Origin of the sequence: Chitinophaga skermanii (assembly GCF_003259335.1) — a bacterium.
Lineage (GTDB): Bacteria > Bacteroidota > Bacteroidia > Chitinophagales > Chitinophagaceae > Chitinophaga > Chitinophaga skermanii.
This window is the reverse complement of record NZ_QLLL01000001.1, coordinates 173,015-230,685: the sequence shown is the minus strand read 5'-3', so window position 1 is coordinate 230,685 and position 57,671 is coordinate 173,015. Positions and strand designations below refer to the sequence as shown.

48 protein-coding genes and 1 tRNA gene (2 of these 49 running past the window's edge) are annotated in these 57,671 nt (G+C 42.1%); 23 read left to right on the top strand and 26 right to left on the bottom strand.

The features are described from left to right. The 3 genes from nth to LX64_RS00990 all read left to right on the top strand — a co-directional run. Positions 1–516: the 3' portion of an endonuclease III gene (gene nth / locus LX64_RS01000; RefSeq protein WP_245952511.1), read on the top strand. It extends 147 nt beyond the left edge of the window; the window shows 516 of its 663 coding nt (coding positions 148–663); its start codon lies off the left edge, out of view; it ends in the stop codon at positions 514–516. Positions 517–633: 117 nt separating this feature from the next. After that, complete coding sequence (locus LX64_RS00995; protein ID WP_111595737.1) at positions 634–1,851, top strand: nucleoside permease; 1,218 nt, start codon at positions 634–636, stop codon at positions 1,849–1,851. A gap of 18 nt (positions 1,852–1,869) precedes the next feature. After that, positions 1,870–3,063, top strand: coding sequence for a Gfo/Idh/MocA family protein (locus LX64_RS00990; protein WP_111595736.1), 1,194 nt, complete (start codon positions 1,870–1,872; stop codon positions 3,061–3,063). 193 nt (positions 3,064–3,256) lie between these two features. Here LX64_RS00990 and LX64_RS00985 read toward each other — a convergent pair whose 3' ends face one another. Further along, positions 3,257–3,856, bottom strand: coding sequence for a DUF6134 family protein (locus LX64_RS00985; RefSeq protein ID WP_111595735.1), 600 nt, complete (start codon positions 3,854–3,856; stop codon positions 3,257–3,259). Positions 3,857–3,962: 106 nt separating this feature from the next. Then, positions 3,963–5,819, bottom strand: a complete 1,857-nt coding sequence (locus LX64_RS00980; RefSeq protein WP_111595734.1) for a 2-oxoacid:acceptor oxidoreductase subunit alpha — start codon at positions 5,817–5,819, stop codon at positions 3,963–3,965. Positions 5,820–6,345: 526 nt separating this feature from the next. Between LX64_RS00980 and LX64_RS00975 the strand changes: the two genes are divergently transcribed. From LX64_RS00975 to LX64_RS00955, 5 genes are all read left to right on the top strand, one after another. Beyond that, positions 6,346–6,663: a carboxypeptidase-like regulatory domain-containing protein gene (locus tag LX64_RS00975; RefSeq protein ID WP_111595733.1), complete on the top strand. Its 318-nt coding sequence runs from the start codon at positions 6,346–6,348 to the stop codon at positions 6,661–6,663. 323 nt (positions 6,664–6,986) lie between these two features. Then, positions 6,987–7,748, top strand: a complete 762-nt coding sequence (locus tag LX64_RS00970) for a head GIN domain-containing protein (protein ID WP_111595732.1) — start codon at positions 6,987–6,989, stop codon at positions 7,746–7,748. A 5-nt stretch (positions 7,749–7,753) separates the two neighbouring features. Next, the gene (locus LX64_RS00965) at positions 7,754–8,365 is read left to right on the top strand and encodes an RNA polymerase sigma factor (protein WP_111595731.1); all 612 of its coding nucleotides are present in this window, start codon (positions 7,754–7,756) and stop codon (positions 8,363–8,365) included. Positions 8,366–8,426: 61 nt separating this feature from the next. Then, complete coding sequence (locus LX64_RS00960) at positions 8,427–9,440, top strand: FecR family protein (RefSeq protein WP_111595730.1); 1,014 nt, start codon at positions 8,427–8,429, stop codon at positions 9,438–9,440. 21 nt (positions 9,441–9,461) lie between these two features. Continuing rightward, positions 9,462–12,086 carry a TonB-dependent receptor gene (locus tag LX64_RS00955; RefSeq protein WP_111595729.1) on the top strand — a complete coding sequence of 875 codons (2,625 nt, stop codon included), beginning with the start codon at positions 9,462–9,464 and terminating at the stop codon, positions 12,084–12,086. Between the two features lie 276 nt (positions 12,087–12,362). Here LX64_RS00955 and LX64_RS26250 read toward each other — a convergent pair whose 3' ends face one another. The 8 genes from LX64_RS26250 to LX64_RS00920 all read right to left on the bottom strand — a co-directional run bounded on the left by LX64_RS26250 (position 12,363) and on the right by LX64_RS00920 (position 23,885). Then, a complete protein-coding gene (locus LX64_RS26250) occupies positions 12,363–13,661 on the bottom strand; it encodes a 2'-5' RNA ligase family protein (RefSeq protein WP_245952510.1) in 1,299 nt (432 codons plus the stop codon). Position 13,662: 1 nt separating this feature from the next. After that, entirely contained in the window at positions 13,663–14,943 is a 1,281-nt protein-coding gene (gene kynU / locus LX64_RS00945; RefSeq protein ID WP_111595728.1) for a kynureninase, read from the bottom strand. A 206-nt stretch (positions 14,944–15,149) separates the two neighbouring features. Then, positions 15,150–15,938 carry a TIGR00266 family protein gene (locus tag LX64_RS00940; RefSeq protein WP_111595727.1) on the bottom strand — a complete coding sequence of 263 codons (789 nt, stop codon included), beginning with the start codon at positions 15,936–15,938 and terminating at the stop codon, positions 15,150–15,152. Between the two features lie 317 nt (positions 15,939–16,255). Next, the gene (locus tag LX64_RS25905; RefSeq protein WP_158538493.1) at positions 16,256–16,429 is read right to left on the bottom strand and encodes a hypothetical protein; all 174 of its coding nucleotides are present in this window, start codon (positions 16,427–16,429) and stop codon (positions 16,256–16,258) included. Positions 16,430–17,172: 743 nt separating this feature from the next. Next, positions 17,173–20,691, bottom strand: coding sequence for an efflux RND transporter permease subunit (locus LX64_RS00935; protein ID WP_111595726.1), 3,519 nt, complete (start codon positions 20,689–20,691; stop codon positions 17,173–17,175). A gap of 54 nt (positions 20,692–20,745) precedes the next feature. Then, positions 20,746–21,855, bottom strand: coding sequence for an efflux RND transporter periplasmic adaptor subunit (locus tag LX64_RS00930; RefSeq protein ID WP_111595725.1), 1,110 nt, complete (start codon positions 21,853–21,855; stop codon positions 20,746–20,748). Positions 21,856–21,890: 35 nt separating this feature from the next. Then, entirely contained in the window at positions 21,891–23,261 is a 1,371-nt protein-coding gene (locus LX64_RS00925) for a TolC family protein (RefSeq protein WP_111595724.1), read from the bottom strand. A 15-nt stretch (positions 23,262–23,276) separates the two neighbouring features. After that, positions 23,277–23,885: a TetR/AcrR family transcriptional regulator gene (locus tag LX64_RS00920; protein WP_111595723.1), complete on the bottom strand. Its 609-nt coding sequence runs from the start codon at positions 23,883–23,885 to the stop codon at positions 23,277–23,279. 241 nt (positions 23,886–24,126) lie between these two features. Here LX64_RS00920 and LX64_RS00915 point away from each other — a divergent pair, with 241 nt between their 5' ends. The 10 genes from LX64_RS00915 (at position 24,127) to LX64_RS00870 (ending at position 34,554) form a co-directional block, all read left to right on the top strand. After that, on the top strand, positions 24,127–24,783 hold the full coding sequence (locus tag LX64_RS00915; RefSeq protein ID WP_111595722.1) for a DUF502 domain-containing protein: 657 nt from the start codon (positions 24,127–24,129) through the stop codon (positions 24,781–24,783). Between the two features lie 63 nt (positions 24,784–24,846). Then, positions 24,847–25,839: a zinc dependent phospholipase C family protein gene (locus tag LX64_RS00910; RefSeq protein WP_245952509.1), complete on the top strand. Its 993-nt coding sequence runs from the start codon at positions 24,847–24,849 to the stop codon at positions 25,837–25,839. A gap of 117 nt (positions 25,840–25,956) precedes the next feature. Further along, positions 25,957–27,066, top strand: coding sequence for a 3-phosphoserine/phosphohydroxythreonine transaminase (gene serC / locus LX64_RS00905; RefSeq protein ID WP_245952508.1), 1,110 nt, complete (start codon positions 25,957–25,959; stop codon positions 27,064–27,066). Positions 27,067–27,207: 141 nt separating this feature from the next. After that, positions 27,208–28,443 carry a DUF1015 domain-containing protein gene (locus tag LX64_RS00900; RefSeq protein WP_111595721.1) on the top strand — a complete coding sequence of 412 codons (1,236 nt, stop codon included), beginning with the start codon at positions 27,208–27,210 and terminating at the stop codon, positions 28,441–28,443. A 167-nt stretch (positions 28,444–28,610) separates the two neighbouring features. Then, the gene (locus LX64_RS00895; protein ID WP_111595720.1) at positions 28,611–29,690 is read left to right on the top strand and encodes a tetratricopeptide repeat protein; all 1,080 of its coding nucleotides are present in this window, start codon (positions 28,611–28,613) and stop codon (positions 29,688–29,690) included. A 103-nt stretch (positions 29,691–29,793) separates the two neighbouring features. Further along, positions 29,794–31,452 carry a phenylacetic acid degradation protein PaaN gene (gene paaN / locus LX64_RS00890; RefSeq protein ID WP_111595719.1) on the top strand — a complete coding sequence of 553 codons (1,659 nt, stop codon included), beginning with the start codon at positions 29,794–29,796 and terminating at the stop codon, positions 31,450–31,452. Between the two features lie 41 nt (positions 31,453–31,493). Continuing rightward, positions 31,494–32,174 (top strand): YceI family protein, encoded by a 681-nt coding sequence (locus LX64_RS00885; protein ID WP_111595718.1) that lies wholly within the window; start codon positions 31,494–31,496, stop codon positions 32,172–32,174. Between the two features lie 133 nt (positions 32,175–32,307). Beyond that, positions 32,308–32,574 (top strand): 2TM domain-containing protein, encoded by a 267-nt coding sequence (locus LX64_RS26400; protein ID WP_111595717.1) that lies wholly within the window; start codon positions 32,308–32,310, stop codon positions 32,572–32,574. Positions 32,575–32,634: 60 nt separating this feature from the next. Next, complete coding sequence (locus LX64_RS00875) at positions 32,635–34,422, top strand: AMP-dependent synthetase/ligase (protein ID WP_111596314.1); 1,788 nt, start codon at positions 32,635–32,637, stop codon at positions 34,420–34,422. 60 nt (positions 34,423–34,482) lie between these two features. After that, positions 34,483–34,554, top strand: a tRNA-Arg gene (locus tag LX64_RS00870). A 120-nt stretch (positions 34,555–34,674) separates the two neighbouring features. On the opposite strand, the gene LX64_RS00865 is transcribed toward LX64_RS00870, so the two are convergent. From LX64_RS00865 to LX64_RS00800, 14 genes are all read right to left on the bottom strand, one after another. Then, the gene (locus LX64_RS00865; protein ID WP_111595716.1) at positions 34,675–35,064 is read right to left on the bottom strand and encodes a hypothetical protein; all 390 of its coding nucleotides are present in this window, start codon (positions 35,062–35,064) and stop codon (positions 34,675–34,677) included. 17 nt (positions 35,065–35,081) lie between these two features. After that, a complete protein-coding gene (locus LX64_RS00860) occupies positions 35,082–35,324 on the bottom strand; it encodes a hypothetical protein (RefSeq protein ID WP_111595715.1) in 243 nt (80 codons plus the stop codon). Between the two features lie 171 nt (positions 35,325–35,495). Continuing rightward, entirely contained in the window at positions 35,496–36,266 is a 771-nt protein-coding gene (locus LX64_RS00855; protein WP_111595714.1) for a hypothetical protein, read from the bottom strand. 109 nt (positions 36,267–36,375) lie between these two features. Continuing rightward, positions 36,376–36,723: a hypothetical protein gene (locus LX64_RS00850; RefSeq protein ID WP_111595713.1), complete on the bottom strand. Its 348-nt coding sequence runs from the start codon at positions 36,721–36,723 to the stop codon at positions 36,376–36,378. Positions 36,724–36,964: 241 nt separating this feature from the next. Then, on the bottom strand, positions 36,965–37,378 hold the full coding sequence (locus LX64_RS00845) for a hypothetical protein (protein ID WP_111595712.1): 414 nt from the start codon (positions 37,376–37,378) through the stop codon (positions 36,965–36,967). A 276-nt stretch (positions 37,379–37,654) separates the two neighbouring features. Then, on the bottom strand, positions 37,655–39,127 hold the full coding sequence (locus LX64_RS00840) for a glycoside hydrolase family 30 protein (protein ID WP_111595711.1): 1,473 nt from the start codon (positions 39,125–39,127) through the stop codon (positions 37,655–37,657). A gap of 32 nt (positions 39,128–39,159) precedes the next feature. Beyond that, positions 39,160–40,593 (bottom strand): glycoside hydrolase family 30 protein, encoded by a 1,434-nt coding sequence (locus LX64_RS00835; protein WP_111595710.1) that lies wholly within the window; start codon positions 40,591–40,593, stop codon positions 39,160–39,162. A 70-nt stretch (positions 40,594–40,663) separates the two neighbouring features. Next, positions 40,664–42,064: a RagB/SusD family nutrient uptake outer membrane protein gene (locus tag LX64_RS00830; RefSeq protein ID WP_111595709.1), complete on the bottom strand. Its 1,401-nt coding sequence runs from the start codon at positions 42,062–42,064 to the stop codon at positions 40,664–40,666. A 23-nt stretch (positions 42,065–42,087) separates the two neighbouring features. After that, positions 42,088–45,294 carry a SusC/RagA family TonB-linked outer membrane protein gene (locus LX64_RS00825; RefSeq protein ID WP_158538491.1) on the bottom strand — a complete coding sequence of 1,069 codons (3,207 nt, stop codon included), beginning with the start codon at positions 45,292–45,294 and terminating at the stop codon, positions 42,088–42,090. A 241-nt stretch (positions 45,295–45,535) separates the two neighbouring features. Next, positions 45,536–46,591, bottom strand: coding sequence for a FecR family protein (locus LX64_RS00820; RefSeq protein ID WP_158538490.1), 1,056 nt, complete (start codon positions 46,589–46,591; stop codon positions 45,536–45,538). 55 nt (positions 46,592–46,646) lie between these two features. Continuing rightward, positions 46,647–47,219, bottom strand: a complete 573-nt coding sequence (locus tag LX64_RS00815) for an RNA polymerase sigma factor (RefSeq protein ID WP_158538489.1) — start codon at positions 47,217–47,219, stop codon at positions 46,647–46,649. A 562-nt stretch (positions 47,220–47,781) separates the two neighbouring features. Further along, positions 47,782–49,335, bottom strand: coding sequence for a carboxylesterase/lipase family protein (locus LX64_RS00810; protein WP_111595705.1), 1,554 nt, complete (start codon positions 49,333–49,335; stop codon positions 47,782–47,784). A gap of 14 nt (positions 49,336–49,349) precedes the next feature. Continuing rightward, positions 49,350–50,735, bottom strand: coding sequence for a glycoside hydrolase family 30 protein (locus tag LX64_RS00805; RefSeq protein ID WP_111595704.1), 1,386 nt, complete (start codon positions 50,733–50,735; stop codon positions 49,350–49,352). A 152-nt stretch (positions 50,736–50,887) separates the two neighbouring features. Further along, the gene (locus tag LX64_RS00800; protein ID WP_111595703.1) at positions 50,888–51,169 is read right to left on the bottom strand and encodes a hypothetical protein; all 282 of its coding nucleotides are present in this window, start codon (positions 51,167–51,169) and stop codon (positions 50,888–50,890) included. A gap of 125 nt (positions 51,170–51,294) precedes the next feature. Here LX64_RS00800 and LX64_RS00795 point away from each other — a divergent pair, with 125 nt between their 5' ends. The 3 genes from LX64_RS00795 to LX64_RS00785 are packed head-to-tail and all read left to right on the top strand — an operon-like array spanning position 51,295 to position 52,862. After that, positions 51,295–51,999 (top strand): 2OG-Fe(II) oxygenase, encoded by a 705-nt coding sequence (locus LX64_RS00795; protein WP_111595702.1) that lies wholly within the window; start codon positions 51,295–51,297, stop codon positions 51,997–51,999. Beyond that, positions 51,983–52,270, top strand: coding sequence for an Ada metal-binding domain-containing protein (locus LX64_RS00790; protein ID WP_245952507.1), 288 nt, complete (start codon positions 51,983–51,985; stop codon positions 52,268–52,270). Before LX64_RS00795 ends, LX64_RS00790 begins: the two co-directional genes overlap by 17 nt. Continuing rightward, positions 52,257–52,862 (top strand): alpha-ketoglutarate-dependent dioxygenase AlkB family protein, encoded by a 606-nt coding sequence (locus tag LX64_RS00785; protein WP_111595701.1) that lies wholly within the window; start codon positions 52,257–52,259, stop codon positions 52,860–52,862. Before LX64_RS00790 ends, LX64_RS00785 begins: the two co-directional genes overlap by 14 nt. A 3-nt stretch (positions 52,863–52,865) precedes the next feature. On the opposite strand, the gene LX64_RS00780 is transcribed toward LX64_RS00785, so the two are convergent. Continuing rightward, positions 52,866–53,777 (bottom strand): DNA-3-methyladenine glycosylase family protein, encoded by a 912-nt coding sequence (locus LX64_RS00780; RefSeq protein ID WP_211324706.1) that lies wholly within the window; start codon positions 53,775–53,777, stop codon positions 52,866–52,868. 108 nt (positions 53,778–53,885) lie between these two features. Between LX64_RS00780 and LX64_RS00775 the strand changes: the two genes are divergently transcribed. Together LX64_RS00775 and LX64_RS00770 are read left to right on the top strand one after the other, a co-directional pair. Beyond that, entirely contained in the window at positions 53,886–54,488 is a 603-nt protein-coding gene (locus LX64_RS00775) for a hypothetical protein (RefSeq protein WP_111595699.1), read from the top strand. Between the two features lie 166 nt (positions 54,489–54,654). Continuing rightward, entirely contained in the window at positions 54,655–57,045 is a 2,391-nt protein-coding gene (locus LX64_RS00770) for an ABC transporter permease (RefSeq protein WP_111596312.1), read from the top strand. A 108-nt stretch (positions 57,046–57,153) separates the two neighbouring features. Here LX64_RS00770 and LX64_RS00765 read toward each other — a convergent pair whose 3' ends face one another. Continuing rightward, positions 57,154–57,671 carry the 3' portion of a DUF4241 domain-containing protein gene (locus tag LX64_RS00765; RefSeq protein WP_111595698.1) on the bottom strand. Its footprint extends 130 nt past the window's final position, so 518 of the gene's 648 nt are visible here — the last part of the coding sequence; its start codon lies beyond the right edge, outside the window; the stop codon is at positions 57,154–57,156.

The window sequence follows — 57,671 nt, the reverse complement described above, 5'->3', positions numbered from 1 at the left end:
ACCGATAAAAGAGTCAATCTCACCACACCGGCCATTTTCGAAAAATACCCGGACATCCCGGCATTGAGTACCGCTACCTTCGACGAACTTTTCCCCCTCATCCGCAGCATTAGCTACCCAAATAATAAAACCAAACACCTCATCGGGATGGCTAATATGGTAATGGATGACTTTAACGGCGAAATACCCATCACCGTTCCAGAACTCGTTAAATTACCCGGCGTTGGACGTAAAACAGCCAATGTTATAACATCTGTAATCGACCATCAACCCAATATGGCCGTAGATACACACGTTTTCCGCGTATCGGCAAGAATTGGACTAACAACAAATGCCAAAACTCCGCTCCAAGCAGAGCTACAACTCATTAAAAACATCCCGAAAGATAAAGTGCACATAGCCCACCACTGGCTTATTTTACATGGTAGGTACATTTGCGTAGCACGAAGCCCGAAGTGTGGAGAATGCGCATTAAGACCTGCTTGTAAATACTATCAAAAAATTACAGCCGCCTAATCCACCATGCTTTTACCGCTGGTAATATTGTGTAGGTAATTTATCTATACAGGGGTTTGTATTGCTCATTTTTAGCAGTATATTAAGTTCAACTTATTCACCCCTTATTCCAACGTTATGAAAGCATTGACTCGTTTCCAATTATCGAGCATGATGTTCCTCGAATATTTCATTTGGGGAGCTTGGTACGTAACCATGAGTACGTACATGAAATTATATTTAGGTGCCTCGCCTGTGCAAATAGGTGCTGCCTACAGTGCCTTGGCAATTGCGACCATGATATCACCGTTCTTCGTAGGTATGGTAGCCGACAAATACTTCTCAGCACAACGGGTGATGAGTGTATTACATATCTTAGGAGCAGCCATACTATTCCTAGCGACGAAAATTGAAAGCAGCAACGTATTCTATTGGATTATTTTAATCTACTCGCTGTTGTACATGCCTACCATCGCGCTTTCCAACACCATTGCTTTTCACCAACTAACAGATGCGGGGAAACAGTTTCCTACAATTAGGGTATTCGGCACCGTGGGTTGGATTGTATCGGGTATTGTACTCAGCTATTTCAAAATAGAAAACACGGCCACCACTTTTATACTAGCCGGTGGAGCATCATTATTACTGGGGGCCATGAGTTATTTCCTGCCACACACCCCGCCACAGAATACCTCCAAGGAAAAAACAACTTTCGCTAAAGCGGCCGGTTTAGACGCGCTTGTGTTGCTGAAAGACAAGTCATATTTCATCTTCTTTATTGCAGCAGTATTAATATGCATTCCATTGGCTTTCTATTATGAACTGGCAAACCTTTTCTTGAACGACAAAGGCATGGAAAATGCCAGTTCAAAAATGATCTTAGGGCAAATCTCCGAAGCGCTGTTTATCCTCGCAATTCCGTTATTATTCCATCGTATTGGTGTGAAAAAGATGTTGATGCTGGGTATGTTCGCTTGGGTATTGCGCTATGTGTGTTTCTCTTTTGGTGATATGCAAAGCAATACATGGATGTTATACGCGGGTATTATACTGCACGGGATCTGCTACGATTTCTTCTTTGTAACAGGTTATATGTATACGGAAGCCAAAGCAGGCGAAAAGATCAAGAATGCCGCCCAAGGTATGTTTACATTCGCCACCTATGGCCTAGGTATGTTCATCGGCACCTGGCTATCGGGCATTATTGCACATGCTTTAATCACAGCCGATGGCCAATACAATTGGACGCCCATTTGGCTCGTGCCTTCAGGCGTAGCTTTATTAGTGATCATTTATTTCATCCTATTCTTCAAAGAAAAACATAGCAACACCATACAAAATCCACAAAATTCATAACATCAATTCATTTCAATCATGGCTAAAATTGCAATGCTGGGCTCGGGTTTTATCGGGCGATTCTATGCCGATTCTTTACAAGGACAAAGAAGCAGGGATAAAATTGTGAGTATCTATTCGCGCCGCGAAGAAAGCGCGAAAAAATTTGCAGAAGACTACAATTGTGCGCACTGGACAACCGATATGCTGGAAGCCATTAACCACCCAGATGTAGAAGTAGTATGTATTTCATTGCCGAACAACCTTCATGAAGCCGCCGTATTAGCTTGCTGCGAAGCAAAAAAAGGTGTAATCTGTACAAAACCACTTGGCAGAAACGCCGAAGAAGCTAAACGCATGATGGATGCTGTTGAGAAAGCCGGCATCTTCAATGGCTACTTGGAGGATTTGGTATATACACCGAAGTTCTTAAAGGCCTTGCAAAGCGTACAAGCCGGTGCCCTCGGTAAAATCCTCTGGGCTAAATCACGTGAAACACACCCTGGCCCACACTCTGAATGGTTCTGGGATATTGAACAAGCAGGCGGTGGCTGTATTCTCGATCTTGGTTGCCATTGCGTAGAAATTGCACGCAGCTTTATTGGTAAAGATATTCGTCCTGTTGAAGTAATGTGCTGGGCCGATACGCAAGTAAAACCTATCGATGCAGAAGATCACGCAATTGGCCTCGTGAAGTACGAAAACGGCGCTATAGGACAGTTCGAAGTAAGCTGGACTTTCCGCGGTGGTCTCGATCTTCGCGATGAAGTTATGGGCTCTGAAGGAACCATTTGGCTCAATAGCTTCTTACGCACCGGTTTCGATATGTTCACCACGGGTAAAGGAGCAGATTACGTAGCAGAGAAAGCTGAAAGCAATAGCGGCTGGTTATTCCCAGTAGGCGATGAGCTAAATGAACTAGGCTACAACCACATGTTCACTGATATGTTCAATGCCATGGAAGCCGGTACCCAGCCACAAGAAACCTTCTACGACGGTTACGTGGTAAATGCTATCCTGGATGCAGCATACAAATCTGTAAAATCTAAAATTTGGGAACCCGTTATCCTCGAAGATTGGCGCGGCCAAACAGGTGTAGAAAAAATCAAAGCGTTAACCGACTACGATGCGCAATACTACCTGATCAAAGAAGAGATGACGCACTACGGAAGTAAAAAGCTTATCTTAAAAGATAAGAAAACAGGTGAGATCATCGAAAAAATTCTCAAATAATATACTTCAAACCGTCTCTCTTGTAGAGGCGGTTTTTTATTTGTGTACTGAAAAATAGTAACTTGCTTCTTCCCCCGTTGCTACGCTCACTTCAGCCGCAAATGTATATCTAGCTTCGGCCCTATAATCGCTAATTACATACTATAAAAAAACCTTCCGAAGAAGGTCCCTAACAACTTACTTGATATATCAATCAACTATCTATCAATTTAAAATACACTTTTCCTAATACGTGGTTTACTTCCACCTCTATTAGCTTACCCTTCGCATAAGTGTACACATTCTTCTTACCATCCGGCATAATTAGTTCATATTGCCCATCGTTCAACGCTCGAATGTCGAGCATTTGACCTTGTGTTTCGCTGTATACAGACTTTATGTCTTTCGGCTCAGTGAAATACAAATCGCCCACTACAAATTGGATAGCTTGTTTCAACTCGGACTTTTTACCATCGTGCACAATTTGGTAGTTTTTATCGACCAATTGCGTGGTAGTTTTATTCTTATTCTTTTCTTCCTCTTTATTAGTTAAGCGGGTAGAAGAGGCGCTGAGCAAGTGATTGTTTTTGAATTCTGCTTCAATATCCGTATTCACATTCCCAATCAGCTTCAACTGCAAACGACTTTTAATAATAATATGTCGCAACGACCCGTTGCCTTTCTGGTGGGCTTCCACACTACCGATCACCTTGTTATTGGAAGTAACTTGGTATTTGTATAGTTGTGCAAAGGTTCCCAATGCAAATGTTAGTAGGATACTAACGTTCACGAATACACGAAACAAAAATCTCATACAATATGGGTTTCTATGTCTAAAATGGCGAAGTATTGTATGTTAAGTTACAAAAAAAATCCTGCCCAAATAAATGAGCAGGATTTAAATATTTGTATTCGGAAAATTATTGTGCTAAAATCTCCTTGATCTTCGTTACCAATTCACCTTTTGTAATAGGTACACCCATGATCTTATTATAGCCTTTTGCATCGATGAGGAATTGCTCACGGATGATTTTGATTAACTGGCCATTGTTGATCTCTGGAATCAATACGTGTTCGTAACTGTGGAGAATTTCCGCCAAGTTTTTAGGGAAAGGACGGATATGACGCAAGTGAACATGCGCTACAGAATGACCTTCCGCTAATAAATCCAATACAGCCGACTTAATAGAGCCGAACGTAGAACCCCAACCCAATACAAGTACTTTACCTTTTTCTGGGCCGATTTCTACTTTCTGTAAAGGAATATGGTCGGCAATTCGATCTACTTTCTCTTGCCTAATTTTCACCATTACTTCGTGGTTCTCGGGATCATAGCTAACGTTACCCGTGATATTTTGCTTTTCCAAGCCACCAATACGGTGCTCGAGGCCCGGGGTACCTGGAATAGCCCAAGGACGCACTAAGTTCTCGTCGCGTTGGTAAGGGAAGTAAGTGTCTTCTCCTTCCTCCAAACCTGCCTTAAATTGCACGGAAATAGGTGCTAAATCGGCACTTTGAGGGAAACGCCAAGGTTCTGCACCATTCGCAATATAACCGTCGCTTAAGAAGATAACGGGGGTCATATGTTGCAAAGAGATGCGGGAAGCCTCGTATACACCCTCAAAACAGTCGGAAGGCGTTGCTGCCGCGATAATCGGCATAGGGCACTCACCATTTCTACCGTAGTATGCTTGGAGTAAATCGGATTGTTCTGTTTTGGTAGGCAAACCAGTAGAAGGACCACCACGTTGGATATTTACGATAATCAACGGGATTTCCAACATCACTGCCAAGCCCATTGCTTCGCCTTTCAAGGCCATACCAGGACCAGAGGTGGTAGTTACCCCCATGTGGCCACCGTAAGAAGCACCAATAGCAGATGCAATACCTGCAATTTCGTCTTCAGCTTGGAAAGTACGAACACCGAAATTCTTATACCTCGACAATTCATGCAAGATATCGGAAGCAGGTGTAATTGGATAAGTACCGAGGAACAAAGGCAAATTTGCCTTTTGCGACGCGGCAATCAAACCGTAAGCCAATGCCGTGTTACCGGTAATACTTCTATAAGTACCCGGCTCCATACGTGCTTTTTCTACTTTATAACGCGTAGCAAAGGCTTCTACCGTATCGCCGTAGTTATAGCCGGCTTGTAAAACCTTCAAGTTCGAATCGAGGATATCTGGCTTTTTGCCGAATTTATCCGTTAAGAAGGTAATGGTGCTCGCCATATCGCGGTCGTACAACCAATAGATAAAACCTAGTACGAACATGTTTTTCGCACGGTCTTTTTCTTTCATACCAAGCGTAGTGGCTTCTTTCAAAGCTTCACGGGTAAGCTTGGTAACGTCGATTGTATGTAATTGATAATTGGCTAATGAACCGTCTTCCAATGGATTTACGCCGTCGGGGTAGTTAGCTAAACGCAAGTTCTTAGAGTCGAACCCATCGGAGTTAGCGATGATGATACCGCCCTTTTTCAGGCCTTTCAGGTTGGCTTTTAACGCCGCGGCATTCATGGCTACGAGTACGTCGCAAGCATCGCCGGGGGTAAATATGCGGTTAGAGGAGAAGTGTAATTGGAATCCACTCACACCAGCCAAAGTACCTTGTGGAGCGCGGATTTCCGCAGGGAAATCCGGGAAAGTGCTAAGGTCGTTACCCACCAGGGCTGTATTATTTGAAAACTGGCTACCCGTCAATTGCATACCGTCGCCGCTGTCGCCGGCGAATTTGATGACTACATCTTCCAGTTGTTGAATCGTTGTATTGGGCATCGAATTAACTATTTATAATATAAGATTTGTAAAATTAGGGATTCGGCGAGATAATTCCGGCATTTAAGTCCTTAATGATACATTTATGATATAACCACACAAAGTTAGTAGACTTAAGAGCATGCAACAAGTCGAATCCGGAATTAATCTCCGCCGGGCGGCAGTAATGGTATTTTTTACCGTAATGGTGGCGGGTTATAGTATTAAATTATAGCTTATAACTGTAGGTAATTGAGAGGTGATAATAAGTACTACTTAATGATTAGGATTCCTATCATGACACAAACATAATATTACTAACGTTTACGCATATACGAATGTCTAAATTACTAAATCACAAAGAAATGTTAAAAGGCAAATACAAGATTTAATTGGCTTCTTTGGCATGGTGTTTGGAAAATTCTACCACGACGAGGCGCATGAATAAGTGATAAATGAAGAATTGATTTTAGAGATAATCATCAACATGAAATAGAATTTTTACTTAACCAATCTTTATTTTAAAACCATTTAAATTTTGTATGCTATGAAAAGGATTAGAGTTAGCATGTTAGCATTGGCTGCAGTAGCCATCGGTACGTTCGCTTTTAAAGCAATTGAAGGCGGTTCAATAGGCGGTAAAATCACGCCAGGAGACGCTGCAACAGAGGCTTGGGCCGTTTCAGCAACAGATACATTAAAAACTGCAGTTAGCGGTGGCTCATTTAGCTTCCAAAATGCTAAACCAGGCACTTACACTGTAGTAATCGACGCCAAAGAACCTTATAAAGATGCGACTATCAACGACGTAAAAGTTGAAGACGGTAAAGCAACTGATCTTGGCGAAATCAAATTAGCACAATAACAAACGTTAGTTTTCATAGGGGTTAATTAAAGCAAAGCCGGTTCCATACATCTGTATGGCCGGCTTTTTCTTTTACATCAATATTTGACATATCAATTTTTATCCTTTCATAGGCAGATAATTATATGTGAAATTAATTACACAGTATTGTTGCCCACATTCTACAAATTGTGCCTCCCTTTTCTACGATCTCTTTTATGGCACTATTTACTCATTCTCCTTCCTTCACCTACATTTTCATGTAGTTTATAGGGGTAAGGCCCCCATTTCCCGTCTTATAGTTATCAACCACGGGTTGAAACGCCATTATAAAACAACTGTACATGAAAACATCCATTTCCAAAACGGTCTTTATCACGTACACTGGCCTTGTAACTAGCTTGGTTATCAGCTTATTAGTCATTTTCGGATTGATTTTAAGCGGATGTGTGAAGGAAAATGTGGTAGGTTCGGGGCGGGTGATTACCGAGCAGAGGCCTGTAAACATCTTCCGCGACATTACGATGGATGGGGATTTTATTCTTCATCTTAAGCAGGGCGACGATGTACCCCTTAAAATTGAAGCCGACGACAACTTGATTCGGTATATTGAAACATATGTAAGTAATCAAACCTTACGTATACGTGTGCAGCCGGGTATTTACTTCCGCAGGAAGAGCCCTATCCATATTTATTTGGAGAGCCGTAACTACAATTCCGTTGTGTTAAGCGGTTCAGGCGATATGTACACAGACAATACGATCACGAATAATGCGTTTAGCATGGATCTAAACGGATCGGGATCAGCATCATTAAAAATGGCATCTTTGCAAGTAAATGCCAGCGTTAATGGTAGCGGGAACCTCCGGTTCGAAGGAGATGCCGACCGTTACCGTGCTACTGTAAACGGAAGTGGTAATATAGACGGATTGGGTTTGAACACCCGCATAGCAAACATCACGATCAACGGTTCCGGGAACCAACGTGTGAGTGTAAAAGATGAGATTGACATTAAGATTCTAGGAAGCGGAAACGTTACGTACAAAGGCAACCCCGAAATCGTAAAAACACAAGTCACGGGCTCGGGAAAGATTAACAAGATTTAGGAACCATGAAAGAAAGCGGAATACTGTCACCACAACCCCAACCCGCTACAAGCAAAGCGAATGAGTATCTTTATGATATGTCGCCGAGTAATGAACATTTTCACGCTTTGCTGCGGAAGGATGAGAGCCAATTTATGGCTGCTCTATTCAAAGAATTTTTTCCCCTCGCTTGTAAAACAATTTACAGGTTTGTTCAAGATATGCCCATGGCAGAAGATCTTGCACAAGACGTGTTTATAAAAATCTGGAATAGACGCCACTCGCTTGGAGATGTTTTCTTCAAAGCATATGTGCAAAAAGCAGCGATCAATATGGCACTCGATCACATCGATAAAAAGAAACGGCAAGGAGCCCATACTGAGCTCTCACCCTTAGAAGAACAACTGCCCGCTGCACCCATATCCGGCAACCTACGCGAAACTTCTGCGCAAATAGAAGCCGCCATAGGACAACTTCCGGAAAAGTGCAGGGAGATATTTATACTAAGTCGATACGAAGAATTATCCTATAAAGAAATCGCCAGTACCTTGAATATTTCCGTGAAAACGGTCGAAAATCAAATGATCACGGCACTCAAGAAGCTACGGGTTTCTTTAAAAGATTACTTAACTAGTTAGCAAAGATTACCACCCATTATTATTTATTCATAACAGTACCTACAATTCATACATAGTTCATATGCTCGACAATCTCGATAACATAGACGCTCTAATAGCCCGCAAGCTGGATGGCACGCTTACCCAAGCGGAACAGGCAGCTCTATCGGAATGGATTGCCGCCGACGCCACCCATCTTTCTTATTACCAATCCATCCAAGAAGTGTGGGGCCTCACCGGCCGTACCCAATGGGCGCCCGAACCAGATGTTAGCGACAACTGGATGAAGTTCCAATCCAAACTACAGGCACAAGAAAGGCCCAACGAATTAAAAGTAGTGCACAAGGCCAATAACAAACGTACCTGGTTGCGCGTGGCGGCCATTGCCTTACCAATTTTAATCGCTACCCCGCTTATCTACAACCACTTCAAACCTAGTGCTGTAGAAGTGGCTAGCACCACCATTCGTACTGCCAACGGGGAAAAGAAAACCCTGCAATTGGCAGATGGCACCACCGTGCATTTGAATGAAAACAGCTCCTTGGCATACAACAACGATTTCAATACCGCTAAACGCAACATCCAACTCACCGGCGAAGCCTTCTTCGATGTAGCGCAAAATGATACGAAACCGTTTGCTGTAACCGCCGGCCGCTCCCGCACAGAAGTATTGGGTACCAGCTTCAACATTAAAGCTTACCATCCACAACCGGTAGAAATAGCTGTAACAAGCGGAAAAGTAGCCTTCATGGCCGAAACAAATGCCAACAACAAAGTAGTATTAACAGCCGGCCATAAAGGTATTCTTCAACTCGACGAAACCATCACTACTCAACCCATTGATGCACCTGTGTTTACACAATGGAGAGAAATGCGCTTTACTTACCATAAAGATCCATTCAGCAAAGTGATTAACGATGTTGAAAAAACATTCGGGATCGATATAGAAGTAAGTGATGCGGAGATTTTGAAAACGGACTATAACGGCCTTTTCACAACGCAAATGAAAGTTCCAGAAGTATTGGAAGTGATTACCATCACTACCGGCACACAATGGAAATTCGAAAACGGTAAATACATCATCAGCCATCGATAAATTTTTACACTCAACAACCCCATGAGGCTACGCGCATTCTTTTCATGGCTGGTAGTGTGGATGTGTTCTTTTAGTATTGCTATCCAAGCGCAAACAATGCTTAGTAGAAAGGTAACTGTGGATTATGCCAACAGCTCCTTGGAATCAGTATTAATTGATATACAACAACGTTATCAAATACCATTCTCCTACATCTCGCAAAACATTCCTTTAAAAAAGGTAGTGAATTTGCGCGCCCGTGAAGAATCGTTGCAAGTAGTCCTGGGTCGACTTTTCTCTAGCACCGACGTTACCTGGAAAGAAGTGTCGTCGCAAATATTACTCGTCAAAACCGAAGCTTATACACAAGCCATTGTAGGCGTAGTAACCGATAAAAACATGCGCACCCCCATTCCCGGGGTTACCATCTTCCTTCAATCCCAACCCAACATTGGTACTGTTTCAAACGGGGAAGGGCAATTCAAACTGAATAATATCCCGCTGGGCAGGCAAGACATTACCGTGCGATGTATAGGCTACAAACCGGTTACCCTGCCAGCAGTATTGTTCATGGCCGGAAAGCAAACCATGCTGAATGTAAGCCTGGAAGAAGATGTGATTACAGCGAAAGAATTCATGATTAGGGGAACACAGGTAGAAAAAGACAAAACCATTAACCCCCTAGCCATCGTTAGCGCCAGGATGTTATCGGTTGAAGAGGCCAACCGTTTTGCCGGTACCCGTAGCGACCCTAGCCGTATGGCTTCTAACTACGCGGGCGTTACCAATATGAATGATTTAAACAACGACATTATTGTACGGGGTAATAACTCGTTCGGGATGTTGTGGCGATTGGAAGGTGTGGATATTCCTAATCCTAACCATTACACGTACATCAATACCAGCGGGGGTGTATTTAGCGTACTTAACAATAACCTCATCGCCAATTCGGATTTTATTACGAGTGCCATGCCGGCCGAATATGGCAATAAAATATCGTCGGCTTTTGATATCCGGTTGCGTACTGGGAATAATTTAAAGCATGAATTTAATGGGCAAATAGGCCTAAGCGGGATAGAATTTAATGCAGAAGGACCATTAGATAAAGCACAGGGGAGCTCTTACTTAATAGGTGCCCGTATGTTGAACTTTGACTTTATTAAGAAGTTTGGTGTGGATCTTACAGTAGACGGTGTACCTAGGTTCAATGATATTACATTTAAGCTCAACTTTCCTGGCAAGTTCAACGATAAATTTGTTGTGTTTGGTATGGGAGGAAAGAGCAAGGTATTGTTTGAAGACGAAGAGAAAGATATGAGTCAATTGAGCCACCCCTTGGTGAAAACGTACGGTTTCTTCCGCAGTGATGTAGGTGTGTTGGGAATGCGTTATGAACATTATTATTCCCCGAAAACATATGGCCAAGTAATAACTTCCTTCAGCACGAGTGCCATTACTTCTACCCGCGATATTAATCAACCTGGTAAAGAAACGTTACGAGAATATGTAGGCGACTTCAAGGAAAAGGGCCTTACCATGTCGTACCAGCTAACACATAAAGCAGATCAAAAGAACTTGGTTAAATCGGGTATTACTTTCAGTAGGAAATCTTACAATTATTACCTGCGTAATTTGCAGGATAAGAACATCCCTTTGTACTCGTTGAATATCGACCAGCTGGCGATGGTGAATTTATTGCAAGGTTTTGTACATTGGCAATATAAGCCCATTCCAAAGCTTACTTTTAACACGGGCTTACATTATCAACAACTGTTTTATAACCGTACACAGGGTCTCGATCCGCGCTTTTCGGCGGAGTATGCTTTTAATACTAGGAGCAAGTTGAAACTGGGATATGGCTTACATCACCAAGCGCAGCCGGTGTACATGTATATTAACCGCAATTACAACAAGGAATCGCAAGTGTATACACCAGCCAACCGGGATTTGAAATTCTCGGCCAGCAATCACTACGTTGTAGGCTATGATTATTCCTTCTCGAAGTACTGGCGTTTTAAAACGGAGACTTATTTCCAACAGCATTTTAACATTCCTATTTCTGCTAGCCCGGGCTTCTATTCTGCATTAAACGATGGGGCAGGGTATAACGAGTATGTACCCGATACGCTTGTGAATAAAGGGAAAGGGGAGAACTACGGGATTGAATTTACCATAGAGAAATTCTTACATAAAAATACCTACTTCCTTTTCACCACTAGCTTATACAATGCGCATTACTTAGCACCTAATGGGAAGTGGTACAATACTTTGTACAATGGCAATTACATTGTTAACCTTGCCGGTGGCTGGGAATATCCTCTTGGCTACAAGAAGAAAAACGCATTAAGCGTGGATCTTCGCATTTTGCAATCGGGCAATAGGCGAGACTTACCGATTGATGTGGAAGCATCGCGGGCAAAGAACGAATTAGTGATTAAGGATGATGGGTTTTATGAACATCGTTACAAGGATTATTCTCGCGTTGATATTAAAGTAAGCTACCGTTTGAATCGCCCACATGTGAGTCACCATTTCTTTATCGCCATCGATAATTTATTGAATACCCGGAACGAGTTTGGAAATGTGTATTACTATTATGAACGCGAGCAGCATACAGCTTACCAAATGGGGATGTTTCCTTATGGTGGGTATAAGGTGTTGTTTTAAGGGAATAGTTGACGCTTGGTTGTTTACCCTTCCTCTTTTTATACTTGTGTTATATACGGTTTTATCAATTCACCTTCCTTCGTGATGCTATGTGTAGAATATAGGTTAACATATGGCCTATGTTTTTTTCTATACCTTCTTTTTAGTACTATTTCTAGCAAGGCGGGATTGTATTTGCCAGTTAGTTGGTATGTTCAAACATTCTCCCTACAAACACCAAAGCCCCGGTATTGCTACCGAGGCATTGATGATAATATCATGTAAAGTGGAATACGATTACTCTTGTGGAGGTGTAGGTGTAGTCGTACCGCCGCCTAATTTACATTTTTGTAATACTTCCCAAGATTTGCCGTTGTGGCGGAGGAAGTAAAGGTTGCTTACTTTGAAAGAAGCTTTGTACTCTTTGTTTTCGTACTCTGGCCATGCTTTTTCGAATTGAGCATCTTCCAAGTCTTTAAACGCAACGGTAACGTGCGGAGTAAAGCCTGTACGGGCTAACATAGTACTGAAGCCAAATTCTTTACGTAAGAAGTTGATTAATTGGCGGTGCATAGCGCTCATTTCTTCACTCTTCTCTACGTTGATAAACAAAACGCGGTTTTGTTTATTCGGGAAGGTGCCGTAGCCATTTAAGCCTACTTCGAATGGTGCTTGCGTTTTCGCGAATTCAGTCAACTCATCACAGAAAGCTCTTTCTAAGCTAGGATCAGCTGTGAAAGGTACTTGCAAAGTAATGTGTGGAAGAACTTTCAAAGCATACATTGGACCGTATGCTTCTGCAAATTCTTGCTTTATTTTAATGATCTCTTTACCTACTTCAGCAGTTGGCAAGAGGGCAATAAAGTAGATTTTGTTTTCTGGTCTAGGAGGGCGTGTATTTCTGAAACCACCACCGCTAGGACGTCTTTGACCGCCGCCGCCACCGCCACGGTTGTAGCCGCCACCACCGCCACCGCGGTTGTAACCACCACCGCCGCCACGGTTGTAACCGCCGCCGCCGTCTCTGTCGCCACCACGATTGTAGCCGCCGCCACCGCCGCGATTGTAGCCACCGCCACCACCGTCGCGATCACGACCGTAGCCTCCGCCACCGTCTCTGTCGCCTCGGTTGTAGCCGCCTCCACCGCCGCCACGGTTGTATCCGCCGCCGCCATCACGGTCGCCACCACCTCGGTTGTAGTCACGATCTCCGTAACCACCGCCGCGGTTGTATCCGCCGCCATCGCGATCGCGTCCACCGCCGCCGTAGCCACCGCCGCCATCTCTGTCGCGGCCATAGCCACCTCTGTCGCCGTAGCCACCACCATTATCTCGGTCACGGCCGTATCCGCCGCCACCTTGTCTAAATCCGCCATTTGAGTCACGGCTATATCCGCCACCACCGCCATCTCTGTCGCCACGGTTGTAGCCTCTGTCGCCGCCGTCACGATCACGGTTAAAACCGCGGTCTTGATCTTTGTCGAATTCGGATTTTCTGTTAAAACCGCCATCCCGGTCTTTGTTGGGTTCTTGTTGTTCTCTGTTGAAGTCAGGAGAAGAGTACTTTCGGGGGCGTTCGTTTCTCTCAAAGTTCATCTTACTTAATTAAGCGTTTTGAAGCAATATTTGCGATGATTTCATAAAAATGAAAAACATCTTCATATGAATTATACATAGGCGTTGGAGCAACCCTGATTACACCGGGTTCCCGCCAATCGACAATTATACCTGCGTCTGTTAGTTGTTGGTGAATTTCTTTACCAGCCTCGTTGAAGAGCAAAGATAATTGAGCGCCTCGTTCATTACAATTTTTAGGTGTAATTATTTCAAAATTTATTCCTTTCACTTGTTGTAGAAGAAACTCCAGGTAGTTGGTTAACCGGACACTTTTTTCTTTCAACTTTTGAATACCGGCAGCTTTAAATAGTTCCAGCGATGCTTTTAGGGATACCATATTAAAAACTTGGGCTGTACTCATTTGCCATCCTTCTGCGGCTGCTTTTGGTATAAATCCTTTTTCCATTTTAAAGCGGGTACTTTCTTCATTTCCCCACCAGCCTCCTAAACGGGGATACTCCCTGTCGGCTGCATGTTTCTCGTTAACATAAGCGCCACCTACAGCGCCTGGGCCTCCATTTAAATATTTATAAGAACACCAAACTGCAAAATCAACATTCCATTTATGCAATTCCATCGGTACGTTCCCGGCTACATGGGCAAGATCGAAACCTGCCATAGCGCCTACTTTATGGGCTGCTGCCGTAATGGTTGCTATATCGTATAACTGGCCGGTATAGTAATTTATGCCTCCCAGCAATATTACAGCAATTGATTCATTATGTTCGTTAATTATTTGCAAAATATCCTCGGTTCGCAGCAAATGCTCGCCTGGCCTAGGACTTATTTCTATAATTGCGGTGTTTGGGTCAAATCCATGGTGCCTAACCTGGGTTTCTACAGCGTATTGGTCGCTCGGAAAGGCCCCTGCTTCCATTAACACCTTGTACCTTGTTTTTGTTGGCCGGTAGAAACTTAACATCATAAAATGTAAGTTCACCGTAAGTGTATTCATCACCGAGATTTCCATTTCCTTCGCACCCATTATCTCTGCCAATACTGGCCTCATGGATGTTTGGTAGAATAACCACGGGTTTTTCGCTTTCCAATAACCTTCTACAGCACAATCCTGCCAATCTCTCAATTCTTGTGCTATTGCAGCTTCTACTGTTTTAGGCTGTAATCCTAAAGAATTGCCACAAAAATAAATGGCGTCTTTTCCATTACGCTGTGGGAAATAAAACTCCTGCTTAAACTTGCTTAACTCGTCTTTCCCGTCCTCTTGCTGTGCAAACGACAAGGTTGCTTCAAATGAATACATAGTGTTTCGGCTGCTCGATAAGCCACGTTGGTTGGTCCTTATCTCTATCTTTTAATTATGGATTGATTTTTCTCTCTATTGTCTCTGACTAAACGCTGATAATATAAAGTAATTACATAACGGGGTTTGACCTCTGTTTTTCATCGTCGGTTTACCGGTTTAATAAAGATAAGATTATATTCCTTTCTTTGAAAGAATTTTTTTCATCAATCTCCATCCAATAAATTACCTAATCCGCCCAAAATACTGCCTTCCTCTTTTCTACCACCAGGACCACTCATTGCCACAATACGGCTCGCTAAACGGCTGATTGGCAACGATTGAATCCACACTTTACCCGGACCTCTTAACACGGCAAAGAATAATCCTTCCCCGCCAAATACCATATTCTTAATGCCTCTTATAAATTCAATATCAAAATCTACGTTCTGCGTGTAAGCTACCACGCAACCGGTATCAATTTTCAACACTTCACCAGGCATCAGCTCTTTCTCAATTACCATACCACCGGCATGTACAAAGGCTAAGCCATCACCTTCCAATTTCTGCATAATAAAACCTTCACCACCAAAGATACCTGTACCCAGCTTACGTTGGAACTCGATCCCTACCGTTACGCCTTTCGCTGCACATAAAAATGCATCTTTCTGGCAAATAATCTTACCACCCATTAAATTCAAATCCATGGGGATAATTCTACCCGGGTAAGGCGCGGCAAAACTTACACATTTTTTGCCATGTCCCATATTGGTAAATGCTGTAATAAAAAGACTTTCACCGGTGAGAAGACGTTTGCCGGCCGACATCAGTTTTCCAAAAAAGCCTTGGCTGGCTCCTGAACCATCGCCAAATAAGGTGCTCATTTGGATCTCCTGGTTCATCATCATAAAACTACCACTTTCAGCAATCACTGTTTCTTGTGGGTCTAATTCGATCTCAACCACCTGCATTTCTTCGCCGTAAATGCGGTAGTCTATTTCATGGTTCTGTGGCATAAGAGTTTGCTTTATATCAGCAAGTTACATAAAAACAATATCCATTTGGAGATGGTATCCTGGTTGAACAACGATATCTTCTAAAAAACAGATTCCCTGGGTTTTCGACCTCCAAATTCTGAACTAATTTCCAATTCTGCAAGAACAATTGTATAACTGGTAAAAATTTAAAATTGGCTTTCCCTGTTTTACCCCTTCCATTATTGCTACTTGCTTACTTTTTCCACCTATTTACCTTACTATCAATCCTAAAAAACAGCCACTATAGGGCTTATAAATGATTTAGCTACCTTCTGTTACCCTTTCTAACAACAAAATTACGTACCCACATCGAAGAAAAAAAATGCCGTGCCGGATTGTGCCGCTTTATGCCGGTTTTGACCGGAATATGCCGGATTATGCCGCTTTGTGCCGGTTTGTGCCGCTTTATGCCGGAAAATGCCGGTTTTTGCCATCACTGCGCTGGTAACAACAGTAAGAAAATCGAGCAAAATCAAGGGTTATAGCAGAAAAATGTCGACAAAAGGCTTACTGAACCCCTGGAAACACTGGGAAAACACCCCAAAATGTCGACAAACTGTCGGTAAAGGGCTTACTAAATCCTTAGAAACACTGGGTATGTGTCGGTGAAATGTCGGTGGAGAGTCGGTAGAGAGTGGGAGAACTGTCGGTAGCATGTCGATGCACAATCAGAAAACAGTTGGAAATCACTCGATTAGTAAATCATGTTCAACAGTTACTAGGCGTGCAAGCTTGTTAAAGCGTTGTAATTCAAGTAACCATTTCAGTTAAAATGCCGAGCACTTGAAAAAACCATTGCCCACATTGCCAAAATATGGCGAAAAACATGCTATATATATCCCAGGTATATGTGAAATATATCTCCATATAGCAACAACGCGGTTTTACCATTGAAAGAACATTAAACTACCATTAGAAGATATTATAAACTGCGATGAAAACGTACCTGGGATACCCATTTTATACCTTATGCATAAAAAAAGCCGTCTCGATGGATATCGTGACGGCGATCTTTTAACCTACAACTGTTACACTGTTGTTTCTTTATATTGAATAATCAATCCTTTTCGAATGAATGATGTGGAATGCCTGCTTACTCCTGTATTCTTATTGTGCTGTATTTTACTAACATTACAACCAGTTTACACTTAGTTCATCTTGCATTTCTTCTAATTTGACTAGTGGCCCACAGGCATCCAGCATCACAGATCTTTTAATGATTAACTTCTTCGTGGGGCTCTTCGCCTGTTGGGAAGAAGTTATATGGTTTAGGTGAAATATAATTTTCGTCGTGTAATTCCGCGACTTTCTTCCTCGATAAGAACAATTTCAATATCACTACAAGGAAAGGCACGTATTTAAATGCTCGCGGCCATCCGTATTGGTCGAGTACATCTATTGAACGTTTGTTCATTGCATACATCACCGGTACCAAAATCAGGGTAAGGAAGGTTGCGAAAATCAAACCGAATACCATCGTCCATGCTAATGGTCCCCAGAACGCCACGTTATCACCACCGAAGTAGATATGCGGGTTACCGTGTGAGAACAAAGTAGCAAAGTCGATATTCAACCCTACCGCCAACGGAATCAAACCTAAGATCGCTGCGATCGCGGTTAATAATACCGGTGTCATACGGGTTTTACCTGCTTCAATTACGGCTTCGTATACAGGCACGCCTTGTTGTACAAGTAAGTCGGTAAATTCTACCAATACGATACCATTCCTTACTACGATACCGGCTAATGCCATAATACCTACGCCCGTCATTACGATGGAAATATCCATTTTAAATATTGCGAAGCCTAAGAACACACCGATGATCGAGAAGAGGATTTCCATGAAGATGATCATGGGTTTACCGATGGAGTTGAACTGTACCACCATAATCATCAAAATCAAACCAAAGGCACCTAATGCTGCCATCATTAAGAAGTTCATCGTTTCTGCCTGGTCTTCTTGTTCACCGGTCATTTTCACTTGCACAGAAGCCGGTTTCGGGAAGGCAGCTACAGCTTCGTTGATTTGTTGTACTACTTCGTTGGCATTATAGCCCGATAGTACGTTTGATGCCAAGGTTACGACGCGTTTTTGATCGATACGTTTAATACCTGCGTACGTATTCGAATATCGAATGTCTGCTACGGCAGCTAATGGTACTTGCCTAATTACACCACCCATGTTCATGTCGCGGTACGTAATGTTCAAGTTCATGAGCGTATTGATGTTATTACGTTGATCTTCTTTGAGGCGTACCATAATTGGGTAATCATCATCTGGATCACGGAATTTCGATACTTCGGCACCAAGTAATGCTGTTCTTAAAGCGTTACCGATGGTTTGTGTTGAAATACCTTCACGGTTCGCACGCTCACGGTCGATATTAACAATAATTTCAGGTTTATTGCTCTTGAAATCGCTTTTCAATTCTTCCACACCACCGATTTGTAATGAATCGAGGTAGCGTTTTAATTTATCGGAAGTACCGGCAAGTTCATCAAATTCATCACCAGAGATTTCGATGTTGATAGCTTTACCTGTTGGAGGGCCACCTTGTTCTTGTTCTACCGTGATATCGGCACCCGGGATACCTTTTACAGATTCGCGGATTTTATCGAGATATTCTACAGTAGACTGACCATTACGTTTACCGAATTCCACGAAGGACACGGTTACTTTACCTTTATGGGTTTGTACCGACTGGTCCATTTCATTCGGATCGCCGGCACCTACGGCCACGTTAGAGATAATGGATTCTACAATTGGGTTGTTTTTACCGACTACTTTCGTAATACGGTCTTCGATTACATGCGTAATGGAATCTGTATATTTTTGATCGGTACCAATCGGTAACTCCAAGTAAGCATAAATAAAGTTCGGATCTGCTTGCGGGAAGAACACTACTTTGGGTTGACGAATACCTGTTAATACGATACTGAAAATCAACAAACCAAAGGTGGCAATCAAGATCAATACTGGGCGCCATCTTTTCAAACACCAAGTAAGTATGTTCTTGTATGCGTTCTGTACTTTAGGCCAGAAGTTGTGTTGGAACTTACGTGCCACACCGCCTAACCAGAAGCGTTCAGCAATAATTAATGCGTAAATAAACACCACGAAATTACCTACCCCTACACTATTTGAATAGCCCATCAGCGCGATGAAAGCAAACACACCTGTCATAATCCACATGCGTTTGTTCCAAGTTGGTTTCGGGTGATTTTCTCCTTCGTGCCTATCCATGAAATCTACTGCAAATACAGGGTTCATGATATATGCTACGAAGAGGGAAGCAATCAAAGTAGTGATTAAGGTTACCGGTAAGAAGAACATGAATTTACCGATAATACCCGGCCAGAATAAAAGTGGTACGAATGGCGCCAATACCGTTAAGGTACCCGACAATACCGGCAAGAATACCTCGCCCGCAGCCATTTTCGCCGCTTTTACAATACCTAAGTCTTTTCGCTCGTAGAAAATCCTGTGTACGTTTTCAATTACCACGATCGCATCATCCACCACGATACCCAATGCCAGCAAGAACGAGAACAATACCATCATGTTCAACGTGAAGCCATACATTGGCATAATAATGAAGGCGATGAACATCGAGATAGGCACACTTAATGCTACGAACACGGCGTTTACGGCACCCATGAAGAACATCAAAATCAAGGTTACCAATATGAAACCGATGATGATCGTGTTGATCAAATCGTGCAAGGTAACACGGGTAGAGTTCGACTGGTCGGCTGTGATAGTTACTTCCAAAGACTTTGGTAAGTAGTTTTCCTTCATATCTTCCGTGATTGCGCGGATTTTATCGGAAGCATCGATCAAGTTCTGACCACTTTGCTTGATAACGTTGAGCGTGATAACGTTTTTACCACCCAAACGTGCGTAGCTTTCTTGTTCTTTGAAGCCGTCTTTTACTTCGGCAATATCTTTCAAATACACTGTAGCGCCGGAGCTACCACGGATAACCATGTTTTGGATCTTCGTAGGGTCTTTATACTCACCTTTGATAGACAAGGTTCTCTTTTGACCATCTACCGATACCAAACCACCGGAGATCGTTTTATTCTCCGCATTAACAGCCATGGCTACATCATCGAAACTGATGCGCGCCGCGTCCATTTTGTATTTGTCGAGGTTGATTTGAATTTCGCGATCTAAAGCACCAACGATATCTACGCGGGTAATTTCGTTCAGTGTTTCGATGCGGTCTTGCATTTCATCGGCATACTTCTTCAATGTTTGCAAATCGAAGTCACCCGATAAGTTCACGTTCATGATAGGAATTTGCGACACATCGATCTTAATGATCTGTGGCGCCACCTTCATATCGTTGGGTAGATCTTGCTTTGCTTCATCTACCTTTTCGCGTACTTGTTGGCGAGCGGCTTCAATATCTTCGTTGGCATTGAATTCGATCGTAATCATCGAGTAATCTTGGATAGAATTACTCTTTAACTTTTTCACCCCGCTGATGGCATTGAGTTTTTTCTCAATGGGTTTGGTGATGAGCGTTTCAATATCTTCCGGCGAAGTACCTTCGTAGTAGGAGCTGATAATGAATTGCGGGAAAATTACTTCAGGGAATTGCTCCTTGGGTAATTTCATGTATGATATAATACCGGCGAGCGCGATAATAATAGTGGCCACGTAGATGCTCACTTTATTATCGATACTCCAACTGGTGGGTTTAAATTCTTTATTCGAATCTTTCATAGCATTGCGTTTGCAATTGTCAAATATTTTCGTGTTTTGTTGGCTAGGATATGATTACAACTTCACAAAGTCGTTCTCATTTAAGCCTTGGTAGCCGGTAGTAACGATTTGGTCGCCAGCAGTCAAACCCGATTTCACCTCTGCCAAATCATTATATGTTCTACCCATTTCGATCATTGCGCGCTTAGCTACTTGCTTACCACCTTCGTTTTTCACCACCATAACATATGGTTTACCCAAAGAGTATTGGATAACGTTTACGGGTACTACAATCGCATTTTTAGCGGTATAGTCAACGATTTTGATTTGCGCGATCATATTCGGGCGCAAATCTCTATCAGCAGGCAAAGGCACTTCTACTTTAATTGTGCGGCTAATTGGGTCGATTAACTGTGCAGCGAAGCCGATGCGGGTATTGATTTCTTTGTTGATATCTGGGAATGAGATAACCACTGGATCGCCGGTTCTTACTTTAGCAGCGAAAGATTCGGCGATATTGGCCACTACTTTTAGGTTATTGCTATTTACTACGCGGAACGAAGGTTGACCAGGAGCAGCTACGTCGCCCACTTTAGCGATCACAGCATCTACAGTACCGTTAATAGGGGAGATAATTTTATTGCTAGCACTTTGTTCTTGCGCTACAGCTAAGCTTTTTTGTAAAGCTTCGTAACCGTTTTTAGCATTGAGGTATTGGATTTCGCTACCAATTTTTTGCTCCCACAAGTTAGCTTGTTTCTTATAAGTGATTTCGGCAAGTTGCAAGCGTGTTTTCAATTCCGCGATGCTAGCTTGTGCCAAGCGATCATCTACTTGAGCTAAAGTTTGACCTTGACTAACATGTTGCCCTTCTTTCACGAAGATAGCCGTGATAACGCCGCCTTGCGAACGAGTAGAAACGTTTACGTTTTCGCGAGCATCAACGCTACCTTGTACATCGATGTAGTGATTAAACGTAGTATCATTAACAGTAGCTACTGTGATATTTTTTTGTTTTTCTACTTTAGCCGTGTCGCCCAGTTTGAGCTTAGCTTCTAGCTCGGCTACTTCTTTTTTGAGGGATACTAATTTAGTTGAATCTTTTGCGCGTTGGTTTTCTCCACCACCGCCGCAAGCGGCTACCGTGATTGCAAGAACGGGCAATAAGTAATATCCTTTGTTCATATAGAGTACTGATTGTAGTTGTAGTAGAATGTTGTTTAGAGTTTTCCGTAAGCTTTTAAGTAAGCAATTTTTGCAACGATCGCTTTATACAGCGCGTCGAAATAGTTGTTTTGCGCTGTTAATAAACCTGTTTCAGCAGTAATCATTTCTGTGCTGGAACCAACCCCTTCACGGTACTTTGTGATAGTAGTTTCATACACATCAGTAGCTAGTTGCATGTTATCTTCTTGCGCATTGAGTGCTTTCACATTGGAAGCGAAAGTGCTGCCGGCTTGGGTTTGTTCCAAGTCGATTGCCAGCCTAAGCTTCTCCATATTCACATCTGTTTTCTCAATTGCCAAGGCAGCTTGGTCTACTTGTCGTTTACGTTGGAAGCCTGTGAAAATGGGTACATTCAGATTTACGCCATAGTACATGTAACCGTACCACATTTGCGATTGAAAATAATCGAAATTGTTAGAAGCACGGGAAGCGCCGCCAGCTACGTTCAAGCTTAATGTTGGTAAGCCTTTTAATTTGTAGCGTTTAAGATCGTATTCAAGTACGCTTTTAGTGGATTCTAAATACGCGTAATCGGGGCGTGCTTGGTAGTTGAAATTGGAAGTATCTTCTACTTGTGCTTTCACCGCTTGCATACTAAGTGTATCCGTTAAAACAACGGGGTTATAGATAGGCATACCAATGCTGAAATTGAGCATGGCGCGGTTCACCACTAATGTATTTTGTAGCCCGATGACTTGGGTTTTAAGGTTCGTTAATTGAACGCGTAACCTGTCGACATCTAACTTCTCTACTAAACCGTTTTTATAAAACTGTTCAGTTTCGTATAATGATTTCTCTAATCGGGCAATATTTTCGGTGAAGATGTTTACGGCCTTTTCTGTTACCAATACGCTGTAGTAGGCTTGGTATACATTTGACTTAACATCTACCTCTGTTTTGGTTACATTTTTCTTCACCATATCTTCCAATGCCTTGCGTGCTTGTAAAGCCACGAGTACACTAGGATCGAAGAGGGTTTGGTTCATCACCACTTGGCCGGCCATGTTATATTTTAGTCCGAATGCAATAGGTACGAGCGTGCCTTTCGGAATGCTAGGATCGAAGTTGGAAGCATCGATCAATTGTTTTTGGATAACTGGGTTATCTTGGAACTGTCCATTTGCACTGATATTGGGTAATGCTAATCCGCTTACTTCTTTATTTTTAGCTAATTGGATTAATTCATCAATTTTAGCAGTTTTAATATCGGCCTGGTTCGATAAAGCATAGTTGATAGCATCTTGCACAGAGAGCTGCACGGGCGCAGCATTAGCTGGCGCGTTGTTGCTGACTTGTGCATTAACATTCGCGAAAAAGAGCATCACGATCCCTATCAAGAGCATGAGCTTCCGATTTAGTTGCATAAGTGCGGGTTTATATTATGGTAATTTTTGCTTGTATTTTTCTATTTGTTTATAGCCTTTTTGAGTAGCCAATCCAAACAAGAAATGTTCTAGTAGTACGCGCTGCACTCGGCCCATATCATAACCTTGGAGGTTTAAGATATCGGGGCGAAAACACATTAAGCAAGATGCCGTTCTGAAATGCGCCATAATCTCTATATCAATGTCTTCCCTGTAAAATCCTTCTGTAATACCGCGGACTAGGTTTTTCTTTATTGTATCGACGAGAAATACGTCTTTATGTTCTTCAAACTTTTGATAAGCCTTTGCATGGAATTTCTGCAAATCGAGGAGGGCCACAGGGTTCATATTCCGAAGCTTATCGTCGAGCATCTTCATTACCAAAAACATCTCTTCCAGTGCATCTTTCGATTGGGCGCGACCATCTTCACATTGTTCCTTCATCACATCCAAATAACGGGTAATCGCATGAAAAACAAGGTCGTCCTTATCTTCGAAATGGGCGTAGAGGGTTTTCTTGGAAATGCCCATACGCATTGCAATGTCATCCATGGTGATAGACCGAGTACCGTACTGCCGGAACAGCATAAAAGCGGTGTCTAAAATTCGTTCTTGTATCTCCATGTTTTGGTTTGATATGCTTTGACGACACAAAACTATGGAAACTTTTTAAACTACAAAAGTTTCCATTATATTTTTTTTAGGTTTTTTAGGGGGGATATAGAATCCGGGTAATAATAAGTATTTTTGCCCTGTGCTTACAATCAAAACTCGCTGAAAAGCAATGTTGTAGCACATCTAACTGTTAGCCTAAGTTTAATCAGCGCATTTTGTAACCGCATTTATATAACTTATTCAGAAGACCATGTCGCCGAAACTACGACTCAAAGTATTATTGTCCCGCATTTTGCGGTATTTCTTCCAGGGCTTATTGATTTTAGCACCGATTGGGGTTACTGTATTTACTTTATACTGGGTATTTACAACTATCGATGGGCTTTTGCCACGTGATTTAATAGAATCGGGGTCTCAATTTGCCTTTTTAAAGTACAAAGGTGTAGGATTCGTGTTGGTGCTTGTATTGGTGGTGGTGGTAGGATACCTCAGTTCCAACTTCATATTAAGTCGCATCTTCGATATGTTCGACCGCCTCTTGGAAAAAACACCTTTCATTAAGTACATCTATTCTTCTGTGAAAGATGTGTTTGATGCGTTTGTAGGGGAGAAGAAAAAGTTTGACCACCCTGTATTGGCCAACATTTATGGGCAAGATACATGGGAGCTAGGTTTCATTACACAAAATGATGTAACCCACTTTGGATTAGATGAAACATATATCGCTGTATATGTTCCGCATGCATACGCCATTACCGGCAAAGTGTTTATGGTAAAGAAAGACAGGGTTCGCGAGTTAACGAACATTTCAGCAGGCGAGGCCATGAAATTTGCCGTGTCGGGTGGTGTAACCACCCTTACCCACGATGAACATGGGCATGGACATACGCAGCACAACGAGAAATAATTTATATTTATGATCCCGCTTCTTAGAGGCGGGATTTTTTTTACCATCTAATTGTTTGTTAACATGTTGACCCGTTTCTTCAAAGCGGCCGCCATTGCTGCGGCTGTGCTTACTTGTACATGTATGGATATGCCCTTAGCTTATGGCTGGGGATTTTTTGCGCACCAGCGAATTAACCGTTTGGCAGTGTACATGTTGCCACCTGGGATGATGGCATTTTTTAAACCCAACATCGAGTATATCGTGGCCCATGCTTGTGATCCCGATAAGCGTAGATACCTGCTACCGGCAGAAGGCCCGCGGCATTACATTGATATAGATCGCTATGGTGCTTACCCTTACGATAGCTTACCCCGTATTTACAACAAGGCTGTAGAGAAATTTTCTGCCGACACATTACAACGATATGGCATATTACCTTGGCATTTCGAAAGAATGATGGCACGATTAACGAAGGCTTTTGATAGTACGGATGCTACATACATATTGCGAACTGCCACAGAACTAGGTCATTACATCGGCGATGCCCATGTACCGTTACATGCGAGCAGTAACCATAACGGTCAATTCAGCAACCAGCATGGGATTCATGCGTTGTGGGAGTCGCGTATACCGGAGTTATTAGCAGATATGGAATATGATTTTTGGTTAGGGAAGGCCGTGTATATCCATGATACACGGGCATTTATATGGCGCGTGGTGATGGAAAGTGCATTAGCAGCAGACAGTGTTTTACAGCTTGAAAAGAAGGTAACAGCGCAATTTTCTGCAGATGTAAAATATTCGTTTACCTACAGGAACGCTTTGCTGGTAAGGGGTTACAGCGATATGTATGTACGTGCTTATGCAAAAAGCATGGGCGATATGGTGGAACGTAGAATGCGAAATTCTATATTTGCAGTGGCGAGCTGTTGGTATACAGCATGGATAAATGCCGGTCAACCAACACTTTCTTTCAAAGTAAAAGACACACTTAATACGGAGGAGAAACTCGCTATGCAGGCCCTGGATGACAGTTGGAGGAAAGGTAAAATATTTGGGCGCGGGCATGAGTAATTATTGAACAATTCGATTATCTTTGTCGCACATTCTTTTAGCCAATCCTACACCATCATCAGCAAGTTTTGCAGCTGAACAATTTTTTCCGATCATCCTTAGAAAAACCATAGAACTGTGGAAAAAGCAAACAACGAATTCAATCTAGATCGCAAAATGAAGGTGCACAACTTTAACGCGGGTCCTTCTGTATTGCCTAACGAGGTACTATACAAAGCCAGCAAAGCATTGATTGACTTTGATGGTACCGGCATGTCGATACTTGAAATAGGGCACCGCACCCCGTATTTTATGGCAGTAATGGATGAAGCACGCTCGCTTGCGCGTGAGCTGATGCAGCTAGACGACGACTTTGAGGTAATGTTCCTCCATGGCGGCGCCAGCACTCAGTTTATGCAAGTCCCTATGAACCTGCTCGATAGTGGCGAAACAGCTGCTATAATTGACACCGGCGTTTGGTCGAGTAAAGCTATTAAAGAAACCAAGAATTTCGGATTTGTAGATGTAATCGCTAGTTCCAAAGATGCGAATTACACTTACATTCCAAAGAATTACACAATTCCGCCCCAAGCGAAATACTTGCATCTTACTAGCAACAACACCATTTACGGTACACAGTACCATTCGTTCCCCCAAACCGATGTTCCTGTGGTGGTTGATATGAGTAGCGATATTTTGAGTCGCCAACTTGATTACAATCAATTCTCATTGATTTATGCTGGTGTTCAAAAGAACATGGGTGCTGCAGGTGCTACCATGGTAGCCGTGCGCAAAAGCATGCTAGGAAAAGTTTCTCGTAAAATCCCTACCATCCTCGATTACAATCAACATATCGAGAATGGTTCTATGTTAAACACCCCTCCCGTATTTGCCATTTACATTTCCATGCTTACGCTTCGCTGGCTGAAAGGCCAAGGAGGCTTAGCCGGCATCGAGAAATTAAATGAGAAAAAAGCAGCGTTACTTTACGACGAAATCGACCACAACCCATTGTTCCGTGGAACAGTTGCGAAGGAAGATAGAAGCTTAATGAACGTATGTTTCATCATGGACAAACCAGAATTAGAAGAAGAGTTCGTGAAATTCTGTAAGAAGGAAGATATAGTAGGTATTAAAGGACACAGACTTTCAGGCGGTTTCCGTGCATCGTTGTATAACGCATTGCCCATGGAAAGTGTAGAGGTGATGGTTGAAGCCATGAAATACTTCAGTTTGAAGAAAGTCTAACGCACTTCCTTAAACCCTGTATGATATAACAATTGGCGCCTCTACAACATAGAGGCGCTTTTTTATTTTTGGTATTTCTTTTGATTGGCTAGGGCATTTCTTATTTTTACACGGCATATTTCACCACTATTATTTTTTATTATGGCAAGTATTAAACCCTTTGAGGCATTACGACCAACAGTAGAACTGGCTGCTCAAGTAGCCGCCCGCCCTTACGATGTACTTTCTTCAGAAGAAGCAAAAGTAGAAGCAAATGGCAACCCGCACTCCTTCTACCACGTTTCTAAATCAGAAATCGATTTGCCCGAAGGAACCGATGTACACAGTGCTGCCGTGTACGCAAAAGCTGCAGAAAACTTACAAGCACTCGTTAACAACGGCACCCTCTTCAAAGAGGCATCTGCTTGCTATTATATCTATAAATTAGTGATGCATGGCCGCTCACAAACCGGCCTTGTTTGCGTGTCTTCCGTAGAAGATTACAACAACAACATCATCAAGAAACACGAATTCACCCGCCCAGAAAAAGAACAAGATCGTATCAACCACATTACGGCTACGAAAGCACAAACCGGCAATGTGTTCCTGGCATATAACGATGTTCCTGAAGTAAATAGCATTATCGATCATTGGCAAACTGCCCATGCACCGAAATACGATTTCGTGGCGGAAGACGGTATCTCTCACACCATTTGGGTAGTGAATGATGCAGCTACTGTGAATAACATCACCCAATTATTCGAAGAGAAAGTACCTTGTACCTATATCGCCGATGGCCACCACCGCGCAGCTTCTGCTGCCTTGGTACACGCCGCTTTGGTGAAAGATGGTAAGCCCGCTGAAGCTGCTAACTGGTTCTTAACCACCATTTTCCCAGCCAGCCAACTCGCCATTCTCGATTATAACAGAACCGTAAAGGATTTGAACGGCCTCAGTAAAGAAGCCTTCTTATCACAGCTCGACTATACTTTCACAGTAGAAGCAGTTGGTCATACCCCTAAAAAGCCGGCCATGTTGCACGAGTTCAGCATGTACTTAGATAAAACTTGGTACCACCTCGTTGCAAAAGAAGGTACATTTACCACCGATCCTATTGGCGTATTAGACGTTACCATCTTGCAAAACAACGTGTTAGACAATATTTTAGGTATTAAAGACCCTCGTACCGATAAGCGTATCGACTTTGTAGGCGGTATCCGTGGTTTGGAAGAATTGGTTAAACGTGTTGACAGTGGCGATATGCAAGTAGCATTTGCCTTGTACCCGGTAACCATTCAACAATTATTCGACATCAGCGACAGTGGTAATGTAATGCCTCCAAAGTCAACCTGGTTCGAGCCTAAGCTCCGTGATGGCTTGTTGACGCACACGATTTAGCAAAACTTTATACACAGATATTTTATAAGCACCGTCGATCCTTATACCTTGCAAGTGGCCTATTGGTTTTGCATGGAAGGGTTGACGGTGCTTGTTTTTAATGGCGAAGCGGCTCATTCGGGGTGCTTCAACTTTTTTCTTATTTTTACATAAAACGGATTTATTACATGGAATGGCGCAAGCTTAGTTTACGATACACATTATTGATGGCTGGATTACTTTCCTCCGCTTTTGTTTTTGGTCAAGATGCTTCGGAATTAGCGAACACAGCGCGGAACTTTATGCGTACCGGGGATTATGCGAATGCGATCCTAGTGTTGAATCAAGCCATCCAGCAATCTCCCTCAGATCCTTCATTAAAGCGCGAATTGGGATTTGCGTATTACTTGAAAGGGGATATGAGTCGTGCGAAGAATGTAATAGAGCCTTTGCTCGACAAGCGGGATGCGGATGTACAGTTATACCAAATTGCAGGTAACATTTACTTGGCACGCGAAGAATGGAAGAATGCCGAGAAATTGTATATAAAAGGCTTGAAGAAGTTCCCGGATAGAGGCGAGTTGTACAACGACTATGGCCAGTTACAACAGAATATGCGCAACTTTGACGGGGCTTTGCATACTTGGGTGAAGGGGATTGAAGTAGATCCTTTATTCCCAGGTAATTACTACAATGCTGCCCGTTCGTATTTCTATTCCAAAGATCCTATTTGGGCCATCATTTACGGTGAAACCTTCGTGAACCTTGAGAGTTATACAACGAGAACAGCCGAAATGCGCGATGTGATTATCGAGAGTTACAAGAAAATGTTCGATGACCCGGCTATGTTTTCTAGCATCCCGGAGGCACCAGTGAAGAAAAGCAAGAAGAACAACGCTGCCGGTAATGAATTTATCAACGCTTTCAAACATAGCATATCTAAGCAGATTAGTACCGTTACAACCGGCATTGATCCTGAGAATTTGATCATGTTGCGAACAAGATTTATCTTGGATTGGTACAGTATGAATAACGAGATGTACCCATTTGCATTATTCGATTTTCAACGGAAATTGTTGAAAGATGGGATGTTTGAAGCCTACAACCAATGGTTATTTGGCCCAGCAAGCAACCAATCAGAGTATAAAGCATGGACAAGTTTGCACAAAGCTGAATACGACGCATTTAATCAATATCAACGCAACCATCCTTTTAAACCCCGTAAAGGCGAGTTTTACGACAGTAACACCACTACCATCGGGAAGTAAATCCTAAAAGGGTGTTTGTGCAACAATAAGAAATTCCAATACCGCCGAGCCATAGGGCCGGCGGTGTTTTCACGTTACACACAAAACTAAATCACATTAGCTTATGCTAGTTGCAAAACACCAAAACACCCTCGACAACGCGGTTAAAGCGAACCACGAAAGAACCTTTTTTGCACAATACCCCGAACATCCGAAAGCTTACGGGGAAGAAGCGCCTACCCGCGGAGAAGAGAATTTCAAAGCGATGCTGAATAGGCCTTTTACCGCTTTGAAACAACATGTTGTTGAAAGTTGGGTGGGTGAAGAAGTTAGCCCTTATACGCAAGCGCCTTTGGGTATAACGTACCCTTCTATTGCCGTTCCCGAATTAATTAAGAGTGCTACCCATGCAGCCGAAACTTGGGCGAACGTGCCAGTGGCAGAACGTGCCTCTATTTTAACAGAAACGCTTGATAGGATTCAACATCATTTCTTCGAAATTGCCCATGCTACTATGCATACTGCGGGCCAGAGTTATATGATGAGCTTCCAAGCATCGGGCCCACACGCCAATGATCGTGCTTTAGAAGCTATTGCCATGGGTTACAGCGAATTACAACGTTACCCGCAAGAACAAGCTTGGGAAAAGCCCATGGGCAAGTTCTCTATCAAACTCCACAAAACATTTAAAGCCATCCCGAAAGGAATTGGTCTTGTAATAGGTTGTTCTACCTTCCCAGTTTGGAACTCCTTACCAGGTATGTACGCCGATTTAATTACAGGCAACCCGGTTATCGTTAAGCCACATCCGAAAGCTGTATTACCCATTGCGATAGTAGTAAGTGTAATCCAAGAGGTGTTGGAAGAAAATGGTTACAGCCCTTATATCTGCCAATTAGCCGCCGATAGCTCCGCTAACTTAATAACGAAAGAATTGGCGGAAAACCCGGCCATCAGTCTTATTGATTATACTGGCGGCAGTGCGTTTGGTAATTATGTAGAATCGATTCCAGGCAAAACTGTATTTACCGAGAAAGCAGGTGTTAACTCCGTTATTCTCGATAGTGTAAAAGATATTGATGCCGTTATGCAGAACCTTGCATTTTCGGTGTGTTTATATTCAGGCCAGATGTGTACGGCGCCGCAGAACTTCTTTATTCCAGAAAGCGGTATCGATACTCCTAATGGCAAAGTAAGCTTTAGTGAGGTAGCGCAGAAATTGAAAGATGCCATTACAGGCATTGTAACGAATCCTAAAATGGGTGCCGGTACATTGGGTGCTGTACAAAATGAAACAACGCTACAGCGCGTAAAAGATGCCACGCAATTGGGTGCAAAAGTAGTATTAGAAGGTAGTCATGTGAATAATGACGAGTTTGCCAATGCCCGTACAACTTCGCCGGTTGTGTTGGAGGTAACTTCTGCCGACGAGCATATCTTCGAGCGCGAGTTGTTTGGTCCTATCGTATTGTTGATCAAAACGAAAGACACGAACCATTCTGTTCAATTAGCAAAGCAAATGGCTCGCCAGCATGGTGCCATCACTTGCGCGGCTTATACGACCGACGAAGCAACGAAAGCGAAGATTGAAAAAGAAATGAACAGCGTATTTGCGCCTGTAAGTTTCAACTTAACGGGATTCATTTGGGTGAACCAACATGCGGCATTCAGTGATTTTCACGTAACAGGTGGTAACCCAGCAGGTAATGCCAGCTTCACGAACCAGGAATTTATCTTGAAGCGCTTTGTATGGGTGGGGAACAGAACTTTGGTAGACGCTTAATAGGTACTCTATGGCATGATTTCTGAAAACAAAACGTTGATATGACAATAAAAGTAATTATAAGCATTTTCCTTTCCGCCACCTTATTTATGTCGTGTGCCCAAGCACCTACAGCCGATAAAGCCGTTGTGCAGGATGCCGATAGTATAAGTGTGAATGACGTGGGAGATGTTTATAAATTGGATACTGCGTCTAGTGTACTCACTTGGATCGGTACAAAATCGACAGGTGGGCATTCGGGCGAGTTCGACATCACATCGGGTAATATCTACGTGCAAGATTCTACCATAACAGGCGGCCAGTTCATTATTAATGTGGGTAGCTTGAAGAATGTAGACTTGGCGAAAGATGCCGATATGCGAAGTCAACTCGAAACCGAGTTACGCGGTCCGAACTTCTTCGATGTAGCCAAGTTTCCATCGGCGAAATTTGACATCATATCAGTGCAACCTTATAAATCGGAGCCGGGTGCAGATACGATCTTGTTACAGAACGCTACGCATATTGTGAAAGGTAACTTAACCATTAAAAATGTTACCAAGAGTATGAGTTTCCCAGTACGCATTACCTTAACGGCCGACGCGGTATTAGCACAAGCTAATTTTAACATGGATCGTACGCTTTGGGGAATGACATATAGGGCAGATAAATCGTTGCAAGACAAGCTGATTAACTCGCAAGTGAATATCACGTTCAGCATCACTGCCAAGGCGCAACAATAATTAACATTTTCTAAATAGCCGGGGCCACAGCGTTTGCAAGGAAATTTGTAAACTCTGTGGCCCTTCGCTTTTAAATACGCAAAAAATCGATTATATTTATAAGCCTACACCTGTTAGTAATTAGAGAAGTACCATGGAAATGAATGAACTGCGCGATATGAAATTAGCTCGGTTAGCCAAAGCAAAGGCATCTTTTATGTCGCATTTAATGGCCTATATCTGTATAAATTCCACCTTATGGGCAATTTGGTATCTTGCCTTAAAGAATTATAACGGTTTACCATGGCCCGTTTGGTTCACATTCTCCTGGGGAATAGGGTTACTATTTGGATATTGTAATGCATACCGCCGGTACTCCGTTGTGGATATCAACAGCAGTGAAGGAGAGGAGGCACAATAAAAATATTGGAAAGGTTCGCAAGCTTATGCTGTGCGGGATTATTCACTAATGACAACTATCATGCACCAACCTACTAGATTATTCGACGTTATTGCCTACCAATTGGAAAATTATCCAAAGCAGGATATGCTTTGCGGTAAAGTGAATAACACGTGGAAGAAGTACAGCACGAAAGAAGTGGCCGATTTGACCATGCAATTCAGTGCGGGTTTGTTGAAACTGGGTTTGGGCAATCATTCGTCCACCAATTTAGAAACGCTCGATAAAGTAGCCATCATTTCACAGAGTAGACCCGAGTGGATGATGACCGACTTAGCGGTACAGCAGGTGGGTGCCGTATTGATTCCCATTTATCCTACTATTAGCGCACAAGAAACAGAATACGTATTGAACGATGCGGCGGCGCGGATTTTATTTGTGAGCGATGAAACGATTCTCGAAAAGATAGAATCAATGAAGGACCGCCTTCCTACCATTAAAGAGATTTACACTTTCAATAAAATAGACGGTTATAAACATTGGACGGAGATTTTGGCCATGGGTGAAGAAAAAGATTACCCAAGAATCGAAGAGATTAAGGCTAGTATCGATCCCTTCCAATTAGCCACTATTATTTATACTTCCGGCACAACAGGGTTTCCTAAGGGAGTGATGTTGAGTCATGATAACATTATGAGTAACGTGCGTGCTTGCACCCCGTATTTACCTGTAAATAGGGAGGCGCGTAGTTTGAGCTTTTTGCCATTGAACCATATATTCGAGCGCATGGTAACGTATGTATACCTCACCTCTGGGGTATCAATTTATTATGCGGAAAGTATGGATACCATTGCAGATAACTTGCGCGAGGTGAAGCCTAGCATTTTCACCACGGTGCCCCGCTTGTTGGAAAAAGTGTATGAGAAGATCATGGCGAAGGGCTTAGAACTGAAAGGTATTAAACGAGGATTGTTCTTCTGGGCGATAGAGCTAGGTAAGCAATTCGAGTTAAATAAAGATTTAGGCTGGTGGTATAATGTGAAATTGAAAATCGCGAATAAGCTCATCTTCAGCAAATGGCGTGAAGCACTGGGCGGCAATATACAAGCCGTAGTAGTAGGTGCCGCTGCATGCCAGTTGAGGTTATTAAAAATATTTACAGCGGGTGGCATCCCTATCTTAGAAGGTTATGGTTTATCGGAAACATCACCGGTAATAGCGGTGAATAGGATGGATACTACCGATAGGATGTTTGGTACTGTTGGCCCAGTTATTAGCAACGTAGAGGTACGTATAGCCGAAGATGGCGAAATTCTTTGTAAAGGGCCGAATATTACCATGGGCTATTACAAACGCCCGGATCTTACAGCCGATGCAATTACCGATGGTTGGTTCCATACCGGCGACATCGGGGTATTGGTAGAAAATAAGTTCTTAAAGATTACCGATCGTAAGAAGGAGTTATTTAAAACCTCTGGCGGTAAGTTCGTAGCTCCACAACCGATTGAGAATAAATTTAAAGAGTCGCCTTTTATTGAACAGTTAATGGTAGTAGGTGCCGACCGGAAGTTTACCGGGGCCCTTATTGTACCTAACTTCCGTAACTTGGAAGATTGGTGCCAGAAGCATGGCATCCCGTTCAGCAATAAGCACGACATACTGCAACACCCCGAGGTAAAAGGCTTGTTCCAAACAACGGTCGACAAATACAACCAATACTTCAACCATATCGAGCAAGTGAAGAAATTCGAGTTATTACCAGAAGAATGGACGGTAGATACGGGTGAATTAACACCTACTTTGAAATTAAAACGGAAAATAATATTAGAAAAATACGCCAACGAGATCGAGCACATTTATCTTTCGTAGGAAATTTGTAGAAATTGACTATTTTTGCACTCCTTTCGTAGGCCTAGCTTACTGGAAGATGGCCCTGTAGTTCAATGGATAGAATAGAAGTTTCCTAAACTTTAGATACAGGTTCGATCCCTGTCGGGGCTACAAGAACGCTACAATTCGAGTTTTACTTGGATTGTAGCGTTTTTTTATTTGATCAAACCCAATCTTTCAATTAAACCTCATGTGGTCAATTATCTATCAAAAAATATGAAGTATAGTAGACTAATCTATTTTTGATTCGTTTGACAATATTTTTTCTTGCAAACTCTTTAGCCGATCAAACTTATACTCTTCCACCTTTGCTTGTACTTTCTTTTTGAACTTTTCAGATAAATGAGGGTCGTTCAAAAGATCATTCGAATATTGTTGCCATGTTTCATCTTGTTCTTTTACTTTGACTTTAGTTGAATGCTTAGTCATTCGCTCAAAAATTAGTTTCCAACAGAAAGCGATAAACATAGTAATTGATGGTGCAATAATGATCAACCAAGATTTATATACATTCGTATCAGGAAGATTATTGGCAAGTGATATTAATAACGTTCCTCCTCCAACACCTAAAAATTGGGGAACGTTTTGTTGGTTTTTGCTGTCGGCAATGTGGGTTAACATATCCAACTTTTATATGGTTATTCTTCGGTTAATATTTCTACGATTCGTAACACTTTATCTTCTTCTACACGTTCCATATTCAATTCGATTACTTCATCGTTGTAAAAGGTAAATATCAAACTACCTTTCTTCGTTTTTAAAATCTTTTGAACACGGTAATGTTTCAACTTGATTTTAATAAACTCAACTACCACCGGTAGAATACCAGCTAATATTAAACCACAGCTGATTGTAATTACTATAACATCAAATGTACTCATAACCTGAAATTACAAACCGCCAACATTCCCACCTTCTTTTTTAGCAACTATTTTAAATTCAGTAATTTTCAAACACGTAGCATCGCAACCATCTTGCATTTCCCATGAATAATAATTTTCACTATTTGTTAGTAGTGCAATAAATCCCGGGCGAAAAACAAAAGGTATTGATTACTTTTTCTCGCTTTCAAAATTGTCTTTTACTTCTTGTTGAAAATATGCAGGCATGTACTTGTAAGCGTCTTTCACAGGAATGGTAAGTGTGGGAACATCGTTCATTACCACCAGGCAACTATCCTTTGCTTTATTCAGTAGACAACGTACTACAATAGAGCGTTCAACATGGTCGTTCACCAGCTTGTATTCGGATACATATACATTCATACTATTGTATCCTAAGCCTTCTTGACCATAATAACGGTGCGTAACTTCATCGTAAACAGGGTTGATAATGTGATCGAAGTTTTTGATGCGCACAAGTTGCTTATGCTTATATAACCACAAATCTGCCACTTCGCCTTGGGGCTGATCCCACTTGCTTTTCGTGAATATCAAATCATGCATATTATCGCCATCATAATCCTCGAAATCAAGAGATAATTCTTCATTGCGGAGCTGAACCGAGATAGAGCGCTCATTTACTAAAGTATCCCAAGTACCTGAACGGTCGTGTAGTACTAATAGGTTGGCTGTACTATCGTTTATAAGGCGAACGATGATGCTGTGTTTTTCCGTTGGTTCAAAAGGATGCCCAATTAATAGCGACATGCGAGGGTTTACAAACAAGAATACAGTATCTGCTTGGTGGGATTTGAATACACTATCGGAATACTTAAGAACAGCAGCATATGGAATAGTGTCGTTACCGGTTTGAAACCCGGTTTCTTCAACACCTTCACAGGCTACAAGGAAAATGAGTAGAATAGGGATTAAATATTTCATATTTGAATATAATAGAAATATCAATTGACTTCCATCACCTAATAGTGGGATAAAAAAACGGCGGAACACTTGGTCCGCCGCCTTGTTGAGAATTTACCAGTGCTAAGTACTAGCGCAATGATTGCCATTGTTGTAGTAGAATGTCGGCGTGTAAAGCCAAATCTAATTGCACCTGGTTAAGATCTTCTTGTTGTAGGTTTGTAAGAAAGTCGTTCTCTGCCCCTTGTGATTGCTGTAATGCTTGACTAATACCCATGTGCATGGCTTTCATCACCCAACTTCTTTTGTTAGAGATGTCGAGGATTTGGTGCATGATTTGTGAGCGTGTTACATCGGTGTTGACAGTTGTTCGGGAAGAGGCTATGTACAAATTCTTAGAAACATCAACAGATTTCAGACCATGCCAACGCTTGGCGGGATGGTCGTAATGGTGATGATTTAATTGTTTCTTGCTCATAGTTCTTTAATCTAATACGTGATAGCCTTCATTATAAATTTACACAATAAAAGTGCAAAACAGAAGAGGTTTTGGTTGAATTACTCCCAACTTAACGAAAAAATCACACTACTCCTAGTTTCTTCGCAACATTCTGAAAATAAATATTGTGGGGTTCTTTTATGCGATTTTTTTATAATAAAAAAAGAGGGCCTACAAAGCCCTCTTTTTTGATATATCAAATATTGTGAAATCAACTTTTCTACTTCACACTTGCATGTCCTGCTTTCTCGAAGAAATCGCGTAACAAAGTATAAGTACCGGCATCGGCATTAATATGTGTTAATGAATCAATGGCCATCGAATCAATATCAAAGTCTACATTCAAGCTACCTACAATTGTTCCTGCTGCATTGTAAAAAACAATCGCGTTGCGGTATATAGGCATTTTAGACGACATTGGAATATCTAGTACAGGTTTCTGTAAAATGCGAATTAAGGCTTCACCGGCTGGGCTATCTTTCTTATAACTATTCGTTTTCTGCGCTTGGGTATCTACGCCCCCAGCTGTGGTTAACACGTATCCACCAGGTAAAGCATAGGTTTCAAATGAATCGAAATCGAGTTGATTGATGAACTTCGGCGATTGCGTGTATTGGTGTGTAAGCTGCTTCATTATGCGACGAATAAAAACCGGGTGAAGAAATACTGTTATCCATCAAAATATATGATTATTTATTCAATTATAAAAATAGAAAATGAGGAATTGAAGAAATATATACTGCCGTTGAAGGGAGCGACGCAACGGGGGCTGCGTAAAGTTACGAAAGTAGACATCCGCAAAAGCAGCAACGCCCTCTACAAGTAGAAGGCGTTGCTGTGAATCAAGAGTTTATAGTGTAAAAAACCCTAGTACAAGAATGAACCGGGGGTATTATAAGTTCCACGTACACTATAGTACTAAGGTTACGATCGAGTGTGGTAAGCTTTCGGTTGCGGCTGCTTTACCATCGATCCATAAGTTATACGGTAACTTTTGGTTCGTCATGTTTAATACGATAACAACAATTTTACCGTCGGTATTTTTAAACGCTGTTGTTTGCAAAGCGGCCCTGCTGCTGCTTGCGCCGATGCGTACTGCACCAGGACGAATAAAGCGAGAGAAGTGGCCCATGTAATAATAAGCGTTGGTGTAAATTAATTGGCCGGTACGTGTATCGGCGTGTACAGGTGCAAAGCACAAGTTGCCTACGTGGTTCGGGCCGCCTGTTTCATCTAACAAGATGTTCCAGTCGATCCAAGCTGCGGTACCGTTGTTGAAGTCATTCACCATAGAGTTACCATAACGTTCGCCGAGCGACCAGTTATTGATAGAATCCATGTTGAATTTTTCTTTACAGCCTTCTGTGAAGATGAGTTGTTTATCGGGGAATGCTTGGTTCACCAATTTCACGTTATCGAACTGCATGTTGCCACCTGTCCATGTTTCGTACCAGTGGAAACCGATACCCCACACATACTTAGCAGCTTCTTTGTCGTTCAAAATCACGCTGGCGCGTTGGAAGATCAAATCGCGGTTGTGGTCCCATGCAACGAGTTTTTTATCTTGCATACCATCTTTATGTAAAGTTGGGCCGAGGTATTCTTTGATGAAATCTCTTTCCTCCTCCGCAGTAAAAATACAAGACTCCCATTTTTGTTTTGCCATTGGTTCGTTCTGCACACTTAACCCCCATACAGGAATACCTTCCGCTTCGTAAGCTTTGATGAACTTGATATAGTAGTTCGCCCAAGCTTGGCGTGATCCCGGTTTTAAGTGACCACCTTGTAACACGTTATTATTGTCTTTCATGAAAGCCGGTGGGCTCCATGGACTTACCAACATTGTTAGTTTACCGCCGGCTGTTTCAATGGCTTTCTTAATGAACGGGATGCGGAATTGGCGATCTGGTTCGATGTTGAAAGTGCTTAAGGTTGAATCGCCTTCTTTAACGTAGGTATAAGAATGGCTGGAGAAATCGCAACTGTTAATGTGCGTTCTAGCCATGGAATACCCGTTACCTTTTGCGGCATCGAAAGAAGCCGTAAGGAACTCTTGTTGTTTATCTGCAGGCAACTTCGCGAAAGTTTCGGCCGAAGCATCTGTTAACGCCGCACCAATACCTGTAATGGTTTGGAAAGTGTTACGCGGGCTAACGAAAATGCAAGGTTCTGTTTCGAAAGGTTGCGCTTTATCTTCCCAATGTAATGTATCCGTAATTTGCAAGCGTAATTTGCCGCTATCGGATGTTGTGTAAACGGTCACGCTTTGGTGATCGTTGAAATTGAAATCTGCTGTAGCAGTTTGATTTGTATCCGCTGCTTGTTTGGGGTTGTTACACGCGAACAACGCGAGCGCAGCAAGAGGTAATACAACTTTTTTCATTGTGTGTGGATCTATAGTGAACGATGTGAAAATTACCAAGTATACGTGATCACGCTTTCAGCAGGAATGGTGCTGGTGAAAGTTTGCGAGTTTGTTTTAACGTTGAATTGCTTTGCTTCTTTCGCATCATTGCACACGATCAATACTTTATCGCCTTTCGGGGTAAGGAACGCAGCTGTTGTGATAGTACCTTCGTTGTTCGATGCAATTCTTTTTGAACCTACTGGAATAAATTTAGAAGCGTGTGCTACCGTGTAGTAAGCTACGTTTCTCATTACCACATCATTGTTAATTGTTAAAGCACCTTTACATTCTGTACAACCACCTGGTGTATGTGGTTTATACGCTGTATCGTTCGCTAAGTTCCAAGCTAACGAGTTACGGCTCCAGTTACGCATAGCGCCGATTACTACGTTCTTCGTATGCCATAATAGATCGTCGCGGAAAGAAGTGCGTTTACCAGTCCACTGTTCAGTGAAATACAAATTCTTTTGCGGGTATGCTTCATGTACTTTCGACATTACATCGATTTTACCTGCATACAAGTGGAATGCTGAACCATCTACATATTTTGCAGCTTCTGGATCGGCTAAGATCGTCATTGGATATTCTGGTTTATCCAAGTTATGATCATATATAATGATTTTCGTTTTGATATTGTTCTGTTTGAAAACAGGGCCTAAAGCTTGTTTCACGAAATCGCGTTGATCTTCGGCTACCATTAACAAGCTAGGGTTGTTACCTGGGTGTAATGGCTCGTTTTGGATGGTGATTGCATCGATGGTGATCCCTTCTTTTTTCATTTCCTGGATGTATTTCACAAAGTAGCGAGCATATACATCGTAGTACTTCGGCAACAATTTACCGCCTTTGGTAGCCCCATTATCTTTCATCCAAGCTGGAGGACTCCAAGGAGAACCGAGGATGGGAATGTTTGGATTGATGGCTAAAATCTCTTTTAAAAGTGGAATTAAGCCGGTGCCTTTACCACCTGCTTGATCGAGGGCAAGGGTGAATTTCTCGAGTTTTAAGTCTTCTTGGCCGGCTGGGATATCATCGTAGCTCCATGCCGATTCGTTCAAATCGGAAGCACCGATGCTTACGCGTAAATAGCTGATACCGATGTCATTTTTACCGTTGCCAAATAGCTCTTGTAGCAATGCTTTACGGGCCTCTTTGCTCATTTGGTTCAACATTACAGCGCTACCGCCAGTAAGGGTGTAACCGAAGCCGTCGATACCTTGGAAAACACTCATGCTATCGATTGCAATAGTCGGCAATGCGGAGTTGTTTGCGCCGAATGTAAGCGGCGTTCCGGGTGCTAATAATTTGTTTTGATCAGCTGTCGTGGTCCAGTAATTCACTTGGCCTTTTGTTACCAAGGAGGTGGAAGTTTTTTTGGAAGTGCCGCAACTTGCAGATAGCAAAGCAGCCCCTAGGAGAGTAGGCAAAAATAGTTGTTTCATTTACACTTATTTTTTTTAAGCAAAAAGCCTGGTGTTGCACCAGGCTTTTTTATAAACACATGTGAGTTTCTTACTTGTTGATATTTGGATTGGTATCAATTTCATCTTGAGAAATCGGCCAGTATAATTTATCTTCTGTTACCCCGTAGTTTAAGTTGTTGCCGTTACCATCTTTTGCTGCATTCATTACTGTTACAGCGCGTTTAGTGCGGATCAAATCGAACATGCGGTGACCTTCAAATGCTAACTCTAATTGTCTTTCTTTCTCTACTGCTAAGCGTAATTCTGCTTGTGTTCTTGCCGGTGTTGGGTTCAATATTGCACGTGTACGTACTTTATTGATGTAGTATTGTGCACCATTTACAGAGTTATCTAATTGGTTTAACTCTACTAATGCTTCTGCACGCAATAACAAGATATCAGCATAACGTAAACGGTAAGCTGTATTTCTACCATCAGCATCGGTGTATTTACCTATTACAGGTAATGGCTTCGTCCAATAGTCGTCGTTCCAATTAGGCGTAACGTACACAAGGCTCGCTTTACCTCTAACTGAATCATTCTCTGCAGTAAATGCTTTTACGATTTCATGAGAAGGAATATTGAATTTCTTCCAGTCGCCCCACATGAATGGCGTATTCATACCGGCCATCCAGTTTTGGTTTTGCTTACCATCGTAAGTAGTTTCCCAGATCGACTCAATATTGTTAGCTGCCAAAGGCGCGAACAAGGTAGAAAAATTAGGTGTTAAATCATAGCCTAACTTCTCAACTTCTTTACAATACTCCAATACTTTCGCGTAATCGGGGTTAGGCTTTTGTGCATAAACCTTTGCTAATAAAGCATATACGGCACCTTTCGACGCTACGGCTTTGTTGGTACGCTGGTCGGAGATTCTTTCTAAAGAATACTCTAAATCCTTGATAATAAAGGCATATACTGCTTCTGTAGAACTTTTAGATGGGAAGATATCGGGTAAAGAACTCTTCACTTGGTCTACAATCGGCACTTCTTTCCAAGTTCTTATCAAGTTAAAATAATGCCAAGCGCGTAAAAAAGACGCTTCTCCAAGGATTTGTTGACGACGTTCTTCTGTAATCGTTTTATCTACCGAATTCGCCACCGCATCTAGTACGATGTTACAGTTTTTAATATCGGCATATAAATAACGCCAATCCCTCTTCAAATTCGCATTTGAAGCATTCATGGTAAATTTATCTATCGCAAAGATGTTCGCATTATCACCACCCGCATAAGCGTTGTCTGATTGTACGTCACCATTCACTACATAATCATATGTATAGTACTCATCGTACATATTTTGATAAGCACCTTTCAACAGCGGTTCTGCTGATACCTTTTCAGGTGTTGCATCAGAGATGGGTTCTTTTACCAAGAAATCCTTTGTACATGAGCTTAACATCGATACGGCCAATGCACCTGTTGCTATATATAGATTCATTCTTTTCATAATGGAATTGTTAGGTTGTTGATTTAAAACTCAGCTTTCACACCAAAAATAAATGCACGTGCTTGTGGGTAAGTACCGAAGTCGATACCACCGGCAGGACCGTTCAGGTTGCTTGTGCTTACTTCAGGATCTAAACCTTTATAGTTGGTGATCGTAAGTAAGTTTTGACCTGTAGCATATACATTCAAACCAGAGAAACCAATTTTCGACATCACTTTGCTAGGCACTGTGTAGCTTAATGTTACGGCTTTCAAACGCACATATGAACCATCTTCAACAAAGCGAGAAGAAACGCGGCTATTACCAATCGCATCTGTACCGGCTCTAGGAATATCTGTAATTGGATTTTCTTTAGTCCAACGTCTTAACACTGCTGTGCTTTGGTTTTTAGAATCGTACAAACCTTCTAAATCCATGCGCGTTGCATTGTACAAATCATTGCCTTGCACACCTTGGATGAATACATCGAGGGTGAAGTTTTTGTAACGTACATTATTCGAAATACCGTAAATGAAATCAGGCTGTGCATTACCAATATAAGTACGATCTCTTTCATCAATTACTTTATCACCATTCAAATCTTTAAAGATCATATCACCGGTTTTAGGATCTACGCCTTGTGCAACATAACCGTAGAATGAACCCAATGAGCGACCTTTCTCAACTCTAATCGCGTTATCTCTTTCGTAGATATTCGCATAAGAAAGGTATTTGGTGTAGGCTCCTAATTCTGTTACTTCGTTTTTATTCCTAGAAATATTGGCGTTTACATTCCAACGTACTGCCTTATCGATCACTACTGCATTTACCGCAAACTCAATACCCCTATTTTCTAATGTACCTAAGTTGAAGATTCTTGTATTAAAACCAGATGATGGCGGAATTTGTGCTTCTACCAATAAGTCTGTTGTTGTTTTAATATAACCGTCGATGGTGAAGTTCACACGGTTGTTCAAGATGCTTAAATCGATACCAATGTTCTTTTGTGCTGTTGACTCCCATTTCAAGCCTGGGTTACCGATGTTAGCTAATGTGTAACCTAAGTTGCCATCTGGTGCATAATAAGTATAGCTTCTGTAATCGCCGATACCATCATTACCTGTTTTACCGTAACCTACACGCAATTTCAAATCAGAAATAGCTTTTACATCGAAGAAGTCTTCTTTGCTAATTCTCCATGCAGCAGATACTGAAGGGAACCATGCATATTTATTGTCGGTTGGGAAACGGCTAGAACCATCCACACGAACGTTTGCTGTTAATAAGTACTTATCTGCGTAACTGTAGTTTAAACGTGCTAAGTAAGAACGTTTTGACCATTCAGCCATCGTTGTTCTTTGTGCTACACGCACAGAAGCATTGTTCAAAGTAGGTACACCTCCATTCGGGAAGCCACGACCTTCATCGTACGTATTATTGTAGCTGGAAGATTGCATCATATGACCAACTAAACCGGTGAAGTCGTGCTGACCGATTGTTTTCTTATACGTTAATGTATTTTCGAACAACCATACAAAACGTTCAGTAGATTCAGATCTACCAATACCTTTTTGCGCTCTACCGTTATCCGTCATAATAGGATCTAAGAAATAATCGTAACGGTATCCTTGTGATTCAACACCCATGTTAGAGCGGAATGTTAAACCTTTTGCTAGGAAGAAGTCGGCTGCTGCATTACCGATGAAACGGTTATCGCGTGCTTTCTGATCGGGACCGAATGCATACGCGATTGGGTTTTGCATACTTGCAGAGTTGATATTATTGGTATAAGTACCATCTGCTTTGTAAATACCAATTGTTGGCGGCGAGGTTAAAGCCGACAAAATGGTACCACCCCTAGCAACACCTTGGTTATCTGGAACATCAACATATTCTGAACGGGTATAACCCATGTTAGCTGTAACTGTTAACCACTCTTTTACTTTCTGATCGAGGTTAATACGAATAGAGTAGCGGTTGTAATCTGCTGGAGCAACAACACCTTGTTGTTTTTGGTAACCACCAGAAATGTAGTAGTGACCTTTTTCAGTACCACCAGAAATACCTACTTGCACGTTATGTTCGCGGCCGGTACCGAACGCGATATCTTGCCAATCGGAGTTGATAGTTGTATCGGCATCTACTTTAATACCGCCGCCCATTTCTTTCATCAAGTCACGGTATTGTTTGGCATTCAATACATCAATTTTCTTAGCGAAATTGCTAAAACCTGTATACGCATTTACGTTTACTTTTGATGCACCGGCTTTACCTTTCTTCGTTGTTACTAATACAACACCATTTGCCGCACTAGCACCATAGATAGCAGCAGAAGCCGCATCTTTTAATACTGTGAAGCTCTCAATATCGGTTGGGTTTAAGAAATCGATGTTTTCTACGATCACACCATCCACTACGAACAAAGGATCGTTCTTAGCGTTCAAAGAAGTAGTACCACGGATGCTTACTGTTAAGCCGGCACCTGGTTTACCCGATGGAGATGATACGTTTACACCCGCAGCCTGGCCTTGTAAACCTGCAGCGGCGCTTACGATAGGACGACTATCAATCGCATCTGCTTTTACAATTGCTACAGACCCTGTAATGTCTTTTTTACGTTGTGTACCGTAACCAACTACCACTACTTCATCCAATTTACCATTGTCGGTAACTAATTTGATATTGAAGTTTGTTTGTTCACCAACCAACACTTCTTGGCTCGCAAAACCGATGTAAGAAATTTGGAGAATGCTTTCTTTGTTAGGAACGTTTAACGAGAAATTACCCATTGCATCGGTAGTAGTACCAATGTTAGTGCCTTTTACACGGATAGATACACCCGGCAAAGCCTCGCCTTGGTCGCTTACAATTTTACCTGTAATGGTGTTATTCACCGCTACCACTTTAGCAGGCGTTGCTGGTTTAGTGGCAGATTGGTATAACAGAATTTGTTCATTATCGATCACTTTGAAATCGATCCCGATAGGCGCTAACACCTCTTCGAAGAAAGAAATCAATTTGCTCGATTCCAGGCGACAAGAAATTTTCTTGTTCACATCTACTACGTCGCTACTATACATAAACTTCACGCCGGTTTGTTCGCGTAATTGCGATAACACTTTGCGAACTTCCATTCTATCTGCAGAGATGCTAATTGACTTGTCGAGTACAGACTGCGAATGAGCCTTGTTAGCATAGAGTGAAAGTGTGAAGACAGTAGCAAGAATAAGCTGTATGAAAGTTATTCTCATAATGTGGCTAATTACGATTGAACATCGCATTTTTTTCATAACTTGATGTGGATTTTGTTCGTTAATTATGAATTGATTTCGGGCAAAAGAAACCTAGTAACCTCGCCAAAGGTTATTAAGTCCTTAAAGTTGGTAATGCCCCCCATTACCAGCTTTTTTTGTTATTAAAAGTTTTTGTTCAGTTCTATTTCTCTAAAATTGCTACCTATTTTTTGCTGCATTTCTCTACACTGTGTAGAGGCTACCTGTTGCATCCTGTTCCGTTAATGTAAATAGCGGTTCCTTTTACTTCGTAGGAAGCTTGTACTGATTTACAAATGATGTCTAATTTCTCGTACAAGTTTTGCTTGGAGAGATCACCCGTAAAGTGGCAGTTGTTGAAGGCTTCATTGTTCATTTCTACTGCAATACCGTAAGTGTTCGAAATGGTGGTCAATACTTCCTTCAAAGTGGCTTCTTCGAAAACAAATTGCGATAAACGCTTCGTGGAATCTACCGGTTCACTGATCGGTTGTGGTTCCTCTACGAGCGTTGTAACAAATTGATTGTTAGTAGATTTATACGTTACTTTTTGGTTGGCAGAAAGTATAATCCCGTTTTCTTCGTTCTTATGACTGCCTTTTTGTTCCGGTTGTTCGTACACGGAAACTTTACCTGTGAGTACCGATAGCTCTACTTTGCGGTTTTGGTGGTCGTGGCTGATGAAAAAGCTGGTGCCTAAAACTTCGGCGACCATGCCTTCTTGTGTTAATACTTTAAAATGGCGTTCTGCATTGGGTGCAACATTAAAGAATGCGCTCCCTGTTAAAAACACTTCACGGGTTTTCCCTTCGAATTGTGGTGGATAATAAATAGTGCTACCTTCTTCCAAATCCACTACAGAACCATCACCCAGTACAACATGTTGTTTGCCTTCGGCCTTCACATAACCGTCTACATAATCTTTCGGCACATCGAGCTGGGCGTATAATACGCTGGGTAGGGCAGTTTGACGTTGGTAAAACCAAGTTGCAGCGCCAACTACAACAAGGGCTACCGCGCAAGCCACAGCTATTTTGGCGTATTTACGCGGCCACATCCACACTAAACGTGGCAATGGCTGCTCTTCCGTGCTGATTGATTCGTAAATATTTGACCAAATTCTACGTTCTAAAGCGTCTTTTTCCGTGGTCGACATCGCGATTTCAGTACCGTTGATGAAGTCCTCGTACCATTCCATGACGGCCTTTTCCTCTTGTGGAGAGCAGGTACCGGCAAGGTATTTTTCAAGTAACGCGTCGAATTCGATTTGGCTCATATACATATATTGACGTGGAAGGGAAGCAAACCCCTAAAAAAAAGTAAAGAATTTTTTAAAACAGGAAAGTAAGGTATCCTTTCAGGCGTTGGCGTAAAAGTTTGATGGCTTTGGTGATGTGGTATTCGACTGCTTTTTCGGTGAGGTCGAGCTTGTCGGCGATTTCGCGGACGGATTTATTTTCGTACCGGCTGAGTTTGAAGACGGTTTGGGTTTTACCGGGTAGTTCTTGAAGGGTAGACTCGATGCTTCTAAGGAGCATGGCATGGTTCACGGCCTCTTCGGTAGTGTTGTTAGCAGGATTGGGTTGAAGGCTTTGGCGGAATTTTTCGGCGGTTTGGAGTTTACGTTGGTAATCTAGTAAGATGTTCCTAAGAGAAACAGCCAGGTACGCGCCTATATTTAGGATGACCGCTTTCTCGCGGTTTATCCATAAACGTTCGAAAATAGTTTGAATCAACTCTTCCGCTTCATCGGGATAATTCGTTTTAGCCCTAGCAACATTATACAATTTAAACCAATAGCGCTTATATATTTCTTCAAAAGCGCGAATATCTGCATATTGCTGAAAGGAAATCACCAACTCACCATCATCCCATCCTTCGTATTTCTTTGGTTCCGCTGTCATGCCGTCCTTGGTGGAAAACACCAAAGTTAAGATCATTTTATCTTGAAACGAGGAATAACTACATGAATGCAAGCATGGTATTTCCTTATTATCTGAAAACTAGGTGATTATCATGTGTTACGACATGGATTGAAAATAATATGTCGCTACCTGTAGTTATTAGCGGTTACTCCGTAAAACTTTAATTATTAATGAGTTAGTACTCTCATATTTCGTAAACCTTTGATTTCAAGTGTATTACAAGGGTGGAGATAGGCTTAGGATAGGGTGGAGATAGGCTAGAGATAGGCTTTAGATAGGGTAGAGATAGGGTGAGGATAGGCTTTTACTAGGAAAAGGATAGGCTAGGGATAGGGTAACACCGATGTAATTACATGGATTTACATGGAAACGACATGAAAACTACATGGAGTTTACATGAAAATTACATGGAGCCTACATGATCCCAGCATGGAAATTACTTTAATGCAGCTTGTAGTTAACGGGAAATGACTTGGAAGCAACTAGGGAAGATACTTGGCATTATCTACCCCCATAAGGGTGGATAATGCCAAGTTAGGTATTATTCAAAAAAGCGATCCATGAAAACAAAGCGTTTTAAATGGGGTTCGCCGATGGTTTTTGTTTCGGTATCAAATACCATTACTTTAGGGATACTGGCTTGTAGTCCTGGCCAATTCGGTAGACCGGCTCCATTGGGATTCCCTGTTTTGATGAAATTTACGAAATACGACTGCATCTTACCCGATACATCGAAATCGGCTGGGGTCCACTTGTAGAAGGTATTATTTGGGAGATTACCTAAGGCGTAGGAGATATCCGAGGAATGGGGTGCGCCTAATAAAGGTTCTTTGGTAATGAACCTGGGATCGAGGGCCTCCGGGAAATGTTTGGCAAATAGGTAGCGATACACTACGCTGCCACTGGTTTTTGCATGTAAATCCATCCATTTCCATGTACCGTGTACAATGTAACGATCACTGGCAAGATCGGTAGCAGATTGGAGCATCTCTGTATCGTTGTTAGCTGGGTAGAATTGTAGTACTTCTTCCGCTTGTGCTCCATACAAGTTGGTTAATAGCTGTTTGTAAGAAGCCTGCGTAAGTTGATCTTTACCTGTAGCGTGGTGGTAGCTTACTTCAGCGGATGTCCAACCGGCTAGCAAAGGGATATCGGCTTGTAAACCTGTTTCGTAAATGGCTAGCGGTGATTGCGGCATGTAGTAACCATCTACCGTAGGGGAGAAACGTTTGCTTGCTTTAGTAGCTAATTCCATTAATTGCTCGGCGGGCATTTGTTGCAATGTTTCGATGGATGGTATGCCTACTTGCTTCATAAATGTTTCCCCATTTTGCTCAGCTTCTTGTAGCGGAATGGGTGAAATAGAGGCGAGTACAGCACCACTTTCACCGATGGCCGCCCGGAATAATCCTTTGGCCAAAGGTGAAGCCATTAAAGAACTAACAGATATGGATCCTGCCGATTGCCCTGCGATGGTTACTTTACTTGGATCGCCCCCAAAAGCAGCAATATTCTTCTTCACCCATAATAGCGCAGCTACCTGGTCTAAATATCCATAATTACCCGATGTTGTATGGGTCGATTGCTTTGTTAAAGCAGGGTGAGCATAAAATCCAAATATGCCCAAACGATAGTTCACCGTCACTACTACAATACCTCTTCGCGCCATACTTTCCCCATCATATCGCCACTCCGATCCGTCACCCGACGATAAACCACCTCCGTGGAAATATACCAATACGGGTAACTTTTCTGTAGGCCGTTTGGCATTTGTCCATACATTCAAATACAAACAATCTTCATCGATACGGGGCGAGCGAAATACCATGTCGGCGTAGCTTGCACGCTGCATAGCACGGTTACCGAAATGAGTAGCATCGCGAATACCTTTCCAAGGTTTTGCTGCCTGTGGTTCCTTCCAACGCAAACTTCCTATAGGCGCTGCTGCGTAAGGTATACCCTTGAAAATTCGAACTTCTTTTTCTTGCACTCCTTGTAACCTCCCTTCTGCTACTTTAACGATTAACGGGTTTTGTGCAAATGTGTTTCCTACTGTGCTACAAAGCAGGCATATAATGGTGAATATTTTCTTCATAACGAACTAAGTTTTTACCAAACAAATGTTACCACGGCACCTGCGGGTAATGTATAGTTGAATGATTGATGTTGATATGCAACTAGGAATGATTGTGCTGCCGTGTTTTTATTGGCTACTAGGCACACAATTTTACCACCCGGTGTTTTAAAGGTTACGTTTGAAACGTTATTTACTTCACTCGATTGAATGCGGGTAGATGCAGGAGGAATGAACTTAGATACATGCGCAATTGTGTAATAAGCAATATTACGTTGAACTTGGTTGCCTTCTATTGTAATGGCACCTTGGCAAATAGAGCATCCGCCGTTATCGGTGTGCGGTTTATTATTAGCATCGGCGGCCAGGTTCCACAGTATTACATTCCTACTCCAATTCCGCGTAGCGCCTACTACAATACGGTCGGTAGGTATAGCTACATTGAATTCCTTCCGGTTCACAGCCATCATTTCTGTAAAGTATAGGTGCTTTTCCGGGAAGGCCATGTGCACTTTGCTCATGGCACTTACATTCCCTGCATATAGGTGAAAACCGCTACCGTCGATATATTGCCGTGCTTCGGGGTCGGTTAATATAGAAATTGGATACGCTGGTGCATCGCAATTATGATCGTATAAAATGATTTTTGTGTTGATGTGATTTTTCTTGAACGCCGGGCCTAAGTGTTGTTTAATGAAACGGGCTTGTTCCTTTGCAAACATTTGCATGCTAGGCGTATTACCATCGTTGAATGGCTCGTTTTGAATGGTAATGGCATCGATGTGAATACCTTGTGCTTGCATGGCCTGTATGTATTTAACGAAGTATTGTGCATATACCTCGTAGTACTCGTTCTTTAACCGGCCACCTTGAATATTGTTATTCGTTTTCATCCAAGTTGGCGCCGACCAAGGCGAGGCCATTATTTTGATGCGTGGGTTGATGCGTAAGATTGCTTGTAGCACAGGTATAACGTCGAGCTTATCTTGTTTTAGGTCGAAATGCTGGAGTGTAACGTCGGTTTTACCGGTTGGCAGATCATTGTACGAAAACACGAATTCATTCAAATCCGAAGCGCCCATACTCACACGCAAGTAACTAATTCCTATATCGCCATTATTAGTACCAAATAACTCTTGTAACAATTGTTGTCTTTCTGAGGCTCCCATTCGGATGATGTGTTGCGCACTTCCACCGGTTAGGGCAAAACCGAAGCCATCCATTTGTTGGTAGCTGGTATCGGGATAGATATGAATAGTAGGTATGTTACTTGGGGGAGTGGTGGTGAATTGTAAAGGAATTTGTGGTTGTAAACGGTGGGCAGTATCGATCGTGGTTAACCAAGCATCAACTTTCGTTTGTGCTTGTAGGATATGGTATCCCAATAACGTGAACAACCCGGATAGAACGAGGCATTTCATATGTCTTTCATTTAAGTGGATCAAGCAATGATGCTACAAAAATAGAAAGGCATGCTGCGCGGGATTAATGCTTTTTTGTTCAATGTTTATGCTTATTCTACTACAAACAAAACGCCCCGTAAGTTATGGCTTACGGGGCGCTAATAAGGTTGTTAGTCATCCTCTTCTTCGTCGTCTTCATCTTCTTCTAACCATTCCATATAAGCATAATACCAGTCTTCTAATTCTTCAATCAATTGTTCTTTCTTAGCTGGATCGTTCTTATAGTATGCTTCTACATCATCAATTTCTTGTACGATATCGATGTAAGCAGTTTCATCATCTTCTTCTACACGTTTGGCGAAAAAGCGCGGCTCTTGTGTATGGAAGATATACTCATTGTCTGGATCCGTTACAGGATCATCAGCAATCATGAATTTTGGTAATTGGGCCATATGAATTGTTTTTTCTTTTTTTATATGGATGTGTTCTGTTATTGCGTATCAAAAATGGTGCTAAGCCTTCGGGATATAGCAAGAATTGGGTTTCCTGTCGTTTTAACCTGCCATAGTTTTACAGCATGAATAATTTACAGGAAAGAATCGCGCAAATTGACTGGTCGCATGTCACCCAGCAACTGCACGACCATGGTCATGCCCTCGTGCCCCAACTTCTACATAACACCGAAACGAGCGAACTAGTTGATTTTTATCATCAGCCCCAGCATTTTCGTAAGAAGATCATCATGGAACGCTATCGTTTTGGGCTGGGTGAGTATCAATATTTTCAATACCCTCTTCCTGCCATCTTACAAAACATACGAGAAAATGTATATACACATTTAGCACCTGTGGCAAATACTTGGATGAAGGTTTTACAAATTCCTCAACAATACCCAGCAACATTACAACAACTGCACGAACAATGTACCGCGGCGGGGCAAGACTTACCGGCTGTTTTAATACTCAAGTACGGTATTGGCGGGCATAATACGCTACACCAGGATTTGTACGGCGATGTGTATTTCCCTTTGCAAGTGGTGCTATTTTTGAATGAAGATTATGAAGGAGGTGAATTTGTGTTAACACAGCAAACACCACGGGCCCAATCGAAAGTTACGGTATTATCACCCCGTTGCGGCGATATGCTTATCTTCACGACTAATTTCAAGCCGGTAAAAAGTGTAAAAGGGTATTATAGGGCACATATGAAACATGGCGTTAGCGAGGTAAGAAGTGGTCAACGGTATGCTTTGGGTATCATTTTTCATGATGCAAAAACTTGATAACATGGTAACAGCACAAGTATCGCTTGGAGCTAGCATGTTTGCCCAATTAAGGGGCATTGTGCAACATGGGTTCCGGTACGCAGGAAATCAATCATTAAAGATATACGGCACCTTACAATGCACTAGCGGCAAGCGCATGAAGCCTAAGAACCGGGTATTTTTTCATTCGTTGGAAGAAGCTGCAGCAGCGGGCTATAGACCTTGCGGCCATTGTATGCGCGCGGCTTATGCAGCATGGAAAATAAATAAGCAAAATGGAACTATTTGATTATAGCCACGAGAATCTTTTACCACATAGTGGCGCGGTATTTTATTTCCCGCATTTCTTTTCTCCTAAAGAAAGTGATTCTCTTTTTCATACGCTTCAAACGGAAGTACCTTGGCAACAAGAATCCATTAAGATTTTCGGCAAAATTGTTCCCCAACCCCGGTTAAGCGCATTCTATGGCGATACCGATAAACCTTACACTTACTCTGGCCTTACTTTGCAAGCACACGCTTGGAGTGGCGCGTTATTGCAAATTAAAACAGCTGTTGAAAAAGTAAGTAAAGTGGTATTTACAAGTGCATTGCTCAATTATTACCGCGATGGTAACGATAGCATGGGTTGGCACCGGGATAATGAAAAAGAGTTGGGTTACCAGCCTACCATTGCTTCCGTTAGCTTTGGTGCAACCCGCACATTTCAATTACGGGAATATTCAAGTAAGCAAAACCAACGAAGTATTGATTTACAGCATGGCAGTTTACTGTTGATGCAAGGCGATACGCAGCATAATTGGGAACACCGTGTGCCTAAAGCCACGCGTATACAATCGCCACGTTTGAATATTACCTTTCGTGTTATTTTACCGTTGTAATGCTTATTCTCCTGGCATTTTTGCCAAGGTGCGCCATAAATAAATAACCAGGTATGCTTCCCAACCTGCAAAGTCTTTGAAGAGGGTTTCTATTTTACCAGTTTCATTACGTTGGGCAATGATACTGTGTTGTTCCAAGGCTTTTAATAAACCTACATCGCCATGTGGTACACACGAAAGCTCGTGTAGTGATTTCATAAGGGCGTAGTTGGCGGTCCATATACCAATGCCGCGGAGGCTTGTGAGGGCTTTTTGTTTATCGGTGAGGGAGGGTAAGTTAGCGAGTTGGGGTTTGCTAAGGCTGCCATCGGCGAAGGCTTGTGCGAGTGTTAACACGTATTCTGCTTTCTTTTGGGAAAATTGCATAGCACGTAGATCATCGATGGAGGCGGTTAATAGCTGTTGCGGGGTGGGAAAGATGTAGAATTTTTCGTCGTTGTAAGTCAACGTTGTACCGAACTTTTCTACCATGCGGCGTTTCATTTTATAGGCGAATGGTAGGTTAATTTGTTGACCGATAATGCTCCAACAGAGGGCTTCGAATAAGTCTACAATCCCAATCAGCCGTAAACCGGCGTACGATTCGCGCATGTAAGCGAGTACAGGATGTACCGATAAGCGCACATAGAAAGGAGCAATGTTACGGTCGAGATCGAACCAGTCTTGGATGTAGGAAGCAATGTATTGTTGCAGCGGTTCGTGTAATTCAGCATTCAGTACTTGTACCTGTAAGCCTGCTGGGTGGGCAGAAATGCTGAACAATACGGGTACATCATCAAACAACAAAGCCTTATAAATTGTGTCGTTTTTCACCAGGTGCATGCAGTCGTCGAAATTGCGGTGCAAGAACCAAGCACATTCTTTAAAACTGAATGCATGGTGTGTTGGAATAATAAAAACCTTTGATTGCATCATACAAAACTATTAAAACAGGCACATTCGGCACACCCATTTGTTGCTATGAAATAATATACTAGCTGCAAAAGAAATACCTAAATTTGTTTCCGCACAAATATTCATTCCATGAGATACATAACCCTTTGCCTAGTATTGCTTGTAGCCTTATTTGCTTGTCAACAAAAAACAGTTGTAAAACGCGACAAAGTAGATTCCACCTTCAACAACAACCATAAAAGCACTGTTATTACCCACCATGTGGAAATACCGGGAACAGAAGCGGAAGATTGCATATTTGATACAAGTTCATATAAAGTAACGACAGATCTTATTTACGCCTTCAATCCACAACAAAAATTCAATTGGAACCCCAACACTAAAATAGCCACCTTATTCTTCGACAATAATGATTCTATGCAGTTGAGCATTGGTGGTTGCGATGTTTACGTATACCAAGCACAATACTTCACGGCGCTTGAAAGAATGCCGGATACTACCTTTCTTTTAGAAAAAGCGGCATGGATGGCGGAGAACTTTTTTGAAGATGACTTCAAGGAGGTATACACTAGAAACATCGCTAATAAAACGTATACAACTGAAACACAGGAAGGGGGCATACATTACCATATTGAACCTGGAACGGATGGAGGGAATCATCACTACAACGGGATTGATATTATGAGGGAGAACAATGTTGCAACAGTGTCTATCATAGGTGCTATTGATTAATTACAGCACTGGATAATTTCGGAATTGAACAACCCGTGTATCAAAACCGGACATTCTATTGTAATAGAAACAATGTAATTAATTGAAAATCAATACCAACAAGTATTGGCACATTTTTTCTAATAGTAGGAACAGCCTAAAGCTTATTCAACCAAATTCAACGATCATGTTTACCAATTTTTTCAAAATAGTGCTTCGCAACCTAGTTAAACACCGCTCTTACGCGATGATTAACATAGCGGGCTTAGCCATCGGGTTGATCGCGTGCTGGACGATATTATTGTATATCTACGACGAATGGAGTTTCGATCGTCATTATCCCAAAGCTAACCGCATTGCCCGGATCGTTGAAGAGGCCACTTGGCCTCGTGGTGAATTGAGATTGGCGCCGAGTTCTGCCCCCATGGGACCAGCCATTAAGAATGATTATCCTGAAGTGGAAGCCTTTGTACGTTTCTTGCCAGAAGGCGGCAACGTGGTTGCTGTAGGGGAGAATAAAATACCGGCCAGTAAGGGTATTCTTATTACAGATCCAACAGCCTTCCAAGTATTTGATTTCGTTCCAGTTGCCGGTGATGTTACCACCGCCTTGCAAGGACCCGGTAAGATTGTGTTGACCAAATCTATGGCGGCAAATCTATTCACCGATCCCGCGTTGGCACTAAACAAAGAAGTAAAGGTGGATAACGAAACAGCCATTGTGAGCGCTGTAATTGAAGACCAACCTGCTAGTACACATTTACAATTCTCGGCTTTACGTTCAAAATTAAATAGCATAGAAGAACTTACTTGGCAGAACTTTGAATTGTACACCTATGTATTACTCCGCGAGGGTGTAAACATGCAACAATTTGAACAGAAGGTACAGCCATTCTACCAGAAATATTTACACGAGCAAATGGGCGTTACATCATTCCATTTGGGTGTACAACCGCTTACAGCTATTCACTTGCACTCTCACTTGGATTACGAATTAACACCGAATAGCAATATTCAGTACGTGTATATATTTTTGATGGTGGCATTGTTGGTGCTGATTATTGCGTGCATTAACTATATGAACCTAGCCACAGCTCGTTCTACACTTCGTTTGAAAGAAGTAGGCGTGCGCAAAACGTTGGGATCGAATATTCAACAGCTAACGAAGTTATTCTTAACGGAATCGTTTATTGTAACAAGCTTTGCAGCTTTATTGGGTGTGGGTGGATTATATGTTTTATTACCTTACTTCAACGACTTTACAGACAAACATTTGTTTGTTGGTATGTTTGGCTGGGGTTATACAATCCTTATTTTCATTGGGTTTATAGCTTTGATTTCGTTGATGGCTGGTCTATATCCTGCACTATTCATGGCTAGAACAAATGTTATGAAAGCTTTGCAAAGTGGGAAAACCAATGCGCATAGTGCTTTCAGAAAATCGCTGGTAATCTTCCAATTCGTAATAGCCATTGCTTTAATTGCCATTTCGATTCTAACTTATCAACAATTACGCTTCGTTTCTAAAACCAACCTTGGTTTCAACCGTGATCAAACCTTGTCGTTCCACATAAATAATGAAGAAACTCGCAGGAATATACAGGCCTTCAAAGAAGAAATTATGAAAAGCCCGCATATAGAAAGTGTAGCTTCTTCCAGCAACGAAATAGGTACTAACTACATCGGTGCGCGGGGTTACTGGGTACAAAATGATGCAGGAGAAATGCCTGATGGTAGTGTAACTGCCAACCAATTGTATATCGATGGCGATTTCTTAAAAACTATGGATATCCAGTTAGGGCAGGGTCGCAACTTTGCTTTCCAAACGGGCGACCAATATAGTGCGGTGATGGTAAATGAAGCCTTTATTAAGAAAATTGGATTGAAGAACCCGCTTGGTAAAAAAGTAGAATTTAAAATCGATCAACAAGGTACGAAAGCACAACGCCAGATTGTGGGTGTGGTGAAGGATTTCCATATATATTCTTTACAACATAAAATTGAACCGCTCATTTTACTAATGCCACCGGTACGCGAAATGGAAGACAACCTTTTTGTACGTTTCAAAAAGGGTCAAATCCCGGAAGCGCTGGCATGGCTCAAAAAGGTGTATGCGCAGTTCGATCATGAGAACCCGTTCAGTTATACGTTTGTAGACGAGAACTTCGCGAAGCAGTATAAAAGTGAGCAGCAGCAAAGCCAGGTGTTATTGATTTTTACGGCATTGGCTGTATTTATTGCTTGCTTGGGACTATTTGGCTTAGCGGCCTTTATGGCAGAACAACGCACGAAAGAAATCGGTATCCGAAAAACGTTAGGAGCATCCGTTCAAAATATCGTGGGAATGTTATCTGCCGACTTTATGAAACTTGTATTCATCGCTGTATTATTGGCTTTACCGCTCGCTTGGTGGGCTATGAGCAAATGGTTGCAAAGCTTTGCCTACCATGTTCAAATCAGCTGGTGGATATTTATAATAGCAGGATTGTTAGCGTTTATTGTGGCTTTAATGACGATTGGTTATCAAGCCGTGAAAGCAGCAACAGTAAATCCTGTAAAGAGTTTGCGAGCACAATAGGTTTATCTTTTGGTTGACAGCTAAGAAAACATTGTTCGCCATTCTAACAATGAAAAAGTCCTCTCTACTTGTAGGGAGGACTCTTTTTTATGTAGATGATTACATTTATTATTCAGGCCAATCTAACAAACCGAAGTCGGTTACAAGGCGGCAGATATTACCATTGGTGTCGAAGCCAACATACGATTGGTAAATACCATCACCCCAACCTGTAGAGAAGATCGCTACATTTTGGTTTTTCTTTTGCCAAAGCAACCATGAGCGGGTATCTTCAAAATTTTCATCCAGTTGTTCTACTACTTTCTCATAGTATTTTTCGTCTTCATCATAAGCAGCGGTATAAGCTTCGTGGCCGCTAAGGTCCATAAAGCTACCCGTACCTGAATCTACGCCGTAGCCGAACATCGTACCGTTTTCTACTTCACTACGATCTTGTCCTTCAATTAAAGCGAATTCCCATTTAACGGGTGCTTCGTTGGAGAATTTGATACGAGCGAAGCCGGTGCGTTCGTCTTCGTTAGCAGAGATTTTAGCGATCGCGAGTTCAACGGGGAATTTGCCTTTTGGGAAATTGTCGGTGAATGGATCGTCGCCATAGAAGGTGAAAGCATCACAGGCTATTATTT

Coding starts and splice junctions, on each gene's coding strand:
- LX64_RS00995 (WP_111595737.1), top strand. CDS start 634: ATGAAAGCATTGACTCGTTTCCAATTATCGAGCATGATGTTCCTCGAA.
- LX64_RS00990 (WP_111595736.1), top strand. CDS start 1,870: ATGGCTAAAATTGCAATGCTGGGCTCGGGTTTTATCGGGCGATTCTAT.
- LX64_RS00985 (WP_111595735.1), bottom strand. CDS start 3,856: ATGAGATTTTTGTTTCGTGTATTCGTGAACGTTAGTATCCTACTAACA.
- LX64_RS00980 (WP_111595734.1), bottom strand. CDS start 5,819: ATGCCCAATACAACGATTCAACAACTGGAAGATGTAGTCATCAAATTC.
- LX64_RS00975 (WP_111595733.1), top strand. CDS start 6,346: ATGAAAAGGATTAGAGTTAGCATGTTAGCATTGGCTGCAGTAGCCATC.
- LX64_RS00970 (WP_111595732.1), top strand. CDS start 6,987: ATGAAAACATCCATTTCCAAAACGGTCTTTATCACGTACACTGGCCTT.
- LX64_RS00965 (WP_111595731.1), top strand. CDS start 7,754: ATGAAAGAAAGCGGAATACTGTCACCACAACCCCAACCCGCTACAAGC.
- LX64_RS00960 (WP_111595730.1), top strand. CDS start 8,427: ATGCTCGACAATCTCGATAACATAGACGCTCTAATAGCCCGCAAGCTG.
- LX64_RS00955 (WP_111595729.1), top strand. CDS start 9,462: ATGAGGCTACGCGCATTCTTTTCATGGCTGGTAGTGTGGATGTGTTCT.
- LX64_RS26250 (WP_245952510.1), bottom strand. CDS start 13,661: ATGAACTTTGAGAGAAACGAACGCCCCCGAAAGTACTCTTCTCCTGAC.
- kynU (WP_111595728.1), bottom strand. CDS start 14,943: ATGTATTCATTTGAAGCAACCTTGTCGTTTGCACAGCAAGAGGACGGG.
- LX64_RS00940 (WP_111595727.1), bottom strand. CDS start 15,938: ATGCCACAGAACCATGAAATAGACTACCGCATTTACGGCGAAGAAATG.
- LX64_RS00935 (WP_111595726.1), bottom strand. CDS start 20,691: ATGAAAGATTCGAATAAAGAATTTAAACCCACCAGTTGGAGTATCGAT.
- LX64_RS00930 (WP_111595725.1), bottom strand. CDS start 21,855: ATGAACAAAGGATATTACTTATTGCCCGTTCTTGCAATCACGGTAGCC.
- LX64_RS00925 (WP_111595724.1), bottom strand. CDS start 23,261: ATGCAACTAAATCGGAAGCTCATGCTCTTGATAGGGATCGTGATGCTC.
- LX64_RS00920 (WP_111595723.1), bottom strand. CDS start 23,885: ATGGAGATACAAGAACGAATTTTAGACACCGCTTTTATGCTGTTCCGG.
- LX64_RS00915 (WP_111595722.1), top strand. CDS start 24,127: ATGTCGCCGAAACTACGACTCAAAGTATTATTGTCCCGCATTTTGCGG.
- LX64_RS00910 (WP_245952509.1), top strand. CDS start 24,847: ATGTTGACCCGTTTCTTCAAAGCGGCCGCCATTGCTGCGGCTGTGCTT.
- LX64_RS00900 (WP_111595721.1), top strand. CDS start 27,208: ATGGCAAGTATTAAACCCTTTGAGGCATTACGACCAACAGTAGAACTG.
- LX64_RS00895 (WP_111595720.1), top strand. CDS start 28,611: ATGGAATGGCGCAAGCTTAGTTTACGATACACATTATTGATGGCTGGA.
- paaN (WP_111595719.1), top strand. CDS start 29,794: ATGCTAGTTGCAAAACACCAAAACACCCTCGACAACGCGGTTAAAGCG.
- LX64_RS00885 (WP_111595718.1), top strand. CDS start 31,494: ATGACAATAAAAGTAATTATAAGCATTTTCCTTTCCGCCACCTTATTT.
- LX64_RS26400 (WP_111595717.1), top strand. CDS start 32,308: ATGGAAATGAATGAACTGCGCGATATGAAATTAGCTCGGTTAGCCAAA.
- LX64_RS00875 (WP_111596314.1), top strand. CDS start 32,635: ATGCACCAACCTACTAGATTATTCGACGTTATTGCCTACCAATTGGAA.
- LX64_RS00865 (WP_111595716.1), bottom strand. CDS start 35,064: ATGTTAACCCACATTGCCGACAGCAAAAACCAACAAAACGTTCCCCAA.
- LX64_RS00860 (WP_111595715.1), bottom strand. CDS start 35,324: ATGAGTACATTTGATGTTATAGTAATTACAATCAGCTGTGGTTTAATA.
- LX64_RS00855 (WP_111595714.1), bottom strand. CDS start 36,266: ATGAAATATTTAATCCCTATTCTACTCATTTTCCTTGTAGCCTGTGAA.
- LX64_RS00850 (WP_111595713.1), bottom strand. CDS start 36,723: ATGAGCAAGAAACAATTAAATCATCACCATTACGACCATCCCGCCAAG.
- LX64_RS00845 (WP_111595712.1), bottom strand. CDS start 37,378: ATGAAGCAGCTTACACACCAATACACGCAATCGCCGAAGTTCATCAAT.
- LX64_RS00840 (WP_111595711.1), bottom strand. CDS start 39,127: ATGAAAAAAGTTGTATTACCTCTTGCTGCGCTCGCGTTGTTCGCGTGT.
- LX64_RS00835 (WP_111595710.1), bottom strand. CDS start 40,593: ATGAAACAACTATTTTTGCCTACTCTCCTAGGGGCTGCTTTGCTATCT.
- LX64_RS00830 (WP_111595709.1), bottom strand. CDS start 42,064: ATGAAAAGAATGAATCTATATATAGCAACAGGTGCATTGGCCGTATCG.
- LX64_RS00825 (WP_158538491.1), bottom strand. CDS start 45,294: ATGAGAATAACTTTCATACAGCTTATTCTTGCTACTGTCTTCACACTT.
- LX64_RS00820 (WP_158538490.1), bottom strand. CDS start 46,591: ATGAGCCAAATCGAATTCGACGCGTTACTTGAAAAATACCTTGCCGGT.
- LX64_RS00815 (WP_158538489.1), bottom strand. CDS start 47,219: ATGACAGCGGAACCAAAGAAATACGAAGGATGGGATGATGGTGAGTTG.
- LX64_RS00810 (WP_111595705.1), bottom strand. CDS start 49,335: ATGAAGAAAATATTCACCATTATATGCCTGCTTTGTAGCACAGTAGGA.
- LX64_RS00805 (WP_111595704.1), bottom strand. CDS start 50,735: ATGAAATGCCTCGTTCTATCCGGGTTGTTCACGTTATTGGGATACCAT.
- LX64_RS00800 (WP_111595703.1), bottom strand. CDS start 51,169: ATGGCCCAATTACCAAAATTCATGATTGCTGATGATCCTGTAACGGAT.
- LX64_RS00795 (WP_111595702.1), top strand. CDS start 51,295: ATGAATAATTTACAGGAAAGAATCGCGCAAATTGACTGGTCGCATGTC.
- LX64_RS00790 (WP_245952507.1), top strand. CDS start 51,983: ATGATGCAAAAACTTGATAACATGGTAACAGCACAAGTATCGCTTGGA.
- LX64_RS00785 (WP_111595701.1), top strand. CDS start 52,257: ATGGAACTATTTGATTATAGCCACGAGAATCTTTTACCACATAGTGGC.
- LX64_RS00780 (WP_211324706.1), bottom strand. CDS start 53,777: ATGATGCAATCAAAGGTTTTTATTATTCCAACACACCATGCATTCAGT.
- LX64_RS00775 (WP_111595699.1), top strand. CDS start 53,886: ATGAGATACATAACCCTTTGCCTAGTATTGCTTGTAGCCTTATTTGCT.
- LX64_RS00770 (WP_111596312.1), top strand. CDS start 54,655: ATGTTTACCAATTTTTTCAAAATAGTGCTTCGCAACCTAGTTAAACAC.